51 protein-coding genes (2 of these 51 cut by a window edge) are annotated in these 57,671 nt (G+C 63.2%); 32 read left to right on the top strand and 19 right to left on the bottom strand.

Features of this window, described 5'->3' with window-relative positions:
• The 17 genes from rpsH to ACBR42_RS03245 all read left to right on the top strand — a co-directional run.
• Positions 1-177, top strand: partial view of a 30S ribosomal protein S8 gene (gene rpsH / locus ACBR42_RS03325; RefSeq protein WP_010506719.1) — the end only. The gene continues 222 nt to the left of window position 1, outside the view; only the last 177 of its 399 coding nucleotides appear in the window; the start codon falls outside the window, past its left edge; its stop codon occupies positions 175-177.
• A gap of 10 nt (positions 178-187) precedes the next feature.
• On the top strand, positions 188-721 hold the full coding sequence (rplF, locus tag ACBR42_RS03320) for a 50S ribosomal protein L6 (RefSeq protein WP_102323171.1): 534 nt from the start codon (positions 188-190) through the stop codon (positions 719-721).
• Positions 721-1,083: a 50S ribosomal protein L18 gene (rplR, locus tag ACBR42_RS03315; protein WP_102323172.1), complete on the top strand. Its 363-nt coding sequence runs from the start codon at positions 721-723 to the stop codon at positions 1,081-1,083. The genes rplF and rplR overlap by 1 nt, the downstream gene beginning before the upstream one ends.
• A 17-nt stretch (positions 1,084-1,100) precedes the next feature.
• Complete coding sequence (gene rpsE, locus ACBR42_RS03310; protein WP_102323173.1) at positions 1,101-1,679, top strand: 30S ribosomal protein S5; 579 nt, start codon at positions 1,101-1,103, stop codon at positions 1,677-1,679.
• Positions 1,672-1,860 carry a 50S ribosomal protein L30 gene (gene rpmD, locus ACBR42_RS03305; protein ID WP_371207273.1) on the top strand — a complete coding sequence of 63 codons (189 nt, stop codon included), beginning with the start codon at positions 1,672-1,674 and terminating at the stop codon, positions 1,858-1,860. Before rpsE ends, rpmD begins: the two co-directional genes overlap by 8 nt.
• 1 nt (position 1,861) lies before the next feature.
• A complete protein-coding gene (rplO, locus tag ACBR42_RS03300; protein WP_110546565.1) occupies positions 1,862-2,350 on the top strand; it encodes a 50S ribosomal protein L15 in 489 nt (162 codons plus the stop codon).
• A 158-nt stretch (positions 2,351-2,508) separates the two neighbouring features.
• Positions 2,509-3,858 carry a preprotein translocase subunit SecY gene (secY, locus tag ACBR42_RS03295; RefSeq protein ID WP_102323176.1) on the top strand — a complete coding sequence of 450 codons (1,350 nt, stop codon included), beginning with the start codon at positions 2,509-2,511 and terminating at the stop codon, positions 3,856-3,858.
• Positions 3,855-4,514: an adenylate kinase gene (locus tag ACBR42_RS03290; protein WP_371207272.1), complete on the top strand. Its 660-nt coding sequence runs from the start codon at positions 3,855-3,857 to the stop codon at positions 4,512-4,514. Before secY ends, ACBR42_RS03290 begins: the two co-directional genes overlap by 4 nt.
• 230 nt (positions 4,515-4,744) lie before the next feature.
• The gene (gene rpsM / locus ACBR42_RS03285) at positions 4,745-5,122 is read left to right on the top strand and encodes a 30S ribosomal protein S13 (protein WP_102323178.1); all 378 of its coding nucleotides are present in this window, start codon (positions 4,745-4,747) and stop codon (positions 5,120-5,122) included.
• Between the two features lie 78 nt (positions 5,123-5,200).
• Entirely contained in the window at positions 5,201-5,593 is a 393-nt protein-coding gene (gene rpsK / locus ACBR42_RS03280) for a 30S ribosomal protein S11 (protein ID WP_003621069.1), read from the top strand.
• A gap of 121 nt (positions 5,594-5,714) precedes the next feature.
• Complete coding sequence (locus tag ACBR42_RS03275; RefSeq protein ID WP_007399646.1) at positions 5,715-6,734, top strand: DNA-directed RNA polymerase subunit alpha; 1,020 nt, start codon at positions 5,715-5,717, stop codon at positions 6,732-6,734.
• A 33-nt stretch (positions 6,735-6,767) separates the two neighbouring features.
• Positions 6,768-7,193 (top strand): 50S ribosomal protein L17, encoded by a 426-nt coding sequence (rplQ, locus tag ACBR42_RS03270; protein ID WP_102323179.1) that lies wholly within the window; start codon positions 6,768-6,770, stop codon positions 7,191-7,193.
• 168 nt (positions 7,194-7,361) lie between these two features.
• On the top strand, positions 7,362-8,402 hold the full coding sequence (locus ACBR42_RS03265; RefSeq protein WP_371207271.1) for an ABC transporter substrate-binding protein: 1,041 nt from the start codon (positions 7,362-7,364) through the stop codon (positions 8,400-8,402).
• Positions 8,399-9,163: an ABC transporter permease gene (locus ACBR42_RS03260; protein WP_110546559.1), complete on the top strand. Its 765-nt coding sequence runs from the start codon at positions 8,399-8,401 to the stop codon at positions 9,161-9,163. The genes ACBR42_RS03265 and ACBR42_RS03260 overlap by 4 nt, the downstream gene beginning before the upstream one ends.
• Positions 9,160-9,987, top strand: a complete 828-nt coding sequence (locus tag ACBR42_RS03255) for an ABC transporter ATP-binding protein (protein WP_110546557.1) — start codon at positions 9,160-9,162, stop codon at positions 9,985-9,987. The genes ACBR42_RS03260 and ACBR42_RS03255 overlap by 4 nt, the downstream gene beginning before the upstream one ends.
• Before the next feature lie 109 nt (positions 9,988-10,096).
• Complete coding sequence (locus ACBR42_RS03250) at positions 10,097-10,354, top strand: CsbD family protein (protein WP_102323182.1); 258 nt, start codon at positions 10,097-10,099, stop codon at positions 10,352-10,354.
• A gap of 62 nt (positions 10,355-10,416) precedes the next feature.
• Positions 10,417-10,596: a DUF1328 domain-containing protein gene (locus ACBR42_RS03245; protein WP_102323183.1), complete on the top strand. Its 180-nt coding sequence runs from the start codon at positions 10,417-10,419 to the stop codon at positions 10,594-10,596.
• A 58-nt stretch (positions 10,597-10,654) separates the two neighbouring features.
• Here ACBR42_RS03245 and ACBR42_RS03240 read toward each other — a convergent pair whose 3' ends face one another.
• The 5 genes from ACBR42_RS03240 to ACBR42_RS03220 all read right to left on the bottom strand — a co-directional run bounded on the left by ACBR42_RS03240 (position 10,655) and on the right by ACBR42_RS03220 (position 21,667).
• Positions 10,655-12,223, bottom strand: coding sequence for an efflux transporter outer membrane subunit (locus tag ACBR42_RS03240; RefSeq protein ID WP_371207270.1), 1,569 nt, complete (start codon positions 12,221-12,223; stop codon positions 10,655-10,657).
• Between the two features lie 5 nt (positions 12,224-12,228).
• Positions 12,229-15,525: an efflux RND transporter permease subunit gene (locus ACBR42_RS03235; protein ID WP_371207269.1), complete on the bottom strand. Its 3,297-nt coding sequence runs from the start codon at positions 15,523-15,525 to the stop codon at positions 12,229-12,231.
• Positions 15,522-18,698, bottom strand: a complete 3,177-nt coding sequence (locus ACBR42_RS03230; RefSeq protein WP_118962944.1) for an efflux RND transporter permease subunit — start codon at positions 18,696-18,698, stop codon at positions 15,522-15,524. Before ACBR42_RS03230 ends, ACBR42_RS03235 begins: the two co-directional genes overlap by 4 nt.
• Positions 18,699-18,768: 70 nt before the next feature.
• Complete coding sequence (locus tag ACBR42_RS03225; RefSeq protein ID WP_371207268.1) at positions 18,769-20,016, bottom strand: MdtA/MuxA family multidrug efflux RND transporter periplasmic adaptor subunit; 1,248 nt, start codon at positions 20,014-20,016, stop codon at positions 18,769-18,771.
• Positions 20,017-20,191: 175 nt separating this feature from the next.
• On the bottom strand, positions 20,192-21,667 hold the full coding sequence (locus tag ACBR42_RS03220; RefSeq protein ID WP_371207267.1) for an MFS transporter: 1,476 nt from the start codon (positions 21,665-21,667) through the stop codon (positions 20,192-20,194).
• Between the two features lie 109 nt (positions 21,668-21,776).
• Between ACBR42_RS03220 and ACBR42_RS03215 the strand changes: the two genes are divergently transcribed.
• From ACBR42_RS03215 to ACBR42_RS03200, 4 genes are all read left to right on the top strand, one after another.
• A complete protein-coding gene (locus ACBR42_RS03215; protein WP_102323190.1) occupies positions 21,777-22,079 on the top strand; it encodes a CsbD family protein in 303 nt (100 codons plus the stop codon).
• Positions 22,080-22,236: 157 nt separating this feature from the next.
• Positions 22,237-22,890 carry a ribonuclease HII gene (locus ACBR42_RS03210; RefSeq protein WP_371207265.1) on the top strand — a complete coding sequence of 218 codons (654 nt, stop codon included), beginning with the start codon at positions 22,237-22,239 and terminating at the stop codon, positions 22,888-22,890.
• A 7-nt stretch (positions 22,891-22,897) separates the two neighbouring features.
• On the top strand, positions 22,898-24,001 hold the full coding sequence (locus ACBR42_RS03205) for a site-specific DNA-methyltransferase (protein ID WP_110546546.1): 1,104 nt from the start codon (positions 22,898-22,900) through the stop codon (positions 23,999-24,001).
• Between the two features lie 45 nt (positions 24,002-24,046).
• A complete protein-coding gene (locus ACBR42_RS03200) occupies positions 24,047-25,324 on the top strand; it encodes a DNA adenine methylase (protein ID WP_371207264.1) in 1,278 nt (425 codons plus the stop codon).
• A gap of 138 nt (positions 25,325-25,462) precedes the next feature.
• On the opposite strand, the gene ACBR42_RS03195 is transcribed toward ACBR42_RS03200, so the two are convergent.
• From ACBR42_RS03195 to ACBR42_RS03175, 5 genes are all read right to left on the bottom strand, one after another.
• On the bottom strand, positions 25,463-26,053 hold the full coding sequence (locus ACBR42_RS03195) for a hypothetical protein (RefSeq protein WP_102323193.1): 591 nt from the start codon (positions 26,051-26,053) through the stop codon (positions 25,463-25,465).
• Positions 26,054-26,167: 114 nt separating this feature from the next.
• On the bottom strand, positions 26,168-28,312 hold the full coding sequence (locus ACBR42_RS03190; protein ID WP_371207263.1) for a VWA domain-containing protein: 2,145 nt from the start codon (positions 28,310-28,312) through the stop codon (positions 26,168-26,170).
• The gene (locus ACBR42_RS03185; RefSeq protein ID WP_371207262.1) at positions 28,309-31,035 is read right to left on the bottom strand and encodes a DUF4159 domain-containing protein; all 2,727 of its coding nucleotides are present in this window, start codon (positions 31,033-31,035) and stop codon (positions 28,309-28,311) included. The genes ACBR42_RS03190 and ACBR42_RS03185 overlap by 4 nt, the downstream gene beginning before the upstream one ends.
• The gene (locus tag ACBR42_RS03180) at positions 31,032-32,033 is read right to left on the bottom strand and encodes a DUF58 domain-containing protein (RefSeq protein WP_371207261.1); all 1,002 of its coding nucleotides are present in this window, start codon (positions 32,031-32,033) and stop codon (positions 31,032-31,034) included. Before ACBR42_RS03180 ends, ACBR42_RS03185 begins: the two co-directional genes overlap by 4 nt.
• A 2-nt stretch (positions 32,034-32,035) precedes the next feature.
• Positions 32,036-33,088 (bottom strand): MoxR family ATPase, encoded by a 1,053-nt coding sequence (locus ACBR42_RS03175; RefSeq protein WP_110546533.1) that lies wholly within the window; start codon positions 33,086-33,088, stop codon positions 32,036-32,038.
• 94 nt (positions 33,089-33,182) lie between these two features.
• Between ACBR42_RS03175 and ACBR42_RS03170 the strand changes: the two genes are divergently transcribed.
• From ACBR42_RS03170 to ACBR42_RS03145, 6 genes are all read left to right on the top strand, one after another.
• Entirely contained in the window at positions 33,183-33,758 is a 576-nt protein-coding gene (locus ACBR42_RS03170) for a DUF1285 domain-containing protein (RefSeq protein WP_102323198.1), read from the top strand.
• Positions 33,755-34,978 carry a CCA tRNA nucleotidyltransferase gene (locus ACBR42_RS03165; protein ID WP_371207260.1) on the top strand — a complete coding sequence of 408 codons (1,224 nt, stop codon included), beginning with the start codon at positions 33,755-33,757 and terminating at the stop codon, positions 34,976-34,978. Before ACBR42_RS03170 ends, ACBR42_RS03165 begins: the two co-directional genes overlap by 4 nt.
• A 52-nt stretch (positions 34,979-35,030) precedes the next feature.
• Complete coding sequence (locus ACBR42_RS03160; protein WP_102323200.1) at positions 35,031-36,815, top strand: ABC transporter ATP-binding protein; 1,785 nt, start codon at positions 35,031-35,033, stop codon at positions 36,813-36,815.
• A 215-nt stretch (positions 36,816-37,030) separates the two neighbouring features.
• Positions 37,031-38,140 carry an HlyD family secretion protein gene (locus ACBR42_RS03155; protein WP_102323201.1) on the top strand — a complete coding sequence of 370 codons (1,110 nt, stop codon included), beginning with the start codon at positions 37,031-37,033 and terminating at the stop codon, positions 38,138-38,140.
• On the top strand, positions 38,137-39,714 hold the full coding sequence (locus ACBR42_RS03150) for a DHA2 family efflux MFS transporter permease subunit (protein WP_102323202.1): 1,578 nt from the start codon (positions 38,137-38,139) through the stop codon (positions 39,712-39,714). The genes ACBR42_RS03155 and ACBR42_RS03150 overlap by 4 nt, the downstream gene beginning before the upstream one ends.
• 15 nt (positions 39,715-39,729) lie before the next feature.
• Positions 39,730-40,149 carry an NUDIX domain-containing protein gene (locus ACBR42_RS03145; RefSeq protein WP_371207259.1) on the top strand — a complete coding sequence of 140 codons (420 nt, stop codon included), beginning with the start codon at positions 39,730-39,732 and terminating at the stop codon, positions 40,147-40,149.
• On the opposite strand, the gene ACBR42_RS03140 is transcribed toward ACBR42_RS03145, so the two are convergent.
• The 5 genes from ACBR42_RS03140 to gpmI are packed head-to-tail and all read right to left on the bottom strand — an operon-like array spanning position 40,131 to position 45,333.
• Positions 40,131-40,634: an RNA pyrophosphohydrolase gene (locus ACBR42_RS03140; RefSeq protein ID WP_371207258.1), complete on the bottom strand. Its 504-nt coding sequence runs from the start codon at positions 40,632-40,634 to the stop codon at positions 40,131-40,133. The genes ACBR42_RS03145 and ACBR42_RS03140 overlap by 19 nt on opposite strands.
• A gap of 21 nt (positions 40,635-40,655) precedes the next feature.
• On the bottom strand, positions 40,656-42,266 hold the full coding sequence (locus tag ACBR42_RS03135; protein WP_102323205.1) for a S41 family peptidase: 1,611 nt from the start codon (positions 42,264-42,266) through the stop codon (positions 40,656-40,658).
• Positions 42,253-42,387 (bottom strand): hypothetical protein, encoded by a 135-nt coding sequence (locus ACBR42_RS03130; RefSeq protein ID WP_371207257.1) that lies wholly within the window; start codon positions 42,385-42,387, stop codon positions 42,253-42,255. The genes ACBR42_RS03135 and ACBR42_RS03130 overlap by 14 nt, the downstream gene beginning before the upstream one ends.
• 25 nt (positions 42,388-42,412) lie before the next feature.
• Positions 42,413-43,726: a murein hydrolase activator EnvC gene (locus ACBR42_RS03125; RefSeq protein ID WP_371207256.1), complete on the bottom strand. Its 1,314-nt coding sequence runs from the start codon at positions 43,724-43,726 to the stop codon at positions 42,413-42,415.
• A gap of 53 nt (positions 43,727-43,779) precedes the next feature.
• Entirely contained in the window at positions 43,780-45,333 is a 1,554-nt protein-coding gene (gene gpmI, locus ACBR42_RS03120; RefSeq protein WP_110546513.1) for a 2,3-bisphosphoglycerate-independent phosphoglycerate mutase, read from the bottom strand.
• Positions 45,334-45,423: 90 nt separating this feature from the next.
• Between gpmI and msrB the strand changes: the two genes are divergently transcribed.
• Entirely contained in the window at positions 45,424-45,825 is a 402-nt protein-coding gene (gene msrB / locus ACBR42_RS03115; protein WP_102323208.1) for a peptide-methionine (R)-S-oxide reductase MsrB, read from the top strand.
• A gap of 32 nt (positions 45,826-45,857) precedes the next feature.
• Positions 45,858-46,511: a uracil phosphoribosyltransferase gene (gene upp, locus ACBR42_RS03110; RefSeq protein WP_102323209.1), complete on the top strand. Its 654-nt coding sequence runs from the start codon at positions 45,858-45,860 to the stop codon at positions 46,509-46,511.
• Between the two features lie 178 nt (positions 46,512-46,689).
• On the opposite strand, the gene ACBR42_RS03105 is transcribed toward upp, so the two are convergent.
• From ACBR42_RS03105 to carA, 4 genes are all read right to left on the bottom strand, one after another.
• Positions 46,690-47,886, bottom strand: a complete 1,197-nt coding sequence (locus ACBR42_RS03105; protein WP_102323210.1) for a threonine ammonia-lyase — start codon at positions 47,884-47,886, stop codon at positions 46,690-46,692.
• 10 nt (positions 47,887-47,896) lie between these two features.
• On the bottom strand, positions 47,897-48,370 hold the full coding sequence (greA, locus tag ACBR42_RS03100) for a transcription elongation factor GreA (protein ID WP_102323211.1): 474 nt from the start codon (positions 48,368-48,370) through the stop codon (positions 47,897-47,899).
• A gap of 140 nt (positions 48,371-48,510) precedes the next feature.
• A complete protein-coding gene (gene carB / locus ACBR42_RS03095; protein WP_371207255.1) occupies positions 48,511-51,765 on the bottom strand; it encodes a carbamoyl-phosphate synthase large subunit in 3,255 nt (1,084 codons plus the stop codon).
• 13 nt (positions 51,766-51,778) lie between these two features.
• Positions 51,779-53,176 (bottom strand): glutamine-hydrolyzing carbamoyl-phosphate synthase small subunit, encoded by a 1,398-nt coding sequence (carA, locus tag ACBR42_RS03090; RefSeq protein WP_371207254.1) that lies wholly within the window; start codon positions 53,174-53,176, stop codon positions 51,779-51,781.
• A gap of 153 nt (positions 53,177-53,329) precedes the next feature.
• On the opposite strand from carA, the gene ACBR42_RS03085 reads away from it, so the two are divergent.
• From ACBR42_RS03085 to rpoD, 3 genes are all read left to right on the top strand, one after another.
• Positions 53,330-53,788, top strand: a complete 459-nt coding sequence (locus tag ACBR42_RS03085) for a GatB/YqeY domain-containing protein (protein WP_102323214.1) — start codon at positions 53,330-53,332, stop codon at positions 53,786-53,788.
• Between the two features lie 22 nt (positions 53,789-53,810).
• Entirely contained in the window at positions 53,811-55,610 is a 1,800-nt protein-coding gene (gene dnaG, locus ACBR42_RS03080; RefSeq protein ID WP_371207253.1) for a DNA primase, read from the top strand.
• A 217-nt stretch (positions 55,611-55,827) separates the two neighbouring features.
• On the top strand, positions 55,828-57,671 hold the 5' portion of the coding sequence (gene rpoD, locus ACBR42_RS03075) for an RNA polymerase sigma factor RpoD (RefSeq protein ID WP_102323216.1). The gene runs 145 nt beyond the window's last position; only the first 1,844 of its 1,989 coding nucleotides appear in the window; its start codon is at positions 55,828-55,830; its stop codon lies off the right edge, out of view.

Below are 57,671 nucleotides of genomic sequence, written 5' to 3'. Positions count from 1 at the left end.
AAAGAAATCCACCGTGTGTCCAAGCCGGGGCGCCGCGTCTATTCCAAGATCAAGGAACTGCCGCGTGTCTATGCCGGGCTGGGTGTGTCGATCCTGTCGACGCCGCGCGGTGTTCTGTCCGATGCGGAGGCCCGCGCTGCCAATGTTGGCGGTGAAGTCCTCTGCCGTGTGTTCTGAGGAGGGATAAATGTCGCGAGTGGGCAAATATCCCGTCGAAGTTCCGTCGGGCGTTCAGGTTTCCATTGCTGATGGTGTGCTGACGGCAAAAGGCAAGCTGGGTGAACTCAAGCTGCCGCTGTCTCATCACGTTGCGGTTGATATCGCGGATGGCAAGGTTGCGGTTAAGCCGAATGATACGGCAGCACCGGCCCGCATGATGTGGGGCACCACACGTTCCCTGATCGCGGGTATGGTCAAGGGCGTGTCCGAAGGGTTTTCCAAGACGCTGGAAATCTCCGGAACGGGTTATCGTGCGGCGGTGCAGGGTAGCAATCTGGTCATGAACCTCGGTTATTCGCATGACATCGTCTATGCGATTCCCGCAGGCATCAAGATCACGACCCCGCGTCCAACTGCTGTAACTGTCGAAGGTATCGACAAGCAGCGTGTTGGTCAGGTGGCGCTTGATATCCGCAGCTTCCGCAAGCCTGAGCCCTACAAGGGCAAGGGTGTCCGTTATGAAACGGAAACCATCCGTCGCAAGGAAGGCAAGAAGAAATAATGAGCACGCAGAAGGATCTGCGGGAACGGCGGCGCCAGCGTCTCCGTTTCCAGCTTCGCCTGAAGAGCGGCGGGCGTCCGCGTCTGTCGGTGTTCCGTTCAGGCAAGAACATCTATGCGCAGGTGATCGACGACGCTGCCGGCCGTACGCTGGCAGCCGCATCGACGCTGGACAAGGGGCTGCGTTCCACCATCGAAGGTGGCACGGACGTCAAGGCAGCGGGTGCGGTTGGCAAGCTTCTGGCGGAACGCGCGGTGGCTGCTGGTGTGTCGAAGGTCGTTTTCGACCGCGGCGCTTATCTCTATCATGGGCGTATCAAGGCCCTGGCGGAGGCTGCCCGTGAGGGCGGTCTCTCGTTCTGACGAAAGGGTCACGCATAATGGCACGTGAACCGAGAGACGGCGGCCGGGGTGGTCGCGATCGTGACCGCGAAGGTGACGATCTGGTCGACAAGCTGGTTACGATCAACCGCGTTGCGAAGGTTGTAAAGGGCGGTCGCCGCTTTGCATTCGCAGCTCTGGTTGTGGTGGGTGACCAGAAGGGTCGTGTAGGGTTCGGCGCGGGCAAGGCCCGTGAGGTTCCCGAAGCGATCCGTAAGGCAACCGACCGCGCGAAGCGTTCGATGATCCGCGTTCCGATGAAGGAAGGCCGCACGCTGCATCATGATGTGGCCGGTCACTTCGGGGCGGGCAAGGTTGTCCTGCGCTCTGCTGATGCAGGCACGGGCATCATTGCCGGTGGTCCGATGCGCGCCGTGTTCGAAAGTCTGGGTATCAATGACGTGGTGGCCAAGTCGCTTGGAACCCGGAACCCGCATAACATGGTGAAGGCGACTTTCGCCGCGCTGGAGCGTTGCGCCAGCCCGCGTTCGGTTGCCAACCGCCGTGGCAAGAAGGTTTCGGACATTCTGGGGCGTCGTGAGGCCGCTGTAGCGACGGAGGCCACGGCCGATGTCTGATACGAAGGCTACAGTCCGCGTCACCCAGATGCATTCCGGGAACGGTCGCAAGCCGGGCCAGCAGGCTACGCTGGTCGGTCTGGGTCTGAACAAGATCGGTCGTACACGTGAACTGGAGGATACCCCTTCGGTTCGCGGTATGATCCGCAAGGTGTCCCACCTGGTGAAGGTGGAGGATTGAGATGAACCTGAACGAATTACGTGACAACGAAGGCGCGCGTTATCGCAAGAAGCGCCTTGGTCGCGGCATCGGCTCTGGAAAGGGCAAGACATCCGGTAAGGGTGTCAAGGGTCAGAAGGCGCGTTCCGGCGTGTCGCTGAACGGTTTTGAAGGTGGTCAGCTGCCGATCTACCGTCGTCTGCCCAAGCGTGGATTCAAGAACATCTTCCGCAAGGAATATGCTGTCGTGAATCTGGGCGTGCTGGACAAGGCCATCACGGCTGGCAAGCTTGATGCCAAGTCGGTCGTGACGGAAGAAGTTCTGGCCGGTGCTGGCCTGATCGGCTCCGGGCGTTTCGCCGGTATCCGCCTTCTGGCGGATGGTGAACTGAACCATGCCGTGACGATCGAAGTTGCCGGGGCTTCGGCTGCTGCCGTCGCCGCAGTCGAGAAGGCTGGCGGCAAGGTGCAGGTCAAGGCGCAGAAGCAGCAGGCTCCTGCCGCGGAATGACCGGTTCGGGGTACAGGCCCGTTCTGTTCCCGAAGCATAATAAAAGCGATGCTGCTTGCACTCGGCGGGCGCATCGCTTTATTACTTTTTGCGGTTTTTTTTATCATGACAGCGTCCCGCTTCCGGCGGCGGCGCTGTTCTTGTGAAAGGATGGGCGCATGGCCTCCGCGGCCGAACAGTTGGCTGCCAATCTGAATTTCAGTTCCTTCGCCAACGCGACGGAACTGAAGAAGCGTATCTGGTTCACACTGGGCGCGCTGATCGTATACCGGATTGGCACCTATATCCCCGTTCCTGGCGTCGATGCGACGGTTATGGGGCAGCTTCTGGCCCGGCATCAGGGCGGTATTCTGGGTATGTTCGATATGTTTACCGGTGGTGCGCTGGGGCGCATGACCGTGTTTGCATTGAATATCATGCCCTATATCAGTGCCTCGATCATCGTCCAGCTCATGTCGGCGGCAATCCCTTCCCTTGAAGCGCTGAAAAAGGAAGGTGAGGGTGGTCGACGCAAGCTGAACGAATACACCCGTTACCTGACGGTGGTGATTGCGCTGTTCCAGGCCTATGGCATCGCGATCGGGCTGGAGAACATGCATACGGAGGCTGGTTCCGCCGTTGTCTCCCCCGGGCTTTTCTTCATCGTGTCGTGCGTGCTGACCCTTGTGGGCGGGACCATGTTCCTGATGTGGCTGGGTGAACAGATTACCTCCCGCGGGGTGGGTAACGGGATCTCGCTGATCATCTTTGCCGGTATCGTCGCTAATCTGCCCAATGCGTTGGCAAGCCTGTTCCAGCTTGGTTATACGGGCGCGCTTTCGCCGTTCTTCGTGCTGGTGTTCCTGGTGCTGGCGGCGATCACCATTGCCTTCATCGTGTTCATGGAACTCGCGCAGCGGCGGGTGATCATCCAGTACCCCAAGCGTCAGGTCGGTCAGCGGATGTTCGGTGGCGATTCGACCCATATGCCGCTGAAGGTGAATACGGCAGGATCGATTCCTCCGATTTTTGCGTCCTCGGTACTGCTGATTCCCGTGACCATCGCGGGATTCGTCAATAACAGTTCCATGCCAGGCTGGCTTTCCTTCCTTGGGCAGGAACTGGGGCAGGGGCAGCCGCTTTACATGCTGTTCTATGCGGCGATGATCGTGTTCTTCTCGTATTTCTATGCGGCGGTCACTTTCAACCCGCAGGAAACGGCGGAAAACCTGCGCAAGCAGGGCGGCTTCGTGCCGGGTATCCGTCCGGGGGCGAATACGGCCACATTCTTTGACCGGATCCTGACGCGCATCACGACGATCGGTGCACTGTATCTTGTCGCCGTCTGCCTGTTGCCGCAGATCCTGATCAGCCATTACAACGTGCCATTCTACTTTGGTGGCACCAGCCTGATCATCATTGTGACGGTGACGATCGATACGGTGACGCAGGTCCAGTCCCATCTGGTCGCGCATCAGTATCAGGGGCTTATGCGCCGGGGACGGGGCAGAAAGGGCAGAATGCGTTGAATATTATTTTTCTCGGGCCGCCGGGTGCCGGAAAGGGCACCCAGTCCAAGCGGCTGGAAGAACGGTACGGAATCGCCCAGATTTCGACAGGTGACATGCTGCGTGCGGAAGTTGCGGCCGGAAGCCCGCTGGGGCAGAAGGTCAAGACCATCATGGCGGAAGGCGGGCTGGTGCCCGATGACCTGATCATCGCCATGATTGAAAGCCGCATCCGGCAGCCCGACTGCGCCAGGGGCTTTATTCTGGATGGCTTCCCGCGCACCCGTGCGCAGGCGGAGGCACTGGACAGCATGCTGGCGCGTAGCGGGCGGCATATAGACGCCGTGCTACTGCTGGACGTGGATGAGGATGCTCTGGCCGACCGCATTGCCGGTCGTTACACCTGCGCCAGGTGCGGTGCAGGATATAATGACCTGTTCAAGCGGCCGAAGGTCGAAGGGACATGCGATGTGTGTGGTGGCCACGAGTTCATCCGCCGGGAAGATGACCGGCGCGAAACCGTGGCGGCGCGCCTGAAAACCTATCGGGAGCAGACCGCGCCGATCCTGCCTTATTACGAGGGGGAGAAGCGTCTGTACCGTGTGGATGGCATGGCCGATATTGATGCAGTGACCAAGGAAGTCTTCGCTGTCATCGATAGCATCACGAAAAAGTGATGTGAAATAATTGACTCGGATGGGGGCGCCGGTATATTGCGCGCCCTCAAGGTATGAGTGTCGTATGAGTCGGTCACGATGACATGACGGGTACGGCCTGAATGAATGATGATGGGGTTGGCCGGTTCTGAACCGGTATGTTCACGGCGCTCCTGCCACAAGGGCAGGTGGTGTGAAGCAGCCCTGCCTGAATGTTAGTGCCCCGAAGGGGCGGACGAGGAGTAAGTGGCGTGGCGCGTATTGCGGGCGTGAACATCCCAACCAACAAGCGGGTAACAATTGGCCTGCGTTATATCTATGGTATCGGGGCTACCAAGGCCCAGTCGATCTGCGATCAGCTGGCCATCCCGGCCGAGCGGCGCGTGAACGAACTGTCGGATGACGAGATCGGCAAGATCCGTGAACTGATCGACAGCGAGTACCGCGTTGAAGGTGATCTTCGTCGTGAAGTCGCGATGAACATCAAGCGCCTGATGGACCTTGGTTGCTATCGTGGTCTGCGTCATCGGCGTGGGCTGCCTGTCCATGGTCAGCGGACTCATACCAACGCCCGTACCCGCAAGGGTAAGGCCGTGGCTATCGCGGGCAAGAAGAAGGCAACCCGCTAATCAGCGGACTGCCCGGTATGTAGGCATGGGGCATTATCCGCCCCATGCACCGTTTGAACTGACAGGATCGAGAAAACTATGGCGAAAGCTGCGGCTCCGCGTATTCGCAAGAAAGAGCGGAAAAACATCATTTCCGGTGTGGCGCATGTGCTGTCCACATTCAACAACACCATGATCACCATCTCGGATGCGCAGGGCAATGCGATTGCCTGGTCTTCCGCTGGTGCCCAGGGCTTCAAGGGATCGCGCAAGTCCACGCCGTATGCGGCGCAGGTTGCGGCTGAGGACGCTGGCCGCAAGGCACGCGAACACGGCATGGAGACGCTGGAAATCGAGGTCTCCGGTCCGGGTTCGGGGCGTGAAAGCGCGCTGCGTGCCCTGCAGGCCGTCGGGTTCTCGATCACGGCCATCCGCGACATGACGCCGGTGCCGCATAACGGCTGCCGTCCGCGCAAGCGCCGTCGCGTCTGATCCGCATCAGTTGAGTCGTATTCCCCCGCATGCCGGGGGAAGATTGTCATTCCGGTATCTCCATGCGGGATACCATCTGTCGCTGTAACAGGCGGCAGATCAGTCTTGAAAGGCCATTACCTTGGTCCTCCAGAAAAACTGGCAATCCCTGATCAAGCCGGAAAAGCTGGAAGTCGAACCGGGGGCGGAACCTTCACGTATTGCAACAGTTGTTGCGGAGCCGCTGGAACGCGGTTTTGGCATGACGCTGGGCAATGCGATCCGTCGGGTTCTGCTGTCGTCCCTGCAGGGGGCTGCGGTTACGGCAATCCAGATTGACGGCGTGCTGCATGAATTCTCGTCGGTGGCGGGTGTTCGTGAAGACGTGACCGATATCGTCCTCAACATCAAGCAGCTTGCCCTGCGGATGCATGGTGAGGGTCCGAAGCGCATGGTGCTGACGGCCACGGGGCCGGGTGAAGTGCGTGCCGGCCAGATCCAGACGGGCCATGACATTGAAGTCATGAACCCCGACCTGGTTATCTGCACCCTTGATGAAGGGGTGAAGTTCGGGATGGAATTCACCGTGAACATGGGCAAGGGCTATGTTCCGGCAGCGGCGAACCGCCCGGAAGATGCGCCGATTGGCCTGATTCCGGTCGATGCCATCTATTCCCCCGTGCGTCGCGTGTCCTACAAGGTGGAGCAGACCCGCGTGGGTCAGGTCACCGACTATGACCGCCTGCTGCTGACGGTAGAGACGAATGGCGCGGTGACGCCTGAAGATGCCGTGGCACTTGCCGCGCGTATCCTGCAGGATCAGCTTCAGCTGTTCATCAACTTCGACGAACCCCGCACGGTGCGTACGGAAGAGCCGCAGGATGACCTGCCGTTCAACCGCAACCTGCTGCGTAAGGTTGACGAGCTTGAACTGTCGGTCCGTAGCGCGAACTGCCTGAAGAACGACAACATCGTCTATATCGGTGATCTGGTTCAGAAGACCGAGCAGGAGATGCTGCGCACCCCGAACTTCGGCCGCAAGTCGCTGAACGAGATCAAGGAAGTCCTGACCGCCATGGGACTTTCACTGGGTATGAATGTCCCGGCCTGGCCGCCGGAAAATATCGAAGATCTGGCAAAGAGGCTCGACGAGCCGTTCTGATCCTCCGAACCGGATAAAACAGGAAATTACATCATGCGTCACGGTGTTGCCGGCCGTAAGCTCGGCGTTACCTCGTCCCATCGACTGGCCATGTTTCGCAACATGGCTGTCGCCCTGATCAAGCACGAACAGATCACCACCACGCTGCCGAAGGCGAAAGAGCTGCGTCCGGTTGTGGAAAAGCTGATCACCCTTGGCAAGCGTGGCGATCTGCACGCCCGCCGCCTGGCTTTCGCCCAGCTGCGTGACGACAAGATCGTGTCCAAGCTGTTCGCGACGGTGGCCGAGCGCTACAAGACGCGGCAGGGTGGTTATACCCGCGTGCTGCGTGCCGGCATGCGCCACGGCGATGCGGCCGACATGGCCGTGATCGAACTGGTTGACCGCGACGTGTCCGCCAAAGGCCAGGACAGCGGCCCGCGCCCGGAAACGGCGCAGGAAGCAGACCTTGCTGCGTGAAGGATCTGATCCTTTCCAAAAAAGCCCGGCTTCGGTCGGGTTTTTTTTGTGCCTTTTTTCAATCTAACATTTTTTTATCGTGATATAGATATTCAATCGTATTTGTGTATATTTTAAAAGAATACCGAGATGCAGGATTTAACCAGCATTGCAGACAGGGCTTCCGCCATGACAGGATTTTTAGGGCGTGTGTTGCGCCGCAGCTTTTACGCTTTCACCGCCGTGGTTGGTCTGTGCAGTGCGACGCAGGCCGCGACCGTGCGGGTGGGCTATATTCCCGTTATCGGGTCGGCGCCACTTTTTGTCATGCAGGGCAAGAACTGGACGCGTGATGCGGGCATAGACATGCAGCTTGTGCGTTTCCAGTCAGGCCCGCAGGCCATTCAGGCACTGGTGTCGGGAAAGATCGATGCGTATGTGGCAGGGGTCCTGCCGCTACTTCAGGCGCGTGCCCATGGCGCAGATGTGAAGGTGGTGGCCAGTGCCGCGATTGAGGAACTGGAAGTCGTCTCGCGCGGTGCGCTGGCTGCCGGACTGCCCGAACAGCCGCAGGCCCTGACCGCGGAAGCTGTCCGTCAGCGCTTTGCCGATTTCGCCGCCAAGGCTGGCCACCCCCCAAAACTTGCCGCCCAGCCGCTCGGATCGGTGCCGGATACATTGCTGCGGTACTGGCTGAAGGTCCGCAACGGACTGGAACCAGCGCAGGCGGCTGACATCATCGGTATTGATATTGACGCCGCACAGCAGGCGTTTCTTGCGGGGGCGGTGGATGGCGCGATCCTGCGTGAACCTGCCCTGACCATTATCCGCCATCGTATGCCCGGCATGCGTGTTCTGGCGTCCGGTCATGACCTGATGCCCGGCCAGCCGGGGTCCGTACTGGCGATCCTGAATGAAAACGCGCCGGACCGTGCGGCATGGAAAACCGCGTTCATCACCAGCTTCGTCAAGGCCACGCATCTGCTGGCTACAGACCCCGAACAGGTTGAACCCTATGTGCAGCAGGCACTGGGGGGCGGGATGCTGCCCAAGGAAATCATTATCGAGGCGCTGAAGGCATCGGCAGCCGGTTACGTGTCCGATCCGGCCCGTATCGTGGATGCGGTCAGCCAGTTGCAGGATTTCGAGGTGCAGGCCGGACTGGTTCGCAAGGCCGAACCGGTTGATGCGCTGTTTGATCTGGAAAGTTACAGGCAGATCGCACAGTGACCCTGCGCCGTTCCGTTCTGCTACGGCCCCTGCTGGGGGCCGTAGGTCTTGTCGTGCTGTTTGGTGGCTGGGAGGCCGCGATCCGTCTGGGCTGGGTTCCCTTCGGCCTGCTGCCGGCACCTTCCAGCCTTGGGCCGGCATGGCTGGACGAACTGCGTAGCGGGGCGTGGATACAGGCCATCAGGGACAGCCTGACGCATTACCTCAGTGGCCTGCTGATCGGGTCTGTAACGGGGGCTGTGCTGGGGCTGCTCTGTGGTGCGGTGCCGCTACTGGATGGGCTGCTGTCGGGCGTAGTGCGCGTATTGCGGCCGATCCCGGGGCTGGCATGGGTGCCGTTCGCCATCCTGTGGTTCGGCCTCAATACGGCGGGGGCGACATTCGTTATCGCCATTTCGGTATTCTGGATCAATTTTTATGCAGCCTACGGGGCGGTGCAGGCAATTGACCCCGACCTGTATGAAGTGGCTGCTTCCTTCGGTCATGGCGGCTTCTGGGGACGGCTGCGGACGGTGGTGATCCCCGCTTCCGCCCCCGGCCTGCTGGCGGGGCTGCGCACGGGACTGGGGCAGGCATGGATGTCCGTCGTGGCGGCCGAACTGTTTGGCGTGCCGGGTATCGGCGCGCGGATGATGCAGGCATCCAGCCTGCTGGCGACCGATCTGGTGGTGGTCTATATGCTGACCATGGCGCTGCTTTACGCCGTGACCGATACGCTGTTCATGCTGGTGCGCAGGCGGTTGCTGGGCTGGCAGGGATGAGTGGCGGGGAAACAGGGAACAGGGCGGAAGCAGGCAACGTGACGGACAGCGTAGTAAGGCTGGAGAATATCGGGCTGTCGCATGACCATGGACGCAGCTTTATCCTGCGGCATGTGGACCTTGAGATCCGGCGTGGGGAATTCGTGGCCCTGCTCGGGCCATCAGGCGTGGGCAAGTCCACCCTGCTGCGGGTGATAATGGGACTGGTGCGCCCGACCGAGGGACAGGTCCATTTACACTCCACCCCCGTTGCGGCGCACAGACCGGCGGCCATGGTGTTTCAGGATGCCAAGCTCATGCCGTGGCGTAGCGTACGGCGCAATGTGGAACTGGGGCTTGAGGGGCTGGGGCTGAATGCGGCCCGGCGGCGTGAGCGCGCCATGGCGGCGCTGGAACTCGTGGGGCTGGGCGACAAGGCGGACAGATGGCCCCGCCAGCTTTCAGGCGGCCAGCGGCAGCGCGTGGGTGTCGCCCGTGCGCTGACGGTCGAACCGGACCTGCTGCTGATGGATGAACCCTTTGGCGCGCTGGATGCGATTACCCGCACCGGATTGCAGGAAGAACTACTGCGTATTCACGCCCGCACCCATGGCACCGTACTGTTCGTGACCCACGATCTGGATGAGGCGCTTATCCTTGCTGACCGGATCATTATCCTTGAGGGACATCCGGCGGGCCTGCGTGGGGATTTCCGCGTTGGTCCCCGCCCGCGCGACAATTCTGCGCCCGGCATGCGCGCCATGGCGGAGCGGATGCGCCAGCTTATCGCGGGGGAAGATGATCCCGGCGAGGTTGCGGCCTATTGGCAGGCATCCGAGATATGATAAGTCTGCCTGATCGCCTGGCCCGCCGCGTGCGGGCCTGACAGGCATTGGTAGCGGGAGCGGGGAGACACGCGCTGCCCCCGCGCAGTGGCAAAAGGGAATACAGAGCATGACGAATCCCTCCAATCTCGAAGCGCACCTGGAAGAAGGCGTCGGCCGCCTTCAGGACGGTCTGGATGGCTTTATCGGGGATTCCGGCACCCCGCTGTCAGGGCGCATGCATAATGCCGGTGGCATGGCGCAGCAGGGACTGGGCGAAATCTGCGATACCGTGCGCGATTTCACGGCGGACCGCCCGCTGGTGGCGTTGCTGGGCGCGTCCTTTCTGGGCTTTGTGGCCAGCCTGTTCATCCGGCGCCGGCGTTAAAACGCAACGGACCGGCTACCGGGGCGTTGTAACCCCATGACTGATTTGCGGGGAAGAAAGCCATGCTGAAACTGGCGCTGTTTTTTTTGATTGTTTCATTGGTTGCCGGTCTGTTCGGCTTTAGTGGCATTTCCGCCGTTTCGGCAGGAATGGCAAAAATTCTGTTCTTTATCGCCATTCTGGCATTCGTGATCGTGGCGCTCATCATCCTGTTTTCAGCCAAGTCGCTATTCAACAACTAGCCGCTGGCCCGAAACGGAAAACCCCCTGCATCATCCGGTGCAGGGGGTTTTTTCATGCCTACTGGTTGGTGTCTTTCTGGATGAAGGCCGGGAGGAAGGGATTATCCTTCTGGAGCGATTTCTTGCTCGGCAGGCGTGACGCATCCCAGCCGCCGCCAAGGGCCTGCACAAGACTGACACTGTCCACCATGCGCTGCTGCTGGATGCCCAGCAGGGTTTCGGCATCGCTCAGGGCCGAGTTTTCGTTGGTGATGACGGTCGTATAGATTTCGGTGCCAGCCTGGTACTGGTTAAGCGAGACTTCGACCGTGCGGTTGGCGAAATCCAGCGCCTTCTGCTGCTGTATGGCCTGCTGCGACAGGATGCGCAGGTTGGAAAGCTGGTCTTCCGTGTTCTGCAGCGCCGTCAGCACGGTCTGGCGATATGTGGCCACCGCGCTGTCATACTGGGCGTTGGCTTCATGCACGGCGGCGGTACGTGATCCGCCTTCAAACAGCACTTCCGTCGCCGATGCGCCAAGTGACCAGACACGGTTCATGGCCTGCATGAGGGAGGTCACGGGATCGCCGCCACTTTGTGAATAGCTGGCATTGATGGTGACGTCGGGAAAGAATGCGGCCATGTCCGCGCCAATCATGGCGTTGTATTCTTCCATGGTGCGTTCGGCGGACGCTATGTCCGGGCGGCGTTGCAGCAGGTCGGCGGGAACCGTGACAGGGATGGGCGGCACCGTGCGCGACAGTTCGGCGGGCGCGATCGAGACATCGGCAGGCGGCTTGCCAATCAGCACCGCAATCGCATGTTCGTACTGCGCGCGGTTGATGCCAGCCTGCACCAGCGATGCCCGGTTCTGTTCCAGCGTGGTACGCGCCTGCAGCACCGCCGTCGGGTCCGCCGTGCCCGCATCGAACTGGTTCTGCGTTATTTCGAGAGCCTGTTCATTGAAACGGACATAACGCTGCAACAGGTCGGTCAGGCTGTCCTGATAGCGCAGGTTGAAATAGGCCGTGGCCAGTTGTGCCTGATAGGACAGGGTTGCATTGGCCAGATCGGCTGCGCTGGCCTGTGCCGCCGTAACCTGTTCCTGCACCTGCCGGCGGATCTTGCCCCACAGGTCCAGATCCCAGCTTGCGCTCGGTCCGATGTCGTAGGTGTTGTACGTGCTGCCGGCCTTGGCGTAATTGCTGCCCGATGATGACAGCGATCCGGCGCCATGCCCGTTGCGGTTGAAGCCCAGACTGCCGCTTATGGTGGGGAAAAGCTGGGCGCGGACACTGTCGATCATCGCGCGGGCGTTACGGTAGCTGGCTTCGTACTGCTTGATGTTCTGGTTGGAAATCGCAACCTGCGATTCCAGCCCGTTCAGCACCGGGTCGTTATAGATGGTCCACCAGTCATGCTTGGGCAGCGCCGCCATCTGCGGCTGTGCCATTTCCCATCCCGTTTCGGGGCGCAGTTCCTTGAAACGGGGGGAAACGATCGCGGCGGGACGATGGTATTTCGGCCCCACCATGCAGCCGGTCAGCACGACCAGCGGCAAGGCGGCCAGCGCCAGACGACGTGCCCCGCGACGGGTGCGGGAGGGACGGATACCGGCTTGCGCGGGGGATGGCGGAAAGAAAGTCATCCGGTTCAGGAATCCTGCTGGGGGGAAAGACGATGGCGTCGGGACAGCCGCCCATACAGCCGGTTGAAACGCGTGCGGCACACTATCCCCAGATGGTCGAGGTAGAGATAGACAACCGGCGTTGTATAAAGTGTCAGCGCCTGACTGACGAGCAGCCCGCCCACAATCGCAATACCCAGCGGACGACGCAGTTCGGAACCGTAGCCGTGGCCGAAAATCAGCGGCAGCGCCCCAAGGGCGGCGGCAAAGGTGGTCATCATGATCGGGCGGAAGCGTAGCATGCAGGCGGTGCGGATGGCGTCCAGCGGGGTATGTCCCTCATCACGTTCGACGGTCAGGGCGAAGTCCACCAGCATGATCGCGTTTTTCTTGACGATGCCGATCAGCAGGATCACCCCGATCATGGCGATAAGGGAAAATTCCTCCCCAAAGACCTGAAGTGCGAGCAGCGCGCCAACCCCGGCCGAAGGCAGGGTGGACAGGATGGTCAGCGGGTGGACATAGCTTTCATACAGGATGCCCAGCGTCATGTACACCGCCGCCAGCGCCGCCAGGATCAGCAACGGTTCGTTATTGACCGATTTCTGGAACTGGGCGGCATTCCCCGCGAAACTGCCCTGAATGTTGGCGGGCATGTGCAGGCGCACCGTCTCCTCATTGATGATCTGCACTGCCTGACTGAGTGATACGCCATTGGCCAGATTGAACGAGATCGTGCTGGAGACGGACTGCCCCGAATGGTTGACGCTCAGTGCGGTCAGCGTGGGCTTGATGACGGAAACCAGCGTAAGCGGCACCATTTCCTCGGAATTGGTCGAGACGGCGGAACCCGTGGACGCGCTGTTGCCGCCCGCCAGCGTATTGGCGACCTGGTTGCGGAAGGACTGGGCGCTTAGCTGCGATGCCGTGGTGCCGGTGTCGGTGCGCACCCGGATGGTGTTCGACTGCGTGCCACCGCCCGCCGAACCGCCCGCGACACTGACCCAGACCTGCTTGAGCGTGGTCGGGTCCTGCCAGAAGCGCGGTTCGACTTCCATCACCACGCGATACTGGTTCAGCGCATTGTAGATGACCGAGGCCGAACGCTGGCCATAGGCATCATACAGGGTATTGGAAACAAGCTGAGGCGTGATGTTGAGGCGGCTGGACGTATCGCGGTCCACCATCACATCCAGCGCCGAACCGCCCTGCAATACATCCGATGAGATATCGGTCAGTTCATGATGCTTCTGCAGCATCGTGACCAGTTGTGGTGTCCATTCATACAGGTCGCGCGCGGAATCAGACTGGAGCGAATACTGGTATGCCGCGTTGCTCTGCCGTCCGCCCATGCGTAGCTGTCCGGGGGCGGAGGCATAGAACTGCGCCCCCACCATATGGCGCAGCCGCCGGGAAATACGGGCGATTGTCACCGCCGGTGGGTCGGAGCGTTCGGATTTGTCCTTCAGCACCACGAACAGGTTGGCCTGATTCGACGTGCCACGACCGCCCATGAAGCCCATGACGCGCGATACGTCCTTATCCGCCATGATCGCCTGCTGGACCGTCTGGATCTTGCCCTGCATGGCCTGGAACGAAATGGACTGGTCGCCCTGCAGATGTCCCATCAGCATGCCGGTATCGGAATCCGGGAACAGGCCCTTGGGCATCTTGATGAACAGCCCGACCATGATGGCGATGGTCAGCGGCAGGGACAGGATGGTCAGTCGCCGGTGCGTGATCGCCCATTCCAGCGACCGGGCATAGCCCTGCTGGGCATGCGCCAGCGCCTGTTCCAGCCACAGCCAGATGCGCCCGAAGCCGGTAGGGCTGGGGGCCGCTTCGTGCTGGCGCAGCAGGCGGGCCGTCATCATGGGGGTAAGCGAAAGCGACAGGAGCATGGAAATGACGATGGTGATCGACATCGTCATGGCGAATTCATGGAACAGGCGTCCCGCCACGCCGCTCAGCAGCAGGATCGGCAGGAACACCGCAATCAGCGATACGGTGATGGACAGCACCGTAAACGCCACTTCGCGCGTGCCCAGCAGTGTTGCCTGCAGGCGGTCCATGCCCGCTTCCATGTGGCGGCTTATGTTTTCCACCACCACGATCGCATCATCCACCACGAAGCCGGTCGAGACCGTCAGCGCCATGAGCGACAGGTTATCGAGCGAGTAGCCCATGAGCTTCATCGCGCCGAAGGTGGTGATGATGGACGTCGGCACAACGATTGCGGGAATGATGGTGATGCGTGGCGAGCGCAGGAACAGCAGCACAACCAGCACCACAAGCGCCACGGACAGGAACAGCGTGAACTGCGTATCCGCCAGCGCGGCGCGGATGGTGATGGACCGGTCCATAAGGTCACTCAGGTCCACATCACGGGGCAGGGCGGCGCGCAGGATGGGCAGCTTGGCGCGGATCTGGTCGTTGGTGTTGATGATATTGGCGCCAGCCTGCGCGAAGATGACGGCCAGAACCGCCGGGCCGCCATCCACGTAACCGGCATTGCGCACGTCTTCCACGCTGTCGCGCACATAGGCCACGTCCGCCAGCCGCACGGGGCGGCTGTCATGATAGGCCACGATCAGGTCACGATAGGCCTGTGCGTTATGGACCTGATCGTTGGTGGCCAGCACGAAGCGGCTGTCGCCCTGATCGACAAAACCTTTCGGCGTATGCGCGTTGGCCGAGGCGAGGGCCGCGCGGATATCCTCGAACCCGATGCCGAATTTATACAGCGCCAGCGGGTTCATCTCCACCCGCACCGCAGGCAGTGAACTGCCCCCGATCTCGACCTCGCCCACGCCCTGTATCTGCGAAAGATGCTGCTGCAGGACATTGGACGCCAGATCGTAAAGCTGGGGGGCGGTGCGCGTGCGTGATGTCAGCGCCAGGATCATCACCGGCGCGCCATTGGGGTTGGCCTTGAAGTAACTCGGGTTCTGCCGCAGCGAGGACGGCAGGTCGGCATGCGCGGCCTGCAGGGCGGCTTCCACATCGCGCGCGGCGCCGTTGATGTCGCGGGTCAGGGCGAACTGCAGGGTGATGCGTGCCTGATTGGCCGATGACTGCGATGTCATTTCCGTCAGGTCGGCAATCGCACCCAGATGCCGCTCCAGGGGGGCTGCGACGGAACTGGCGATTTCCTCCGGCGAGCCGCCAGCCTGCCGGGCCTGCACCTGTATGACCGGAAAGTCGACATTGGGCAGGTCCGCCACCGGCAGCGTAAGATAGCCGATCACCCCCCCCAGCAGCAGCGCCACCGTCAGCAGGACAGTGGCAACCGGCCTTCGTACGAAAAAGGAGAGGGGATTCATGCGGAGGCCTGCGGTCCGGGCAGGCCATCAGTGTCATTGCTACCGGCCCCGCCGAAGCGCCGCGTCAGTTTCTGGCTGATCCCGTCCATAAGCAGGTAGATCACCGGCGTCGTGAACAGCGTCAGCAACTGGCTGACCAGCAGCCCGCCCACAATGGCGATACCCAGCGGGCGGCGCAGTTCCGACCCGGTGCCGGTGCCCAGCATCATCGGCACCGCACCCAGCATGGCGGCCAGCGTGGTCATGAGGATGGGACGGAAACGCAGCATGGCGGCATGACGGATGGAATTGATGGACGACATGCCCTCAACCCGTTCGGCCTCCAGCGCGAAGTCGATCATCATGATGGCGTTTTTCTTGACAATGCCGATCAGCAGCACAAGCCCGATGATGCCCATGACATCCAGTCCCGAACCCGTAATCCACAGCGCCAGCAGCGCCCCGATCCCGGCGGAGGGCAGGGTGGACAGGATGGTGATGGGGTGGACGAAGCTTTCATACAGGATGCCCAGAACGATATAGACCGCCACCAGTGCCGCCAGAACCAGCCATGCCTCGTTGGAAAGCGAACTGCGGAATGCCGCCGCCGTGCCCTGGAACGAGGTCTGGAAGCTCGATGGCAGGTGGATGTCCTTCGCCGCGCGTTCGATCGCGTCCGTCGCATCACCCAGCGCATAGCCCGGCCGCACGTTGAACGAGACCGTGGTGGCCGGGAACTGCCCCACATGGGTAATCAGTAGCGGGGCCGTGTCCTGCGTTACGTGGGTAACGGTCGCCAGCGGCACCAGCCCCGATGTGGGCGAGCGCGTCGGGCCGGAGGTGCTCTCCCCCGCATTGCCACTGATGCCCGGCAGGTAGATCTGCGCCAGTGACGCCATGTCCTGCTGGAAGGCGGGATCGGCCTCCAGAATCACGCGGTACTGGTTGGACTGCGTGAAGATGGTCGAGATCTGGCGCTGGCCAAAACTGTCATACAGCACGTTGTCAATGGTCTGGGGCGTGATGGAGTACCGCGCCCCCGTGGTCCGGTCCAGATCGACATGCGCCACCAGCCCTTCGGCCTGCAGGTCGGAGGTGACATCCGACAGGGCCTTTTCCTGCTGAAGGCGGGCGATGAATTTGGGTACCCATGTCGTGAACTGGTTGTAATCGGGGTTTTCCAGCAGGAACTGGTACTGGGTCGCCGCGACCGACGTATCAAGGGAGAGATCCTGCACCGGCTGCACGAACAGTTCCGCCCCGGCTATGTCCGCCGTTTCGGCGCGCAGGCGGGTGGCGACTTCCTGCGCGGTGGCGCTGCGGCTGGCCTCGGGCTTGAGGTTGATGAGGAAACGCCCCTGATTGAGGGTGACGTTCTGCCCGTCCACCCCAACGAAGGACGACAGGCTGCTGACATCGGGATCGCTGAGGATACGTTCGGCCAGTTCCTGCTGGTGGCGTTTCATCGCGGTGAAGGACGTGGACTGCGCCATGACCGAAATGCCCTGGATCACGCCCGTATCCTGCACGGGAAAGAAGCCCTTGGGTATGACCACCGCCAGCACGCCGGTCAGCGCCAGTGTCGCGGCAAATACCGCCAGCGTCAGCCGCTGGTGGCGCAGCACCACGTCCAGCGCCCGCCCGTAGGCGGCGATGGTGCTGGTGGTCCAGCGTTCCACCGCCTGTGACCATGCGGGTTCGGTCCGTCTGTCAGCGCGTTCATGCAGCAGGCGCGCGCACATCATGGGCACCAGCGTAAGCGAGACCACGGCGGACAGGATGATGGTGACGGCCAGCGTCATGGCGAATTCGTGGAACAGGCGTCCCACCACATCGCCCATGAACAGGAGCGGGATCAGCACCGCGATGAGCGAGACGGTAAGCGAGATGATGGTGAACCCGATTTCGCCGGCCCCCTTCAGGGCCGCTTCCATGCGGCTGTCGCCCATTTCGATGTAGCGGGCAATGTTTTCGATCATGACGATGGCGTCATCCACCACGAAGCCGGTGGAAATGGTGAGCGCCATGAGCGAGAGATTATCGAGGGAGAAGCCGAACAGGTACATCACCGCCAGCGTGCCCACCAGCGACAGCGGCACCGACAGGCTGGGAATGAGTGTCGCGGGCACGTTGCGCAGGAAGACGAAAATCACGCCCACCACCAGCACAAGCGCCAGCCCCAGTTCGAATTCGACATCCGCCACCGATGCGCGGATGGTCGTGGTCCGGTCCGTAAGCGGCGTGATGGTGATGCCCGGCGGCAGCGACTGCTGCAGGCGCGGCAGGGCGTATTTGATGTTGTCCACCACCGAGATCACGTTGGCGCCCGGCTGGCGCTGCACGTTCATGATGAGGGCGGGGGTGCGGTTTGCCCATGCGGCCAGTTCGGTATTTTCCGGCCCGACCACCACGCTCGCCACGTCACGGATGCGCACCGGCCCGTTGTTCTGGTAGGCGATGACCTGATTGAGCAACTGCTCCGCGCCCGAAATCTGCCCGTCGATACGCAGCGTCGTCGCACGCCTGGGGCCGTCGAACGTGCCGGTGGGGGAATTGACGTTCACGTTGCCGATGGTCGTGCGCAGCGTATCAAGATCGACGCCGAAGGATGTCAGCTTGGGAATGTTGACCCGCACGCGCAGCGCCTTGCGGTTCCCGCCCGACAGCGTGACCAGCCCCACGCCCGAAATCTGGCTGATCTTTTCCGCAAGCCGCGTATCGACGTAATCCTCGACCTCGGTCAGCGGCATGGTCTGCGATGAAATGCCCAGCGTCATGACCGGCGTATCGGCAGGATTGACCTTGGCATAGACCGGCGGCGCGGGCAGGTCGGTCGGCAGCAGGGAATTGGCCTCGTTTATCGCGGCCTGCACTTCCTGCTCCGCGATGTCCATGGTCATGTCCAGACCGAAGCGCAGCGTAATGACCGACGCCCCGCCGGAGGAGCGTGAGGTCATCTGCTCAAGCCCCGACATTTCGCCCAGTTGCGTTTCCAGCGGCGCGGTAACGGATGTCGCCATCACGTCCGGGCTGGCGCCGGGATAGAAGGTCTGGACCGTGATGGTGGGGTATTCAACTTCCGGCAGCGCGGAAACCGGCAGGAAATGGTAACCCAGCAGCCCCGCCAGCAGGATGGCCAGCATGAGCAGCGTGGTGGCGACCGGGCGGCGGATAAACAGGCGGGACGGATTCACGCGGCAATCTCCGGCGGCAGGCAGGGCAGTCGTTCAGTCGGGGGGAGGATGGGCGTGGATACGCGCACGTCTAGCCCTTCTGCCCCTGCGGGGCGCCGGTGGCCGGTGTGGCTGTGGCATCGCCCGGCTGCGGGATGGAGACTTTTACGCCATCGCGCAGGTGGTCGACCCCGTCGGTCACGACGCGCTCGCCTTCCTTCACGCCGTCCGTCACCACGGTCATGGAATCACTGGCATGGCCGACCTTGACGTTGCGGACCTCCACAGTGCTGTCGGCGCGCACGACATATACGAACTGGCCGTTCGGGCCGGTCTGCAACGCATTGGTCGGCACCAGCAGCACATCATGATCTGTATTGACCAGCAGGCGCGCATTGACGAACTGGTTGGGGAACAGCTCTTCCTGCGAATTGGGGAAGATGGCGCGCATGCGCACCGTGCCGGTCGATGTGTCGATCTGGCTGTCCAGCACGCTGACCTGCCCGGTCGCGATATGGGTAAGGTTGCTGCTGTCCCACGCATCGACGGGCAGCGGCGTGCCCGTGCGCAGGCGGGCGGCCACCGGCCCGATGTCATTTTCCGGCAGGGTGAAGATGACCGAGATCGGCTGCATCTGCGTCAGGATCACCAGCCCGTTGGTCTGGCCGGCCGTGATGTAATTGCCCATGTCCACCTGACGGATGCCCACACGGCCATCCACCGGGGCCAGGATGTGGCAGTAGGTGATCTGCAGCTTTTCGTTGTCCACCAGCGCCTGATCGGCCTTTACGGTGCCTTCAAGCTGTTCGACCTTGTACTGCTGGTCTTTCGCCGTCATCGCGGCGACGCTGTTCTGGCGGATCAGGCGCTGATAGCGGGCATTGTCCACGCGGGCGGCGGCAAGCTGGGCCTGATCCTGCTCAAGCTGGCCCTGATACTGGGCCAGCAGGACTTCATACGGGCGGGTATCGATCAGGGCCAGAAGGTCGCCCTTGTGCACGTGCTGCCCTTCGGTGAACAGGACCTGCATGAGATAGCCATCAATACGCGACTGCACCGTCACGTTGGTGATCGGCACCACCGTGCCCAGTTCCGTCAGGATCACGGGCATGTCGCCCTTGCCCACGGTTGCGACCGCAACCGGCTGGTCGCCCGTGCGTGCGTGTTTGGTCGTGGTGGTGTGGGGGCGCAGGAATGCGACGGCAAGGACGACCGCCAGCGCCCCGCCGGCCAGATAGATCAGCCGGCGGCCATGGCGTGGCCGGGGCGCGGGGGGCGTGCTGTCCGCATGGGGCGTACTGTTCGTCGGCGGAGTGGTCGAGGAGGAAGATGTAGCCATGCGGTCGGTTTTCTGCCTGCTATCGTGGGGGCGTCCAGTCTGAACAAACCGGGCCATGTGGAGGACTGTGGTTTCAGATCGACTTTGTCAGAAGGTTAACATGGGGGTGAGGTGTACGAAGTTATTGAATGTAACATCATAAAGACATGGCGGAATGTAAAAACCACCTAATGTTTCAAGGCCGGTCCTTTTTTCCGTCCGTTCCGTCATGACCGCTTACGGCAGCCCCCGCATTGGCTGAAAGCCGCAGCAGGACGGGCAGCGCCATTATCGCAATCACGCCACACACCACGAATGTAAGGCTGTAATCCGCTGCCTGCCACCGCACAGGCAGCGCCACCTGACCGAAGGCCAGGCAGCCCGCGGCGACGCATATGCCCAGCGTCAGCATCACCTGCTGGCAGGTGGCATACAGGCTGGTCGCGGCACTCATCCGCGCGGGCGCCATGTCGGCATAGGCCACGGTGTTGTAACCCGTGTAAAGAAGGGTCTGCCCCACGCCGTTCAGGCCCAGCAGGACCAGCAGCCAGACCAGTGGCGCACCGGGCCGGAACAGGGCAAGCAGCAGGCAGATGCACGGTAGTACAAGGCTGGTCGCGCACATGACCGTGCGGAACCCGCGCCCCCGATAGATGCCCGGCGCGGCAAAGCGCATGGCCAGCGCGCCAACCGGCGCGATGAAGGTGATCAGCCCGCTTTGCGCCGCGCTGATGCCAAAACGTGTCTGGAGCAGGGAAGGGATAAGGAAGATGACCCCTGCCGTCGCGATGCGCGTCAGTCCCCCCGCAATGACCGAAACGCGGAAAGTGGAAACCCGCAGCAGGGTCAGGTCAAGCACCGGATGGGTCATGCCCCGCGCATGGCGCACATACGCCACCCCGCCAAGAGGCGCCAGCAGCAGCAGGCCAACGGCCAGCGGGCGCGGAAAGCCCGGGCGGGTCAGCATTTCCATGCCAAATATCAGCCCCGCCAGCGCGGTGCTGGACAGGATATTTCCCCGCAGGTCAAAGGGCGGTGGCGCACTGGCGCGAAAATGGGGAATGAACCGTCCCGTAAGGGCGATCGCCACCAGCCCCAGTGGAATGTTGATGTAGAAGATCCATCGCCATGACAGGTACGTGGTCAGGAAACCGCCCAGAACGGGGCCGGACATGGGGCCGATGGTCGCGGGCAGCATGACCCATGCCATGACCGACAGCAGTTCCGATTTCGGCACGCTGCGCAGGATCACAAGCCGCCCCACCGGCACCATCATCGCACCACCCGCCCCCTGCACCAGCCGCGCCAGCGCCAGTACCGGCAGGCTGGACGACCATGCGCACAGCAGCGATCCGGACAGGAACAGCATGATGGCGCAGCGTAGCGTGGTCCGGCTGCCAAAGCGTTCCGCCATATGGCCCGATGCGGGAATGAGGGCTGCAAGGCCAAGCATGTACAGCGTCAGCGCGATGCTGGTCTGGGGAATATCGACGTGGAAGTCGCCCGCCATGGCGGGCAGCGCGGTGATCAGGGCCGTGCCGTCAAGCTGTTCCATCATCATGAGGCTGGCCACGATCAGCGCCATGAGGCGCTTGCGGGTAGTGGACAGCGGCGGCGCCATGTTCGGGGGCGGTGGGGGGAATGTGGAGGAGGCGGTCGTCAAGGGGGGCATGATGATGCATGATAGCCGGTACGGAACCGTATGCGCCATTGCTGCGTTATAGGTCGATGTTGCCCACCCGTGCTGTTATTGGGCCGGGCCATTTATTGGAGTGTAAATTATGTCGGAAGACAAACCGAATACTGTCGAAACCAAGGCTTCGGGCGTTGTGGAAGAAGGTGTCGGTCGGCTGAAGGATGCCGCGGGCGGCCTGACGGGCGATATGGGGCTTCAGGCCGAAGGCAAGGTCGATCAGCTCGCGGGCATGGCCCGGCAGGAATTTGCCGACCTGTACGAAGAAAATGAAGGCCGCGTGGAACGCGCCGTGACCTTCGTGCGGGAGCGTCCGCTGTTTTCGCTGGGTATCGCGGCGGCTGTCGGTACCGTTCTGGGCTTTCTTTTCTTCCCCCGTCGCAAGGGCTGAAACCGCCCCGAGTCGTTTTTTTTCATTTTAAGGGACTCGATGAGTCCACAGCATCTTGCGCAACCCCACATAAAAATGGTTTCCATCCTTTCAGAACGGAAATCGGATGCGAATCGGGCACTTACAGTCCGATTCGCATTCGGGCGGGAAGGAATGGATGCCGGATTACACGCTTGAGGATGCGCATGGGGGGCTGGTCGCCGGGGTGGACGAGGTCGGTCGCGGCCCGCTGGCCGGCCCCGTTGTCGCGGCGGCGGTAATATTCTCCTCCGGTGTTCCCGACGTGCTGGCCGAGCGGCTTGACGATTCAAAAAAGCTCCGGCCCGCCATGCGGCAGAAGCTATACGATATCCTCCATGCCACGCCCGACGCCCTGATCGGGGTGGGGGCCGCCTCTGTCGCCGAAATCGAACAGCATAACATCCTGCGCGCTTCATGGATCGCCATGCAGCGTGCCGTCACGCGCCTGCCGCGCCAGCCAGAACTGGTGCTGGTCGATGGAAACGCCGCACCCGCCTTCGGGTGTCCGGCGCAATGCGTCGTGGGCGGGGATGCGATCAGCCTGTCCATCTCGGCCGCGTCCGTCGTGGCCAAGGTTGTTCGTGACCGGTTGATGACACGGCTTGCACGGCGCTGGCCCAGCTATGGCTGGGACTGCAACGCGGGCTATGGCACGGCCATCCACCGCGCGGCCCTGATGGCCGATGGCGTCAGCCCGCATCACCGTGCGGCGTTCGGTACGGTGCGCCGCATCGTGCAGGCATCCGTTTCCCCTTTTTCACACCCTAGCGCGGAGCAGCCATCATGCTGAACAATTCATGAGCGGTGCGGTTATGATGGAATTGCCCCTGGATCAGGTGCTGCGGGGGGACTGTGTCGAGATGATGCAGACGCTTCCGGCCGGTTCGATCGACTGCGTGTTCGCTGATCCGCCCTATAACCTTCAGTTGCGTGGCGAACTGCGCCGTCCCGACGATAGCGTGGTCGATGGCGTGGATGACGACTGGGACAAGTTTACCGACCTGCAGGCGTATGATGCCTTCACCCGCGCGTGGCTGACCGAAGCCCGGCGCGTGCTGCGCAAGGATGGCACGATATGGGTGATCGGGTCGTACCATAACATTTTCCGCATCGGCGCGATTTTGCAGGATCTGGGATTCTGGATCCTCAATGACGTGATCTGGCGTAAATCCAATCCCATGCCCAATTTCCGTGGCCGGCGCTTTACCAATGCGCATGAAACGCTGATCTGGGCCGCGCGTGGTCCCGACAGCCGTTACCGATTCAATTATCAGGCCATGAAGGCGCTGAATGATGATGTGCAGATGCGTTCGGACTGGTACCTGCCGCTGTGCACGGGTGGGGAACGGCTGCGCAATGAACATGGGCTGAAGCTGCATCCGACCCAGAAGCCCGAAAGCCTGCTGCATCGCGTGCTGGTCGCCTCGACCAATGTGGATGATGTGGTGCTTGACCCCTTTACCGGCACGGGCACCACCACGGCCATGGCGCGCAGGCTGCGGCGGCGCTTTATCGGGATCGAACGGCATCCCGACTATGCTGAAGCCGCCATCGGTCGTGCGCGGCGTGAAAAACCCGTGCCGCTGGACAGTGTCCTGACCACGCCTGCGCGGCGTGAAAGTCCGCGCGTGCCCTTTGGCCTGCTGGTTGAACGCGGTATGGTGCCGGCGGGTACCGTGCTTATGGACCGGCAGAAGCGGGTGCGGGCCACGGTCTCGCCCGATGGCACGCTGGTCAGCGGGCATAACCGGGGTTCGATCCATAAAATGGGTGCGACGTTGACGAATGCGCCGTCATGCAATGGATGGACCTTCTGGTATTTCGAGCGTGAAGGTGAACTGGTACAGCTTGACGAATTGCGGGGCGAAATCCGGGCGGAGCAGGCAGCCGTCGCATCCTGAACAGGGGTGGCGACCTGTGGCCATGACGTTACAGGGGAACATGGCATGACCGTGTCGCCCGGCGCCGCCGGGCCGTGTGATGCGTCGCCCGCCGAATGGAACGCGGCGCGGCATTCCGCCCTTGTGACGGATGATTACCTGTTCAGCCAGATCATCCCCTATATCGGCAACAAGCGTAAACTGCTGGGTCTGATCGCGCAGGCCATCGCCGCAACCGGGGAAATACCGCAGCAGGCGGATTTTGTGGACCTGTTTGCGGGTACGGGTGTTGTCTCCCGTCTGGCCAAAAGCCTTGGGTTCCGTGTCCTGACCAATGACTGGGAACCCTATAGCGAATACCTGAATCTCTGCCATATCGGCATGCAGTCAGCCCCCCGCTTTCATGGTGGCCGCGATTATGCTGATGTTATTGCCGAACTTAATGCCCTGCCTGCAACGGAAGGGTGGGTAACCCGGCATTTATGTCCTGATGACGACGTGCATTACGATACGGCGCGCGACAGGATGTTCTACATGCGCAAGAACGGCATGCGCATTGACGCGATCCGTAACCAGATCGCGCAATGGGACCATGCGGGACTGCTGGATGCCGGGCAGAAAGCCTGCCTGCTGGCCCCGTTATTGTACAGTGCCAGTTACAACAGTAATACCAGCGGGTTGTTCAAGGGATTTCACCATGGCTGGGGTGGCCGGACGGGTACCGCACTGTATCGTATCGCCGCTGATCTGTGCCTGCGCCCGGCCTGTTTCATGGATAACGGGCGCGATAACCGCGTGCTGCGCATGGATGCGCAGGCGCTGGCCGCAGAACTGCGCGGGCAGGTGGCGGATGCGGCGATCGCGTATGTGGACCCGCCCTATAACCAGCACCCTTATGGCGCGAATTACCATGTGCTCAATACCATAGCCTTATGGGACCAGCCGGAACTTGCCCCCAAGATCACGGGACGGAACAAGGCAGGGATCAGGCAGGACTGGCGCACGGCACGGCGCAGTCCCTACAACTACCGGGGGCAGGCGCTGGATGCGTATCGACAGCTTCTGCGCGCACTCGATACCCGCTGGATTGCCACCAGTTACAGCACGGACGGCTTCATTCCCCTGACCGACATGCTCCGCGCCAATTGTGAGCGGGGTGATGTTCAGGTGTTTACCCGTAGCTACAAGCGTTACCGGGTCAGCAGCCAGCGCCAGTCACCGCGTCCGATGACGGTCGAATTCATCCTTCTGACCCATACCCGGCGTAACGCCACGCGCACGCCTGACGAAATCATGCACGAAATCACCACGATTGAGGCCAGTCTGGATAACCCTTCGGCCTGATAAGGGGCAGGGAGCCGCCGTATCGGGCAAACCTTTTCCTGGCGGGGCGGGCTTTATGCCCACAAGACCGCTGTGCCCTGCCATGTGGCGCGCCACATGCGCCCGTTACGGTATACCCTGAACGGAGGGGCAGACGTACTAGCTGCCACCAAAACCCAAGAATCCGATGGAAGGCTGGGCATGCCCGCCTGACGCATCGTAACGACGGTCTACCGTGGTGGGCGCATGGCGGGGCATAGTCAGGGGCGGCCCATCGTCTTCCCCCCCTGCATCATTGCTGTCCGTAAAACGGGGGTCGGAATCCGAGAAGGTGCGCATGGACAGCAGCAGAAAGGTGATGTCATTGCGGTTCAGATCGATCGACATATCCAGCGGCGTCTGTCCCAGCACGTTATGGCCGGTCATGTCCGCGCCCCGGTTCAGGGCTTCCTTGGCAGCACCCAGACTGCCACGGTTGATGGCGTCGAACAGCGCATCCGTCGGGTTCATGTCCGAATTGGCGTGGCCGTGTTCTTCCTCACGCGATTCAGCACCGGGCAGCGCCGCGGGCGGGGCGGCGGCTTTCGCGGCGCGTCGGGCTTCGGATTTCTTGGCCGCGTCAGCGGCTTCGGCCTCGGCTTCCGCGTCGTCGGCATCCTGTGCGTAAGCGGCGTGAAGCGGCATGTGCAGCACGGGCAGGCCCGCAAACAGGGCGGCGACAAGAAGATATATACCGGATCTGGAAATCATGTCCTGTCCCGAGAGTGAGCGTCTGGGCCGCCGCGCGGTGTTCCCGCACGGAACCAGACAGAATTGCTCATTAGCGCAAAATGATGGCGGATGCGATATGTAATCATCTTTCCGTCATGAACGGCTTTCCCGCCACCATGCCATAAGCAGCATGGCGATAACGAACAGCCCCACGGCCCATGCGGGCAGGATGGTACGGGCCTGCTGGCCCGATATGCTGTGCGCATTGCGCGCGGGAAAGGCGAAGCGATCGGCGCTTGATGTAACTTTCCCGCCGACCATTACCATCTGTGGCAGCGACGGCTGATCCGCATTATCGCCCAGCCAGTGTACACCCCCGCCCGTTGCCGCCGCCATGGGGGCAAGGATGGAGGCCGTGGCCCGCAGGTCGGCGAACTCGACCGGGTCTTCCGCGCGTGGGGCGGCGAAAGCCTCATGGCCCGCATCATCACGAACGGTCCAGATCCCGTCCTGCTGCGCGGGCAGGCGGGCACGCGCCAGACCCGTGGTGCCCGCAGGTTCCAGTGTGATGGACTGTGTCCTGCCATCGGGGGCCGTGACATGGACGACCGGCGGCGGGCCGGAGGTAATCGAACGCCGGGTAATGGTCATCTGGCCTGCGGATATGCCAGCTTCAAGCTGGTTTTCCTCCAGCTCCGGTTCCTTCATCAGCCAGTGGGAAATCCGGCGCAGCAGTTCCGACTGCGGGCCGCCACCCCCTTCGCCGTGCGACCACAGCCATGCCTGATCGGACAGCAGGAACGCGACACGTCCCTTGCCCGCATGATCCAGCACCAGCAGGGGCTGCCGGTCCGGCCCCGTCATAAGGACTTCGCCACTGGCGGAATCCGTGCGCAGGCTGCGGTACCATGGTCCCCATCCCGGCTGCGTCTCGGCATGTTCGGGGGCGCCGGGCAGGCCGGATGTTACGGGATGGCGCATGCCGGTTTCGGTCAGGTCGGGCCGGAAACGGCGTACGGTCATGCCCTCGTCGGGTGCGACATGGGCGGGCAGGATATCGGACAGGGGGGTGTTCTGTAGCGAACCGGGGGTCAGGAATTCCGGCCCGCCAATCAGCAGCAGCCCGCCACCGGCGCGGATGTGCCGGACGATATTGCGCAGATAGGCTTCGGGCAGGATGCCCCGGTTTTCAAACCCGTCAAGAATGATGAGGTCAAACTGGTCGATCTTCTGCTGGAACAGTTCTTCCACCGGGAAGGCGATCAGCGCCAAGTCGGACAGCGGCGTCCCGTCATCGCGGTCAGGCGGCCGCAGGATGGTGAAATGCACCAGATCGACCGAAGGGTCGGCCTTCAGCAGTCGCCGCCATACCCGTTCCCCCTGATTCGGGGTGCCCGATACCAGCAGGACGCGCAGCCGGTCGCGCACGCCATTGATGCGGATGACATCATGGTTGTTGCGTGTCGAGACCTCGCCGGGCAGTTCGGGGGCGGACAGGCCCACCAGCATTTCACCCGGATGGGTAACGGGCAGGGTGATGTCCTGTGGCTGGCCGATCCGTACGGGGCGGGAGAATGTCGTGCCGTCCCCCTGCGTCAGCGTAAGCTGCGTGGTCGCGCCGCGGGTGGGACTGGCGCCCTGATCGTCAATCTCGACGCGGATGGTCACGTCCTTGCCTACAATGGCGAAAGGCGGGGCCTGCAGCACGCGCAGGTGACGGTCGGTTTCCTCGCCCTTCGCGGTCAGCAGCACATGCAGCGGCAGGACCGTGCGGTGGCCATGCCCGTCATCGGGGTTGAGCGTGTCGGGCAGGCTGGCAGGGACATCATGATCCTCGCCATCCGTAATCAGCACGGCACCCGCAAGGCGGGAGGGCGGGATGTCCGCCGCCGCCTGCTGCAATGCCCCGAACAGGCGCGTGCCGCCATGCTGTGCTTCCCGCAGGGTTACGATACGGGGCACCAGTCCCGGCACGCGGTTCATTTCGGCCTGCACGCGCTCGGCCGCGTTGCGGGCCATGTCGCCACGCCCGCGTTCGGACATGGATGCCGACTGGTCCACGACGATCAGTGCGGTTTCCGGCAGCGGATGCCATGTTTCCGTGATGCGCTGGGGATTATACAGCCACGTGATGACGGCAATGGCCGCCAGCAGCCGCCATATACTGCCGCGCACGCGGCGTATCATGCCGGCAGCAGCCAGCAGCATGACCGCCACCAGCAGCAGATCAAGACACCACGGCGCCACCAGCGGGCTGAAAGTCATCATATGGCGGGACAGATCGGGCATTCCCATCATTCCCCCAGCCGTTTCAGCAGCGCGGGCACATGCACCTGATCGGCCTTGTAGTTACCCGTCAGCGCGTAAATGACGGCATTGACCCCGAACCGGTAGGCCATGACCCGCTGGCTGGCCCCATCTGGCACCGGGGCGTAGGGGTTGTTGCCGCCTTCATCCACGGCCCAGGCATGCGCCCAGTCATTGCTGCCGATAATGACGGGACTGACGCCATCATTGGTGCTGTCGCCTTCCTGCGCCACCCATACGGGCATGCCATCGTAGCGCCCGGGGAAGTCGTGCAGCAGGTAGAAGGTGTGGGCCAGCACGTGATGACTGTCGAGGCGCATGAGCGGCGGCACGTCCAGACCCGCCGTCATCCGGCGCAGTGCTGCCGCCGTGCCGGGGGCCGAACCGGTAAAGCCGCTGGCGTTGTCCGGTGCCGTGGCCGGGTCCTGACCCTGCGTATCGATCATCAGGATGCCGCCATGGCGCATGTAGGTATTCAGTGCTGCCGTGCGCGCGGGCGTGGTGCTGGCACTGGCCGTGACGGGCCAGTAGATCAGCGGATAGTAAGACAGGTCATCATGTTCCGGCACCACGCCGTCCGGGTGGCCCAGCACAGCGGAAGTGCGGGCGTTGACGTAGTCGGACAGGCCCTGAAGCCCCTCTCTGGATACGGTATCGATCTCGCTGTCGCCTGTCGTGATATAGGCCAGCCGGGTTTCCAGCGCGGCTGCGGGCACATCGGGCGGAATATCCGCCGCATGCGCCGGTCCGTGCAGCATGCAGCCCCCCATCAGCAATGCCGCCATGGACCGCCGTGCCAGCCTGCGCCCGCGCTGGTGTATCGTGATGGCCCCGTCAATCAGCAGCAGCACGGTCGCCAGCACCATAAGTAGCGGCCCGATGGCGATGTCGGGCACCTGTCCGCGCAGGTCGGATACGGTTCCGATGGGCCCCTCGGCCACCATGGGTGGGGCCATGTCGCCGGGGTTGAGCGCGCGGCGGCTGTTGCGTGGCCCGTAAAGTCCGGGCGGATGCTCGGGGGAGGGTGCGGTCCGGCCAAATGCGTCGGCCCGCACCGCCTGTACGCCCGCGGGCGGGGAAACCAGCGCACCATCACCATCCAGCACCATATAGGGGGCAAGCAGCGTTGCCCCCGCCGGGGTTTCGATACCTGATGCCTGGTCGATCAGGTGTTGCAGCATACCAACGAACAGGCCCGACAGTGGCAGGTTCGACCATTCCGCCGTGCTGGTGACGTGGAACAGCACGACCTGTCCCGCCCCCAGCGCGGCATGGGTAACGAGTGGCGTGCCATCCGTCAGCCGCGCCCAGCTATGGCTGTCCAGATCGGTGGAAGGCTGTGCCAGAACCTGACGCGAGACGGTGACATCGGCTGGAATATCAAGGTCATGAAACGGGGACGACGCCGGGAAGGGCGCAAGGGCTTCCGGTCTGCTCCATGACATGGTGCCGCCCAGCACGCGTTCGCCGCCCATCAGCGGCACCGGCAGCAGCGCATCCGGGCCTGAAGGGGCGTGGTCGGGCGTATCCGTTCCCTGAATCAGCAGCGGTCCGGCAAAGCGGATCAGCGTGCCACCCGCGCGTACCCATGCTTCAACTTTCCTGCGGCTGTCCGGATTGCCCAGCGTGCCATCGGGCGCGATGATGACCGATAACGGGCGTGAAAGCAGGGTATCCAGATCGCCTTCACGCAGTTCGGCACTCGGCTGCAATGCGCGGCGAAGGTAGAACAGGCTGCCCATGAGCGGCGTATCCGAAGCGGAACTGGCGATCAGCCCCACCGGGCGCTGGCGTTCGCGCTCATCCAGCAGGCGGATGCCCGCAGGCCCCGCCACGCCGTCCAGCGAAAGATGATCGATCTTGCCGCGCATTTCGGCGGGCAGGTCGGGCTTTACATCCACATGGTCCGCGCCCGCTGGCATGCTGACGGGCAGCAGCCCGAGCGTGCCGCCGGTCGGGGTTTCAAGGCGAAGCTGCCAGTTGCGCGGGAAGGCGCGCGGCACGGCGCGGATGCGGGTGGCAAGGCTGCTGTCCCCGCCGGATGGCGCCAGCAGCGTGATGTCCGAATTCGGGAGCTGCATTTCATGCACCGGACCGATCCGCGAAAGTGCGGTGGCGAAACCGGCATCGGCGGAAGTCGCCAGTCCATCGGCGATATACAGGACGGGACCATGCCAGTTCTGCTGCGCAAGCTGTTCCAGTGCGTGTGTCGCGGCCACGCGGTCCACTGGCCATGAACGTGGCAGCATGGGATCAATGATCCCGCGCAGTACGGCGGCCTGCCGGGCGGGTTGCACGGCAGGCGTATCAAGCGCATCGCTGCGCGCGGTCAGCAGCAGGCGAACGGTGTGCCCGGTACGGGACAGATGATCGAGCATGCCATCCAGCGCGCGGAGACGCTGCGGCCATGTGGAGGCCGCAGCCCAGCCATTATCGAGCACGATCAGGCAGTCTGCATCCGCCATACCGGTCTGTCCGCGCGGAAAGATGGGCTGAGCCAGCCCAAGAACCAGCAGCAGCACCGCAAGACAGCGCAACAGAAGCCGCCATAACGGGGCGGAGGTCGCATCCGGCGGCGATGAATCAAGCTGCGCCAGCAGCCGGACGGGCGGAAAGGACTGGGATCTGGGCGCGGGTGGCAGCGCATGCAGCAGCCACCACACTACAGGCAGGGCAACAAGGCCCAGCAACATCCACGGCGCAAGCAGGATCATGGCCTGTTGCCCCCCATGCCCAGCAGCGCGTGCAGCGCCAGCAGCGCCTTTTCAGGCGGCTGGTCGGTCATATAGGGCACCGGCAGGCTGCCCGCCGCCTGACACAGGCCGCGCAGCCGTTCCTGATGACGTTTCCATACCGCTGCATAACCCTGGCGCAGTTCCGGGCCGCCGGTCAGCAGCAGGGCCGATTCCTCCTCCAGTCCGGTAAAGCGGACATGGCCTTCATAGGGCAGGGTCGTCTCCGCCGGGTCGATGATTTCCACCAGCGTGCCAATTGCCTGCCGGGCGGTCAGCGCGCGCAGGAATGTCGTGAACAGGGCTGGGGGATACAGCCCGTCGCCAAACAGCAGCACGCGGCTGCGCGGGGGGATTGCGGCAGGCTGCGGCAGGGTGGCCTCATCCGCCGACCGGCGGAGGGATGCGATCAGGCCATGCGCCATCTGTTCCAGTGCATGCCGTCCCTGCAGCCGCAGGGGCGGGCCGCCACCCGTATCGAGCAGCCGGATATGTTCGCCCCGTCGCAGCAGCATGGCGGCGCTGGCCAGCGCCAGCACGAAGGCGCTTTCGGCCTTGAGTGGCAGCGCGTCATCCGAATGCCATCGCATGGAGGCGCTGTTATCGCACCACAGGCAGATGGTGTGCGGGGTCTGGGCCTCACGCTCACGCACGAAAGCCCTGTCGCCCCGCGCGGACTGCCGCCAGTCGATATGGGTGCTGGGTTCACCGGGTGCCGCGGGCCGGTACTGCCAGAATTCATCCCCCTGTCCGGCCTTGCGGCGCGGATGGGCACCCTGACCGGTATTTTCCGCAATGCGGCGGGCGGTCACGATCAGCGCGGGCAGCCTGCTGGCCAGTGAATCGGCCAGCGCCGTGGCGGAAACCGCATTGCGGGGCAGGAACGTCCCGCCCGTCGCATCCGGCGCTGGCGCGGGCCGTCCGGTAGCCTGCCGGGCGCGACGTGACAGGCGTGAGAGGAAGGACAGGGGAGCAGGCAAGGTCAGCCGATCCGCCCGACCAGCGTATCGACCAGTCCCGACAGGCTGGTATTTTCCGCCCGCGCGGTAAAGGACAGGGCCATGCGGTGGACAAGGATGGGATGCGCCAGCGCCGCCACATCCGCAATGGTGGGGGAAAGCCGCCCGTCCAGCAGGGCGCGCGCACGGGTGGCCAGCATCAGGGCCTGTGCGGCGCGGGGGCCGGGACCCCATGCCACGGCTTCGCGTATCACGGGATCATCGGTGGTTTCGGGGCGGGCGGAGCGGACAAGGCGCACGATCGCATCCACGACCTGTTCGCCCACCGGCAGGGCGCGGACCAGCCCCTGCGCGTGCAGCACGTCGGCTGCACCCAGCACCGGACTGGCGGTGGCGGTGGTGGTGCCCGTGGTGGCCAGCAGCATGGCGCGTTCGGCCTGAATGTCCGGGAAATCGAGCGTGACCTGCATCATGAAACGGTCAAGCTGGGCTTCGGGCAGGGGGTAGGTGCCTTCCTGCTCGATCGGGTTCTGGGTCGCCAGCACATGGAAGGGGCGCGGCAGCAGGTGGTTGGTCCCGGCGATCGCGACCTCGCGCTCCTGCATCGCCTGCAGCAGGGCGGACTGGGTGCGGGGGCTGGCGCGGTTGATTTCATCGGCCATGAGCAACTGGCAGAACACCGGCCCCGCCACGAAACGGAAGCTGCGGCGGCCACTTTCATCCTCATCAAGGATTTCGCTGCCCAGAATATCTGACGGCATGAGGTCGGGCGTGAACTGCACGCGTCGCGCATCCATGCCCATCACACGGCCCAGCGTCGTAACCAGCAGCGTCTTGCCCAGTCCCGGCGCACCGACCAGCAGCGCATGGCCACCCGCAAGGATGCTGGTCAGCACAAGCTCGATCACCCGGTCCTGACCAAGGATGACACGGCCCAGTTCCGTACGCGCCTGCTTGAGGCGGCCGGCCATGGCTTCGGCCTGCGCGGCGATCTGTTCGCCGGTCAGGGCAGTGGAAAATGTCATGCCCGCCTGCGGCGCTGCATGGAGGGGCGAATTATCATCCATGGTCATCATTCCAACAGTCTGACAGGTCCGGGGGTTTCATCAAGCCGGTGTTGATCCCTATATCAAGTCAAGCAGCTTCCATAGTGTCGGGTTAACGCAATTGATGGACGATTTCGAGGCTGGAGAGATCCAGCCGCATCCAAACCTGCAGTCGGCGACCACATGTGGCGCGCTGCCTTTTCTGATCCAGCGGGACGGGACATGGCTGTACCGGGGCAGCCCGATCCGCCGCAAACCGATGGTGTGCCTGTTCGCATCCACCCTGCGCCGCGATGCGCAGGGCGGCTACCGGTTACAGACACCGGTGGAACAGGGCACGATAGAGGTGGAGGACGCACCCTTCGTCGCAACCGAACTGGAATGGCATGGCTGCGGGCGTGGGCAGGTGCTGTCGTTTCGCACCAATGTCGATCAGGTGATCTGTGCCGGGCCGTCACATCCGATTCGCTGCGACTGGGACGTGCCGTGCGAAAGCTGCGGCACCGGGCCGGTACCCTACATCCATGTGCGTGACGGGGACGGGGCATTGCCTGTCGAAGCCCGCATCGCCCGTCCCGTCTATTACGAACTGGCGGCGCTGGCGGTGGCAGGACATCACCGGGGCGTGCCCTGTCTGGGGGTGTGGAGCCAGAATGTCTTCTTCCCCCTGTCGGCCATGCCGGCTGAAGGCTGTTCATGACGGTAGATAGCCCGCTTGCCCGCCTGCGGCGTGACATGCCCGATGTGGCGCGGCAACTGGATACGCTATGGGCCATCGTGCCCGATGCGCGGCTGGTGGGTGGGGCTGTGCGCGATCTTCTGTGCGGGCGGACGGTGACGGACATGGATCTGGCTTCCCCCCACACGCCGGGGGACGTGATGGAACGCCTTGGCCATGCCGGGATCAAGGTGGTGCCGACGGGCCTTGCCCACGGAACGGTGACGGCGGTTCTGGATGGCCGTCCGTTCGAGATCACGACCCTGCGCCGCGATGAGGAAACCGACGGTCGCCACGCCACCGTTGCATGGACCCATGACTGGCGCGAGGACGCGGCACGACGCGATTTCACCATCAACGCCATGTCATGCGACCGGGCAGGCGTGGTGCATGACGCTTTCAATGGTCAGGCCGACCTTGTGGCGGGATGTGTGCGGTTTGTAGGCGACGCCCGCCAGCGCATTACCGAGGACGCCCTGCGTATCCTGCGCTTTTTCCGCTTTCAGGCCCGTTATGGCCGGGGCAGGCCGGATGCGGCGGCCATGGCGGCCATCACCGATCTGGCTGCCCTGATCGACCGTCTTTCGGTCGAGCGCGTCTGGTCGGAACTGCGGCGTATCCTTGTCGGCCCCAATGTCATGGAAACGCTGGAACAGATGCAGGCCAGCGGTGTGCTGGACCATGTCCTGCCAGAAGGTTGCGACATGGTGCGCGTGGGCAGGCTGCTGGCCTGTGGCGCGCCAGCGGATGCGGTGCTGCGTCTTGCGGCCCTTGTAGCAGGCGATGTGCGCGCCGTGGCCCGGCGGCTGAAACTGTCGCGTGCCGATGGGACGGCGCTGGCGCAGACACGCGGGGATGCCGTGCCGCTGCCCGGCATGGATGCGGGCACGCTTGCCCGCCTACTGGCCGACCATGCCCTGCGTGACCTGCTGTGGCGCACATGGCTGTGTCAGGCCGACCGGATCGGGCAGCCCGACATGCAGTGGGATGCGCTGCGCCACCGGCTGGAAAAAATGCCACGTCCGGCCTTTCCCCTGACCGGACGTGATCTGGTGGCGGCAGGCTGCGCGCCCGGCGTGGGGGTGGGGCGGGCGCTGGCGGAAATGCGCCAGTGGTGGCTGGATAACGGGTGCGTTGCGGATCATGCCGCCTGCCTGCGGCATATGCATGACGTCCTGCGGCAGGTCGGACATAATTTGTAACCGTATGTCGCGGCACTTTGTTTTGCACAGGCTTGCCGTTATAGGCCGACGAATGAACGTAATTCCAACGCCCGGACCAGACCGACAGGCCCCGCAGGCCGATACGGTGCCGTCGCGTCGCCTCATGCGGCGGCTGTGGCGCGATGAACTGGCCGGTCACAAGCTGCGCATACTGGGGGTTATGGTCATGACTGCGCTCATGGCCATATTCAGCGCGCTTTATCCGCTGGTGATCCAGCGCGCGCTGGACATGTTCGCAGCCCATGATCCGCGCATACTTTATCAGGTGCCGCTTCTGGTCGTGGTGATTACGGTGGCGAAGGCCATCTCCCAGTACGGGCAGTCCATCGCGGTGCAGTCGCTGGTGCTGATCGTCATTCGTGGCCTGCAGGGGCGGATGTTCCACCATCTGGTCCATGCCGATATTTCCCGTATCGAAACCGAGGCTCCGGCCCAGATCGCCGCGCGGTTCACCACCGATGCCGTCTCGATTCGGGAGGCGATGATCCGTGCCACCAACGCCCTGGGCGACGGTGTTACGGTGGTGGGGCTGATTGCCTCCATGCTGTATATGGACTGGGAACTGAGCCTGATCGCCGCCGTGCTGTATCCGATCGCCGCCATGCCGGTGCGTAAGCTGGGCAAACGGCTGCGACGGGAATCCGGCGGGGTGCATGAGCAGATAGGCGAGACCAGCGCCATGCTGGCGGAAAGCTTCAACCAGTCGCGCACCATCCGTGTCTATCGTCTGGAACAGGCCGAGCAGGCGCGTGCGGATAACGTTCTGGACGTGCTGCATGACCGTCTGCTGCGCATTGCGCGGGGACGCGCCCGTGTTGATCCGATGCTGGAGGTACTGGGCGGTATCGCCGTGGCCGCCGTTCTGGGCTTCGCGGGCTGGCGGGCGACGCAGGGCGGCGCGACGCTTGGCGATTTTTCCGGTTTTGTCGCGGCCCTGCTTCTGGCTGCCCGTCCGCTGCGTGCGCTGGGCACCCTCAACATCGCCCTGCAGGAAGGGCTTGGCGGCCTGCAACGGGTCTTTGACGTGATTGACGAACCCGTGGCAGTGGCGCAGGCACCCGATGCGGTCGGGCTGCCTGCAGGCCATGGCGAACTGTGTTTCGAGCAGGTTTCCTTTCAGTATCCTGATGGGCGCATGGGGCTGGACGGACTGGATTTCATCGCCCGGCCGGGTCTGACCGTGGCGCTGGTCGGGCCATCGGGCGCGGGCAAGTCGACGGCGCTGTCCCTGATCCCGCGCCTGCATGACGTATCGGGCGGTCGCATCACGCTTGATGGCGTTGATCTGCGGCACCTGATCCTGCCTGAACTGCGCGATGCGATTGCCTATGTCAGTCAGGATACGCTGCTGTTTGACCTGCCGGTCGTGGACAACATCCGCATGGGCAACCCGCAGGCGACGGATGCGCAGGTGCGCGACGCCGCGCGTGCGGCGGCGGCAGATGAATTCATTCAGGCCCTGCCGCAGGGCTACCATACGCGGGTCGGTCCGGGGGGGCAGCGCCTGTCCGGTGGCCAGCGGCAGCGTGTGGCACTTGCACGCGCCCTGCTGCGCAATCCCCGCGTGCTGCTGCTTGATGAAGCCACCAGCGCGCTGGACAGCGAGAGCGAGGCCATTGTCCAGCAGGCCCTTGCCCACCTGCGCCATGGGCGGACAACCATCGTCGTCGCGCATCGGCTGTCCACCGTCCGGTCTGCCGACCTTGTGGTGGTGATGGCGGCGGGCAGGGCGGTGGAATGCGGTACGCATGATGCCCTGATCCAGCATGACGGACTGTATGCGCGCATGGTGCGCAATCAGGCTTTCACCCTTTAGGGGCTGTCCCCCAACCCGGATTCTGGCGGACTGAAATGTCCGTAGCCGGGGGCAGGTAGCCGCGAAAACATCGATCCGACGTGGTGGAATATGCATCCGGAGCGGTGATGGCGGTTGAAGTGCGGCAAGCTTCGTGTCATGGATTGACCGACCCGTTCGGTCAATGCGTGGAATGACAGGATCAGGGGCTGCAATCAAAGTGATGAGGGAACCAGATGGCCGCGGACGAAGGCAAGGCAGCTGAAGACGGACATGTCGTCGCACAGGATGACGGGGATAATCAGACGAAAGAGGGATCATCGCGCCGCAAGCTGATCCTGATTGGCGTTGTGGTGGTGGTGCTGCTTCTGGGTGGTCTCTACTGGTTCCTGCATCGTCATGAGGTGGAAACGGACGACGCCTTTACTGCCGGTCGCGCCGTGGCGGTGGCCCCGCATGTTTCCGGCTATGTGACCGAACTGGCAGTGAACGATAACCAGTATGTTCATCAGGGCGACGTGCTGGCCCGTATCGATGACCGTAACTGGCGCGCCCAGCGCGATCAGGCTCAGGCTGCGGTGGATATCGCGCGTGCGCAGGTCCGCAACTACAGCCTGCTGTCGGAAGTGGCGAAAAAGAATTTCCCCGGCCACCTGATGGTGGCGCAGGGCCAGCTTGCCGCCGCGCAGGCGCAGCAGTTCCGCGCGGAAACCGATTACCGCCGCCAGCATGGTGTCACGCGTGAGGCGACATCGCAGCAGAATATCGACTACGCCACCGCCGCCCTGAATGCGGCGAAGGCGCAGGTGCTTGAAGCGCAGGGCAACCTTGAAACCGCGCTGCCTGTCATTCCCAATATTTCCAGCACCGAAGCCCGCGTGACCGAGCAGGAAGCCCAGCTTGCGCAGGCCGAGGCCAAACTGCGCGAAGCGGAACTGAACGTGGAATGGACCACCATCCGCGCGCCGCATGATGGCTGGATCTCGCAGCGCAATATCGAACGCGGCACCTATGTCAACGCGGGCCAGACGGTCATGTCCGTGGTCGAGCCGGAGGTGTGGGTCGTGGCCAACTACAAGGAAACGCAGCTTACCCGCATGCGTCCGGGCCAGAAGGTGGATATTGCCGTTGACGCCTATCCCTTTCTGAAGCTGCGCGGACATGTGGATTCGCTCCAACTCGGCACGGGTGCCACCTTCAGCGCCTTCCCGCCGGAGAATGCGACGGGCAACTACGTGAAGATTGTCCAGCGCGTGCCGGTCAAGATCCTGATTGACGAAGGACTGCGCCAGGACGTGCCGCTGTCGCTTGGCCTGTCGGTCGAGCCGACGGTCCACACGGAATGAGCGCGCAGGCGGCAGGCCCCGCTGGCGCGGCGGATGGCGGGGGCTGGAAGCCGAAGCACAACCCATGGCTGATCGCCGTGGTGGTGACCGTCGCCGCCTTCATGGAGATTCTCGACACCACCATCGTCAACGTGGCCCTGCCGCATATCGCGGGCAGCCTGTCATCAACCTATGATGATGCGACGTGGACGCTGACCTCCTATCTGGTGGCGAACGGGATCGTACTGACCATCTCGGGCTGGCTGGGCAAGCTGCTCGGGCGCAAGCGCTATTTCCTTATCTGTATCGCCATGTTCTCGCTGTCGTCCTTCCTGTGCGGCATCGCGACCAGCCTGCCCGAACTGATCCTGTTCCGTCTGATGCAGGGCTTTTTCGGCGGCGGACTGCAACCCAACCAGCAGTCCATCATTCTGGACACCTTCCCGCCCAACAAGCGTGCGGCGGCCTTCGGGCTGACCGCCATTGCTACAGTGGTGGCCCCGGTCCTCGGCCCGTCCCTTGGCGGGTGGATCACCGATAACTATTCGTGGCGGTGGGTGTTTTTCATCAACGTGCCGGTGGGCATCCTTGCCACCATTGCGGTCTCGATCATGATTGATGACCCGCCATGGGCCCGCAAGCAGAGCGCGCCGCTCGATTTCGTGGGGATCGGCCTGATCACCATTGGCTTCGGCTGTCTGGAAGTGGCGGTTGACCGGGGTGAGGATGAGGACTGGTTCGGCTCGCGCATCATCGTGATCATGAGCATCCTCGCCGTGCTGGGTATCGGCGGTGCGATCGTGTGGCTGCTGCGGGTCAAGCATCCGGCTGTGGACCTGCGGGTGTTCAAGGACAGGAATTTCGCCGTGGGGACCGGTCTCATGGGGGCGGTTGGGGCGCTGCTCTATTCCTCGGCCATTATCGTGCCGCAGTTTTCCCAGCAGATCATGGGGTATACGGCCACCCTGTCGGGGCTGATCCTTTCACCGGGCGGTGTGGCGGTCATCATCCTGATCCCGATGGTCGGTATTGCGATGAAGCACGTCCAGCTTCGCTACATCATCGCCTGTGGCTTCTTCCTTATGGGCGCATCAATGCTGTGGTCGGCGCAACTGGTGCCATCACTGGATTTCCGGCATCTGGTCATGTTCCGCATGAGCCAGACGGCCACGCTGGCCTTCCTGTTCGTGCCGATTTCGACCATCACCTATGCCACCCTGCCACGCGAACTGAACGCCGATGGATCGGCCCTGTTCAGCATGTCACGTAACGTTCTGGGGTCGCTGAGCATTTCCGGGGCCACCGCATTGGTGACGGAACTGCGGCAGGCCCACCAGAACCAGATGGTCCACTGGATGACGCCCTACCACCAGCCATTCAATGAATACCTGGCACAGAGCCGGGCAGTGGCCCTTGCCCGTGGTTATGCGCAGAGCGCCATCAATAATGTGGCGATGGGGCGGTTGTATAAGGAGTTCCAGAGACAGGTCGCCATTCTGGCCTATAATGAGGTGTTCATGATTCTGGGCATCGGCGCAATGCTGGTCGTGCCGTTCTGTTTCCTCATGGCGCCACTCAAGGGGGGCGACAAGTAATAAGGGCTTAGGTGTATGGCGGGGATTATCCGGGTTGTATGTGCGGCGGTCATCGTGCGCGAACGGTTGCTGGTCGTACGCAAGCAGGGCACGACCGCCTTCATGCTGCCCGGCGGCAAGCCCGATGCGGGTGAAAGCTCGCAACAGGCGTTACAGCGTGAAATACGAGAAGAACTGGGATGTGGCCTGACACCGGGCAGGGAACTGACAGGTGATTTTTCTGATACGGCGGCCAATGAACCCGGTCATATCGTTCAGGCACGCATATGGCTTGCCCTTCTGGACGGCGCGCCCGTAGCCGCTGCCGAGATTGCGGAACTGCGCTGGGTTACGGTCGATGATATGATGACCCTGCCGCTTGCCCCGCTACTGCGCGGCAAGGTCATGACCGCGCTTGTGCACGGTGGTCTTATGTCTCAGGCCGCGACGGCGTAGCGGGCGAAATAATCCGCCAGTTTGGTATAGATTTCTTTTTTGATGCCGACATTGAGATGGGGAAGCTGCTCCAGCCTGACCCATTTCCACAGGTCGAATTCCGCAGGCAGGTGCGTATCCAGCCTGATATCCGCATCCTGTCCGGTAAAGCGCAGGGCGAACCAGCGCTGGGTCTGTCCACGGTAACGGCCGCCCAGCGCCCGACCGATCAGGTGCGCGGGCAGGTCGTAACTGAGCCATTCGGGGTAAGTGCCGATGACCTGCACGGCGCTGGTCCCGATTTCTTCGCGCACTTCACGCAGTACGGCGGTTTCGGGCGCTTCACCTTCATCAATGCCGCCCTGCGGGCACTGCCATACGCCTTCATCAGGCGGGCCACCCGCGCCGGGCATGTCCGTCCGGCGCGCGGCCAGCACCATGCCCTGTCGGTTGAATACAAGCGCGCCCACATTCGGGCGGTAGGGCAGGGTGGCGGGATCGGTCATGGGGTCAGGCTTCCGGCACGATCAGGGATGGGCAGGTGTGGCAGGCGCAGCGGGTGCCGCAGGCGCTGCCGGTGTCGATGGAGCCGTGGCAGGTGCCTGCTTTTCCGCCGGGGTGGATGTGGGTGAAGGTGTCGTCGTCGGCACGGGGGCCTTCGGTTCCCCGCCTGCCGGTGCCGATGTGGTGGCAGGCGGTGTCGGCTGGGATTTGTCATTATTGTGGGATTTGTCGTCATGCACCGGCGCATCGGCAGCAACCGGCAGGCCCGCCATGGACCGTACGACCTTCAGCCCTTCCTGCAACTGGAAGTCCGTCGTGGGCTTCAGCGGGTCGAATTCCGGCCAGTTCGCCGGGGGCTGGGCGGGGATGGTCCTGGCGATGGCGGGCAGGTCGGTGCGCGAAGGGGGCTGCGCCGTATTGCCGCCGCGGTTCTTGATGATATGCGCCAGATCCGCTTCATGGATGCTGTAGCCCGCATCATCATGTGCTTCACGCACGGTAATGTCGGGTATGATCCCCAGACCCTGAATCGAACGGCCTGACGGCGTGTAGTAGCGCGCCGTGGTCAGGCGGATCGCCCCTTCGCCCGGAATGGGCAGGATGGTCTGCACCGATCCCTTGCCAAAGGTCTTTTCACCCAGCAGCACGGCGCGCTGGTGATCCTGAAGCGCACCGGCCACGATCTCGCTGGCGGAGGCGGAACCGCCATTGATCAGAACCACGATCGGCAGGCCGTTGGTAATGTCGGTATTATGCGCATCCCAGCGCTGGCTGTCCTGCGGGTGGCGGGCGCGGGTGGACACGATCTCGCCATTGCGGATGAAGTCCGAACCCACATCAATGGCCTGCGTCAGCAGCCCGCCCGGATCGGAACGCAGGTCGATGATAAGCCCTGCCATCTTGTTATGGGTCTGGGCCTGCAGCTTCTTGTAGGCCGCGAGCAGGCCGGACTGCGTTTCCTCATTGAACTGCGCGATTCGGATATAGCCGATCGTGTCATACAGCGAGGATTTGATGACCAGCAGCGGAATGACCGCGCGCGTCAGGGTCAGGATAAGGGGCTTGGGCGCCTTTTCGCGGATCAGCGTCAGCGTGATGCGGGTATCGGGCTTGCCGCGCATGCGGGTGACCACCTGATCCAGCGGCTGGCCGTCGATATTCTTGCCGTCGATGGCGACAATGAAATCGCCGGGCTTGATGCCCGCGCGCGCGGCGGGGGTATCGTCAATGGGGGAGACCACGCGGACATGCCCGTCCTCACCCTGAACTTCCAGTCCCAGCCCGCCAAAGGTGCCCTTGGTCTGGACCTGCAGGTCGGAGAACTGCTTTTCCGTCATGTAGGAGCTGTGCGGGTCCAGTCCGCTCAGCATGCCGTTCAGCGCGTTGGTGATCAGGTCGCGGGTGGAAACGGGTTCGACATAATTGGCCTTCACCTTTTCCAGAACGTAACCGAACAGGAACATGAGCTGTTCGATTTCACGCGGAGAGTTGTCATCCTTGGAGACAATGTCAGCCGCATGGGCCATGGGGGCAAGGTTGCCCCACCTGCTGGCTGAATAGTGGGCGATCTGCGGGGCCGCTGCGATCCCTGCAAGAAAGGCGCAACCGATCAGCAAGCCATTACGGAACTTCATGCGTCGTTGTCTCCTGGATGCCCGCCGCCTTGTCCCGGCTGGCCTGCATGTATTCTTCGCGTTGCGTTGTAACCTGATCCTGCCCATCCGTCACGGGTGGCAGCATATACCGAACTTGCATGCGGGCAAAACCGTCTCGCACCATATCACAGATATGGAGCCGGATTGACGGTATTACCCCCCTGGCGCAACTGCACGAACAGGGTGGGCCTGCTGCCGCCCCCATTCCATTGGGGCATCTGCCCCACCGCGGCCCCATGGCTGACCTGCTGGCCCGCCGTGACCGCGATATCGCCCAGTCCCGCCAGTACGAAGCGGTAGTGTTTCCCGCAATCAAGGATTATCATCTGTCCGTATGTGCGGAACGGGCCGGCAAAATCAATACGTCCGGTGCACGGTGCGCGCACGGTCGCGCGCGACGGGGGGGCGTAGGTCACGCCTGTCGCCGGTCCGGTTTCGGTCGACTGGCCCCATGCGGTCAGCACCGTGCCTGCCACGGGCGCGCCCGCGCTACTGCTGGTAGCGGGGGTGATGCCGGGTCCGGCGCCTGCCGCCATTTCATGCGCCTGCCTGCGGGCGGCGGTGGCTTCCTGCATGTTATGGGCGCGCTCGGCAGCGCGGGCGGCCTGTTCAAGGTTCTTTTCCGCCTGCTGTTCGGTTTCCTCGATGCGGGCAATCGCATCCTGCACGCTTGATGCCCGGCGGGCTGCTTCCTCCACCGCCTGCGTGGCGCTTGCGGCAGCGGCGTTGGAGCGCTGCTGGGCCTCAAGTGCCGCCCGCGCCGCACGATTGACCGTATCGCGCTGGCTTTCGCGCGCGCTGACCACAAGGCGCATCTGCTGCTGCTGCTGGGCCAGTTCGCTGTCAAGCTGGAGCAGGCGGGTGCGGCGGTCGTGAATGGCGCGGGTCTGGCGGGCGATGTCGGCCATCATGCCATGGACCACAAGCAGCCCGGTTACGGCCCGGTCGGCGGGCAGGGGCACGGCCAGCAGCGTATCCGCCGGGTAAAGGGACAGCCGTTCGGCCAGCGGCAGCAGGGGGGACAGGCGCGCGACTTCCCGGTCAAGCTGCTGGCGCAGCGTCGCCTGTTCGGTGTGCAGGTCGGCAATGCGGCTGTCCAGATCGGCTGCCTGCTGTTCCGTATGTTGCAGGCGGGCGCTTGCATCCACCATGGCGGCGGACAGGCTGGCCGCTTTTTCCGCGTCCATACGGGCCTGTTCGCGGGCGGCCTGCTGCACCTTGCGGCGTTCTTCCAGATCATGCGCCTGCTGCTGTTCGCGGGCGAGCAGGTTTTCATGCGCGGTGCGGGCGGCATCCAGTTGCTGGCGGATTCTGCGCGCATTGGCGTCATTCGTGGCCACGCCAGCCACCAGATGGTGGGTGTGGCTGGCTCCTGTCGCAGTAGTGGCATGGGGCGCGGGCGCGCACCATGCGTATGTTATTGTGCCCCATAAAAGCATAAGCCCGCCGGCCAGATGGCCGGGCCAGCGGGACAGCGGGTTCTGGCGTGATGTCAGGATGGCGTGGACCCGTCGATCAGGGAATGGCCGGTCATGGCGGCGGGCTGGGGCAGGCCCATGAGCTGCAGCAGCGTGGGCGCGATATCGGCCAGACGGCCATCATGCAGGCTGACCCCGTCCGCACCCGTCAGCACCACCGGCACCACATTGAGGGTATGGGCAGTGTGCGGGCCATTGGTCTGCGGGTCAAACATGGTTTCCGCATTGCCATGATCCGCCGTGACCAGCAGCGCGCCACCTGCGCGGTGAATGGCGTCCACGATCCGGCCCAGCCCCTGATCCACGGCTTCGACCGCCTTGATGGCAGCGGACAGCACGCCGGTATGGCCGACCATGTCCGCATTGGCGAAATTGAGCACGATCAGGTCGTATTTGCCGCTGTCGATGGCTTCCACCGCGCGGTCGGTCAGTTCGGGCGCCGACATTTCCGGCTGAAGGTCATAGGTCGCGACCTTGGGCGACGGGACCATGATCCGGTCTTCCCCCGGCAGTTCCCCTTCGCGCCCACCGTTGAGGAAGTAGGTGACGTGGGGATATTTTTCGGTTTCCGCCATGCGGATCTGCCTGCGTCCGGCGGCCGAGACCACATCCCCCAGCAGGTCATGCAGTTCCTGCGGCGGGAACAGCACGGTAATCAGTTCAGCCAGCCGGTCGCTATAGCGCGTCATGCCGGTAACGGCGGCAAGGTTGACCAGACGGCTTCGTTTGAAGCCATCGAAATTCGGCTCCAGCAGCGCATCAAGCAACTGGCGGATACGGTCGGCGCGGAAATTGAAGCTCAGCACGCCATCCCCGTCGCGCATGCCGCCATATTCCCCGATTACCGTAGGCAGCACGAACTCATCCGTGGTGCCTGCGGCATAGGCCCGGTCCAGCACTTCCAGCGCGTCGCCCGCCCGCTCGCCCTGACCGGCGACGATGGCGTTGTAGGTTTTTTCCACCCGGTCCCACCGCCGGTCGCGGTCCATGGCGTAATAGCGGCCCGAGACCGTGCCAACCCGCACACCCGCCGGAAGCTGGGACAGAAGCTGGCTGACATAACCATGCCCCGATTGCGGCGCGGTATCCCGTCCATCGGTAAAGATGTGGAAGGTGACAGGCACGCCTGCCGCGCGCACGATGCGGGCAAGGGCCACGGCGTGGTCCTGATGGGCATGCACCCCGCCGGGGGAGACGAGGCCAAGCAGGTGACACGTGCCCCCGCTGGCTTTCAGCGCGGCGATGAAATCCTGCATGACCGCGCCCTGTGCGACCGATCCGTCCGCCAGTCCGGTGGAGATGCGCGGCAGTTCCTGCATCACGACGCGCCCGGCACCGATATTGAGGTGCCCGACCTCCGAATTGCCCATCTGCCCTTGCGGCAGGCCGACATCCTCCCCACAGGTCTTGAGGAAGGCGCGCGGTCCCGCCTGCCACAGCCGGTCGAAGGCCGGGGTATGCGCGGCACTTACCGCGTTGTTCGACGGGTCCTCGCGCCAGCCAAAGCCGTCCAGAACGGCAAGCATGACCGGACGCGGCACCCTGTTTGCTGCTTCATGGTCGCTCATGGGGTATTATCTCCCTGTTTTATTTTATGTGGCATCATGCCCTAAAAGCAGTCAGCGTGAAATGCCCGTCTGCTGGAGGAAAAAACAGCCATGTCCGATACTCCGAACACAAATGCGCAGCAGTGTGGCTGCCTGTCACCCGAACAGTTGCGCATCCTGCGTGAACACGGCACCGAACGCCCCGGTTCAAGCCCGCTCAACAATGAAAAGCGGGCCGGGGAATATCGTTGCGCGGGCTGCGGGACACCGCTGTTCCGTTCGGGCACGAAGTATGAGAGCGGCAGCGGATGGCCATCCTTTTTCGATGCCATTCCCGGCGCGGTCGGCACCACGACCGACACCAGCCATGGCATGACCAGGACGGAGGTCCACTGCGCGCACTGCCATGGCCATCTGGGTCATGTATTCCCTGATGGGCCACCGCCGACCGGCCTGCGCTATTGCATGAACGGGCTGGCCCTGACATTCGTGCCGCGTGATGGCGCAAGCTGATAGCGCAAACCAACGATCCTGAAGGAGTGAATATGACCGAGCCTGCCGCCCCGCATGATGAAGACGTGATTGTCGTCAACCACCCGCTGGTCCAGCACAAGCTGACCCTCATGCGTGAGCGCGATACGTCAACCGGCGCCTTTCGCCATCTGGCGCGCGAACTCAGCCTGCTGATCGGCTACGAAGCCATGCGTGACCTGCCGCTTGAAGCGGTGGAAATCGAAACCCCGCTCGAAACCATGCAGGCCAGGCGCCTTGCGGGCAAGAAACTGTGCCTGATTTCCATCCTGCGCGCGGGCAATGGCATTCTGGACGGGCTGCTTGATCTGGTCCCTTCCGCACGGATCGGTCATGTCGGTCTGTACCGTGACCCTGAAACGCTGGAGCCGGTCGAATATTACCTGAAGCTGCCCGATGATGTCGGCAACCGCATCTGTCTGGTGGTGGACCCCATGCTGGCCACCGGCCACAGCGCCGTTGCCGCCATCGACCGGCTGAAGCAGGCGGGTTGCACGCGCATGGTTTTCGTATGCCTGCTTGCCTCGTCCGAAGGGATCGCCTGCCTGCGCAAGGCCCATCCCGATGTGCGGATCGTCACCTGTGCGATCGACCGGGGGCTGGACGAACATGGCTATATCCGCCCCGGTCTGGGCGATGCGGGTGACCGCCTGTTCGGTACGAAATGAACGCGCAGCACGCATGAAAGCGTCCCGGGGCCGCCGGGATGTCCCCGAAGGGAATCCTTGACCAGATGCGTGGTTATGGGCGCTCAGGCGGAATAGGATAAAAAAACCCGCGAAGCGGCGCAGGCCACCTCGCGGGTTTTTTCTGTGTGGTCCGTGTTGCTGCCTAACCCGCCGGGGGTCAGGCGCGGCGCACGATGTAGGTCTTGGCCAGTTCCGCTTCCAGCATGCGGGCATGTTCGGGGTCGCGGGCCTCGATCATGACTTCCAGTTCCGCCGCCTGCACGCTGGGGGTGGTGAACAGGCGCTGGTGCGAGACTTCGATGATGTTGCCACCGGCATCGCCGATCTTGCGCGAAATATCGGCCAGCACGCCGGGACGGTCCGGTATTTCCATTTTCAGGCACAGAAGCCGCCCATCGCGCAGCAGCGAACGCAGCAGCGTATTGGCCAGAATGCGGCTGTCGATATTGCCGCCCGTGATGGGGAGCGCCACACGCCTGTCACGGAACAGTTCGGGATAGGTCAGAACGGCGGCAAGGGCTGTGGCCCCGGCCCCTTCACTGACCTGCTTTGCCCCTTCGGCCAGCATGGTGATCGCGGTTTCGATGGCACTTTCGGGTACGACCAGCACGTTGGAGACGTGTTCGCGGATCACTTCCAGCGGCTGGCGACCGATCTGGAGCACGGCAATGCCCTCGGCAATGGTGGCGCCACCCGAAGGCATGACCTCATCGCCCGGAAAACCGGCGAGGGAGGAGAAATTTTCCACCTGCACCCCGATGATGTCCATCTCCGGGCGCATGGCGCGCGCGGCAACAGCGCAGCCCGACAGCAGGCCACCACCGCCGATGGGGCAGACGAAGGTGTCCAGCGGCCCGGCGTCCTCAAGCAGTTCCAGCGCGAACGTGCCCTGACCGGCCATGACTTCGGGATCGTCATAGGGATGGACGAAAACGCGGCCTTCACGCTGGCACAGGGCGTTGGCGTGTGCCGTGGCTTCGGCAAAGTTGTCGCCTTCCAGAATGACGCGCGCGCCCCATGCGGCAGTGCGCGTCACCTTGGCGACAGGGGTGAAGCGCGGCATGACAATCACCGCATCAATGCCCAGCATCGCGGCATGGCGGGCCACGCCCTGCGCATGATTGCCAGCGGATACGGTAATAACGCCGCGTTCGCGTTCGCGTTCGGTCAGCAGGGCCAGCTTGTTGGCGGCCCCGCGTTCCTTGAACGAGCCGACCGCCTGCAGGTTGTCGAGCTTGAGGACGATATCCGCACCCGTAACCCGTGAGAGTGTCTGGCACGGGACGGTGGGCGTGTGCAGCACGCGCCCCTTGATCCGCTGTGCGGCGGCGCGGATATCTTCAAAGGTGATCAAGGTTTTGCGCCTAGCCGTAGATGACTTCCAGGATTTCATAGGTCCGGTCGCCACCGGGGGCGGGAACGGACACGCTGTCACCAACGCTCTTGCCGATCAGCGATTTGGCCAGCGGCGAGGAAATGGACAGCAGTCCCTGCTTGATGTCGGCTTCGTACACGCCCACGATCTGGTAGGAAACTTCCTTGTCCGTTTCCTCATCCACCAGCTTGACGCGCGCGCCGAACTTGACCTGATCGCCCGACAGGCTGGCCGGATCGATCACTTCGGCGGAGGAGACGATTTCCTCAAGTTCCTGAATGCGGCCTTCGGTAAAGGACTGGCGTTCACGCGCGGCGTGGTATTCCGCGTTTTCCGACAGGTCGCCGTGGCTGCGTGCCTCGGCAATCGCGCGTATGATCGCGGGGCGTTCTTCACTCTTGAGCTTGCGCAGTTCGTCTTCAAGCCGTTGCAGGCCGGGGCCTGTCATCGGAAATTTCTGCAAGATTTGTCCCCGAGGTGAAGGTCAGTTTCCGCAACTGACTGTTGGTTGCCGTAACCGGGCATATCGCACGCAAGGCCACGCGGACACCCCGCCGGACCACTGTTGGTGACCGGCAGGACGTCCGCGTTGGTGCGATACGCTCAGAATGATCCTTTAAAATAGGATTGAAGGGGCGCGACTTCAAGAACCCCCTCACGCATCGCAGAAATCGCATGCGTTGCCGCCCGTGCGCCCGCGATGGTGGTGTAGTGGGGAACGCCATGCGTCAGCGCGGAACGGCGGATGTCGAAACTGTCGGTCACCGCCTGCGCGCCCTGCGCCGTGTTGATGACCATCTGGATATCACCCGAACGGATGGCGTCCACACAGTTCGGACGGCCCTCAAGCACCTTGTTCACCACATCCACGCTTACGCCCGCTTCACGCAGGCACTTTGCCGTGCCGCGTGTCGCCACGATACGGAAGCCCATGTCCGACAGCAGGCGGCCGATGGATTTCACCGCAGCCTTGTCACTGTCGCGTACCGACAGGAACACCGCACCCGACAGGGGCAGCTTCACGCCAGCGGCAAGCTGTGACTTGGCGAATGCGCGCTCGAACGATGCGTCGAGGCCCATCACTTCACCCGTGGAGCGCATTTCCGGGCCAAGGATCGTATCCACGTCCGGGAAGCGGTTGAAGGGGAACACGGCTTCCTTCACCGCCACATGCGGGGCGACGGCACGGTCATCAAGGCGGAATTCACCCAGCTTCGCACCCGCCATGACACGCGCGCCGATCTTGGCGACCGGAACTCCGGTGGCCTTGGCCACGAACGGCACGGTGCGCGAGGCGCGCGGGTTGACTTCCAGCACGAAGATTTCCTGTCCCTTGATCGCGTACTGAACGTTCATGAGGCCAACAATGCCAAGCTCGCGGGCCATGGCTTCGGTCTGGCTTTTCAGTTCGGTCACGATGGCGGGCGACAGGGTATAGGGCGGGAGCGAGCATGCGCTGTCACCGGAATGGATGCCGGCTTCCTCGATATGTTCCATGACGCCCGCGACGTAGACCTCGTTGCCATCGGCGATGCAGTCCACATCCGCCTCGATCGCATCGTTCAGGTAATGGTCGATCAGCACGGGGCCGTTGGCCACTTCCGCACCGGCAAGCTGTAGCGCCACGCGCATGTAACGCTGCAGGCTCGCGCGGTCATGCACGATTTCCATCGCGCGCCCGCCCAGAACGTAGGACGGGCGGACCACTACGGGGTAGCCGATCTTCTCGGCCACCGCTTCGGCTTCCGCCGGGCTGCGCGCGATGCCGTTGGCAGGCTGGCGCAGGCCCAGCCTGTGCAGCATGGCCTGGAAGCGTTCACGGTCTTCCGCACGGTCGATCGCGTCCGCGGGCGTGCCCAGCAGCGGGATGCCTGCGGCTTCCAGCGCGCGCGACAGCTTGAGCGGCGTCTGGCCGCCATACTGCACGATGCAGCCCAGAACGGTGCCGTTTTCCTGTTCACGCCGGATCAGGGCGATGACGTCTTCCGCCGTCAGCGGCTCGAAATACAGCCGGTCGGAGGTATCGTAATCGGTCGAGACGGTTTCCGGGTTGCAGTTGACCATGATGGTCTCGAAACCGGCTTCGCGCAGGGCGTAGGCGGCATGGACGCAGCAGTAGTCGAATTCGATCCCCTGTCCGATCCGGTTCGGGCCGCCACCAAGGATGACGATCTTCTTGCGGTCCGTGGGGCGGCTTTCACATTCCGGCACGCCGTATCCACCTTCGTAGGAGGAATACATATACGGCGTGGGCGATGCGAACTCACCCGCGCAGGTGTCGATGCGCTTGTAGACCGGGGTCACGCCACGGCTTTCGCGCAGCTTCGCCACTTCCGTTTCCTGCGTGCCGGACAGGCGGGCAAGCTGGATGTCGGAGAAGCCCATCGCCTTGAGCGCGCGCAGGCTGTCCGCATCTTCGGGCAGGCCGTCGCGCACCACCTGATGCTCGGCTGCGACGATTTTCGCGATTTCGCGCAGGAACCACGGCTCGAAGCGGCAGGCGTCGTGAATGTCCTCGACACTCAGCCCGGCACGCAGCGCCTGCGCCGTCATCAGGATACGCTCCGGCCGGGGCTGTGACAGCGCGGCACGGAATGCATCGGCACCGCCATCGCCCGGCACTTCGACCGGGTCCAGACCCGCCAGCCCGATTTCCATCGAACGCAGGCCCTTCTGCAGGGCCTCGGGGAAGGAGCGGCCAATGGCCATCGCCTCGCCAACCGACTTCATGCTGGTGGACAGCAGGGCAGGGGTGCCGGGGAACTTCTCGAACGTGAAGCGGGGGATCTTGACCACGACGTAGTCAATCGTCGGCTCGAACGATGCGGGCGTGCTGCCGGTGATGTCGTTGGTCAGTTCATCCAGCGTGTAGCCGACCGCAAGCTTGGCTGCGACCTTGGCGATGGGGAAGCCCGTCGCCTTGGATGCAAGGGCGGACGAACGCGACACGCGCGGGTTCATCTCGATCACCACCACGCGGCCATCGACGGGATTGATGCCGAACTGCACGTTCGACCCGCCGGTTTCCACGCCGATCTTGCGCAGGCAGGCAAGCGACGCATCGCGCAGGCGCTGGTATTCCTTGTCCGTCAGCGTCAGGGCAGGGGCTACGGTGATGGAGTCGCCGGTATGCACGCCCATCGGGTCGATGTTTTCGATCGAGCAGATGATGATGCAGTTATCCGCCGTGTCGCGCACGACTTCCATCTCGTACTCTTTCCAGCCCAGCACGGATTCCTCGATCAGGACTTCCGTGGTGGGCGAGGCGTCGAGACCGGAGGAGACGATGCGGTCGAACTCCTCCTTGTTGTAGGCGATGCCGCCGCCGGAACCGCCCATGGTGAAGGACGGCCGGATGACGGCGGGCAGGCCCACGCTTTCCAGCGCCGAACGCGCTTCGTCCAGCGTGTGGGCGATCAGGCTGCGCGGGCTTTCGATGCCGATTTCATCCATCGCCTCGCGGAATTTCTGCCGGTCCTCGGCACGGTCGATCACTTCGGCATTGGCGCCGATCAGTTCGACATTGTGCTTTTTGAGGAAGCCCGACTTGTCCAGCGCCATCGCCGTGTTCAGCGCGGTCTGGCCGCCCATGGTGGGCAGGATGGCGTCGGGTTTTTCACGCAGGATGATGCGTTCGACGAATTCCGGGGTGATCGGTTCGATATAGGTCGCATCCGCCAGCCCCGGATCGGTCATGATCGTGGCGGGATTGGAGTTGACCAGAATGACGCGGTACCCTTCCTCACGCAGCGCCTTGCAGGCCTGTGCGCCGGAATAGTCGAATTCGCACGCCTGACCGATAACGATCGGGCCGGCGCCGATAATCAGGATGGAGCTGATGTCTGTCCGTTTTGGCATGTCGGGTCGGCTTTCACGCGGTCTTGGTTGTGGTGTCGATCAGATCGACAAAACGACGGAACAGGTAATGGCTGTCGGACGGGCCGGGGCTGGCTTCGGGGTGATACTGCACCGAGAAGGCGGGATAGCGGCTGGTGGCGATACCTTCATTCGATCCGTCGAACAGGCTGACATGGGTGGCCCGCACATCGGCTGGCAGGGATTTTTCATCCACTGCGAAACCGTGGTTCTGGCTGGTGATTTCCACGCGCCCCGTCGCCAGATCCTTGACCGGCTGGTTGGCGCCACGGTGACCGCGCGCCAGCTTGTATGTGCTGGCCCCAAGGGTCAGGGCCAGAAGCTGGTGGCCAAGGCAGATGCCGAACAGCGGCTTGCCCGCCTCCAGCACGCCCCGGATGGCCGGAACCGCATAGGCCGCCGTCGCCGCCGGGTCACCCGGTCCGTTGGACAGGAAAACCCCATCGGGGTTGAGGGCAAGGATTTCTTCCGCCGTGGCGGTGGCGGGTACGACGGTCACGTCACACCCGGCGGATGCAAGGCAGCGCAGGATGTTGCGCTTGGCGCCATAATCGACCGCCACCACCTTGCGGCGCTTTTCGGGCAGGGGATCGGTGCCGTGGGGCCAGTGCCATACGCCCTCGCTCCAGGCATAGGGGCTGGCGCAGGTGACTTCGCGTGCAAGGTCCATGCCTTCCAGTCCCGGCCACTGGCGGGCGCGGGCCTGCAGGGCTGGCAGGTCGAACTTTCCGTCGGCGGGGTAGGCGACAACCGCCGTCTGCGGTCCACCTTCACGGATGCGGCGGGTGATCGCGCGGGTATCGACACCGCAGATGCCCGGAATGCCGCGTTTCCTGAGCCACGCATCCAGCGACTCGGTCGCGCGCCAGTTGGCCGGGGCGGTCAGGTCCTCTTTCACCACCAGCGCGCGGGCACGCACGACATCGGCTTCATCATCTTCGGCGGTGGCGCCGGTGTTGCCGATATGGGGGAAGGTGAAGGTGATGATCTGCCCTGCGAAGGACGGATCGGTCAGGGTTTCCTGATAGCCGGTCATGCCGGTGGAAAAGCAGATCTCGCCAATGGCGGCATCCGTGCCATGCGCACCGAAACCACGCCCCCACAGGACGGTGCCATCGGCCAGAATCAGGGCTGCTGTCGCGGCTTTGGGCCTGTCGGCCGGTGCGGGCGGGTTTGGCGTGCTCATCGGGGGCTCCGGTCGGTCGGATTCTGTATCGGGTTGCAGGTCGGACAGTGACAGGCCCGTCGCGCGCAGCACGGTTGTCCAGTGCTTGGGCGGTATGGCGCGGGCCTGTCGCCATTTGCGAATGGCCTCGGTGCTGACGCCGGTCAGCTTTGCCGCCTGTTCGGCGCCGCCAAGGCGTTCGATAATACTTTCTATCGTCATCGGCATTGGATGATGTCCCTTCCGGGAGTATTGCCTAACAGCGTCCTGCGCGATTGGGAAGAAAATTCCCACATATCGCCGCAACAGGACGGTGGGAAAATTATTCCCGGCGCCAGAGGGGGCATTTCGCCCTTCCGCCGGGCAGAGGAGTTGACAGTCATGTCCCTGCGCGCACGTTTCAAGGATGACCTGAAAACAGCCATGAAGGCAGGCCAGAGCGGAAAGGTCGGCACGATCCGCATGATCACCGCGAAGCTGAAGGATGTCGATATCGCGGGGCGCGCCAAGGGGGATGACGAGGTCAGCGACGACGCCGTGATTTCCATGCTGCGTGGCATGGTCAAGTCGCGGACGGAGTCGGCGGCGCTGTACATCAAGGGTGGCCGCCCCGAACTGGCGGAAAAGGAAGAGGCGGAAATCGCCATCATCCGTGAATACCTGCCCGCCGATCTGGATGACGCCACGATCGAGGCCGCGGTGCGTGAGGCCATCGGCCGCACGGACGCCACCTCCATGAAGGATATGGGCAAGGTCATGGCGGCGCTGAAGGAACAGTTTGGCGCGGCCCTTGATCCGTCGCGCGCCAGTGCTGTCGTGCGCGCGCAGCTTTCGGCCTGATCGACGGCGAAAGGTAAGCCGGATGGCGCTTGACCCCGCATTCCTTGATGAACTGCGTGCCCGCACGCCCATCGCCCCGGTTATCGGACGACGGACGAAGCTGGTGCGTTCTGGGAAATACTGGAAGGCATGCTGCCCCTTCCATGGGGAAAAGACGCCATCATTCTATATCTATGATGACCATTACCACTGCTTCGGCTGTCAGGCGCATGGTGATGTCATTACCTTCGTCATGCAGAGTGAAGGCCGCTCCTTCCCCGAGGCGGTGGAAGAACTGGCCACGGCGGCGGGCATGGAAATGCCCCGGCCCGACCGCGCTCGGCAGCAGCAGGACGAACGTGCCCGCACGCTGGGCGATGTGCTTGAAGCCGTGCAGCAGTCATGGCAGCGCAGGCTGTACCAGGCCGAAGGGCGGGAAGGGCTGGCCTATCTGCATGATCGCGGGCTGAGCGATGAAACCATCGCCGCCTTCGGACTGGGCTGGTCGGGGGAAGGGCGCGGTGCGCTGGTGGCGGAAATGGCGGCGCTGGACATAACGCCCGCCATGCTGCGCGATGCCGGTGTGATGCGGACTGATGAAAGCGGCACGCCACAGCGTGAACTGTTCTTCAACCGCGTCACCTTTCCCATCCGCGACCGGCGCGGCAGGCTGGTTTCCTTCGGTGGGCGCATTCTGGGCGACGGACAGCCCAAATACCTCAATGGTCCCGAAACGGCGATTTTTTCCAAGCGGCGGGTGCTGTTCGGCCTGGATCGTGCTCGCGGTGCCGTGCGGGGTACCGGCGCGCAGGCCGACCTGCTGGTGGTTGAGGGCTACATGGATGTCATCGCGCTGCATCAGGCCGGATTCGGCGGTGCGGTCGCCCCGCTGGGCACAGCCCTGACGGCGGAACAGCTTGAGGCGCTGTGGCAGGTCGCACCGGCGCCGGTGCTGTGTTTCGATGGTGATGCGGCAGGCCAGCGCGCGGCGGTGAAGGCTGCGGAAACGGCGCTGCCCCTGCTGAACGTGGATCGCACGCTGCGCTTCTGCGTCCTGCCTGAAAAGGAAGACCCGGACAGCCTTGTCCGCCGCCACGGCCCCGCCGCGATGGCCGCCCTTGTCGACGGTGCGCGCCCGATGGGACAGGTGCTGTTCGGCCTGCTGAGCGAGGGCGTGCGCAATCCCGGTCCCGAACAGCGCGCGGCATTGCGGCGCAGGCTGGTGGAAGTCGCGGCCCTGATTCCTGACAAGGCGCTGGCATCAGAATACCGCTCCACCCTGCTGGACAGTTTTTTCGAGACCTTCCGCCGCTCCGGGGCGCGTGGCGGGGGCAGGCCGGCGTCGGTGGCGACCGCGCCCGTGGCTGCGGTGGATGCCGATCTGCAGCGCCAGTGCATCCTCAGTGCGATCATCCTTGAGCAGCCCGCCATACTGGATGAGGTACAGGACGCCTACTGCCGCCTTGAACTGCCCGCCGATCTGGCCGCACTGCGCGAGGAACTGCTGGATATGTATGATGCCCGGGGCGAACTGCCATCCCCTGATGAACTGGCCGCCTGCCTTTCGCGCGCCGGGCTGGATGAAGTCTGCGCGCGTGTCCACACAACACGCGGGCGACGTACGCGCGGACAGGATGATGGCGATATTTTTGCATCCGACCCGCGGCGTGAATGGTGGCATTTCTACGCGCTGCTCAACGTCGAACGCTTTGCCGCCGAAGTCCGCGCCGATACCGAACGTATGTGCGCGGGCAATCTGGATGAAGCCGCGTGGCAGAGCCTGCGCACCCGCCTGCTGGCGCTGGACAGCCTGCGTCGCGGTGGGAACGAGGCGGATGAGTAGAATGGAAAATTGCCCGTTTGCATCAAATGCACCGGGCGTGCCCTTGACTTCGGCCATGTTATCGACCACCTGCACCAGACAAATGCAGATGAAAACGGTATAATTGGCCCTGTCCTGTCCTCCGGCATATGCGGTGGGCGGGAAAGGAGCGGCCAACCTCGCGCAGGCAGGGTTGGCGCGCGCGTAAACGGATTTGCTGGGTGGGGATTGATCGGGCATGGCGACAAAGACAGCCACGGGTACGGACACGGCTTCGGGGGATCAGGACAACGATACGACCCTGCTGGACACCCGGTCCGGCGCCGTCAAGAAACTGATCGCCCGCGGCAAGGAACGCGGTTACATCACGTTTGATGAACTGAACGCCGTCCTGCCGCAGGATCAGATGTCCTCCGAACAGATCGAGGACGTGATGGCTGCCCTGTCGGAAATGGGCATGCAGGTTGTCGAGAACGAAGACAACGACAGCGACGAGAGTGAAGCCGCCGCCCCCGCCGAAACCAAGAGCGACGACACCGCCGAGGAAGAGGAAAGCGAAAGCGGGGAAACCGCTGCCGGCAATGTCGATACCGAAAGCCTTGGCCGCACGGATGACCCCGTGCGCATGTACCTGCGTGAAATGGGTTCGGTCGAACTGCTGTCGCGTGAAGGCGAAATCGCGATCGCCAAGCGCATCGAGGCCGGTCGTGACGAGATGATCGGCGGGCTGTGCGAAAGCCCGCTGACCTTCCGCGCCATCATTTCGTGGCATGAACGGCTCAAGGCCGGTGAGATGCTGCTGCGCGACATCGTGGACCTTGAGGCCATGCAGTCCGGCGGCAACGATCCCGCCGAGTCCGCCGAAGGCGAGGACGCCTTTGCCGAAAACGAAGGCAGCGAGAACGACGAAGCCGAGGAAACCGAGGGCGAAGGTGAGGGCGAAGGCGAAGGTGCCGGTCTGTCGCTGTCCGCGCTGGAAGAAAAACTGAAGCCCGAAATCCTTGAACAGTTCAAGGAAATCGAGGCGCTGTACGAAGCCCTGCACAAGGTGCAGGCCGAACGGCTGGAAAAATTCACGGGTGGTAGCGAAATCTCCGCCGAGGACGAAAGCCGCTACGAACAGCTCCGTATGGAACTGGTGGGCAAGGTGCAGCAGGTCCACCTGCACAATGCGCGGATCGAGGTGCTGGTCGAACACCTCAAGGAAATCTTCCAGCGCCTCAACGGTCTGGAAGGGCGCATGCTGCGTCTGGCTGAAAGCACCCGCGTATCGCGCGATGACTTCCTGCTGAAATATCGTGGCCGCGAACTGGACCCCGGCTGGATGGACATGGCGTCCGCCCTGCCGGGCAAGTCGTGGAAGAACTTCATCGCCAAGCATGGCGAGACGGTGGTCCGCCTGCGTAACCAGGTGGCCGAACTGACACAGGAAACCGGCCTGCCGGTGGGTGAGTTCCGTCGCGTCTACGCCACCGTGTCGCGCGGGGAGCGGGATTCGGCGCGCGCCAAGAAGGAAATGATCGAGGCCAACCTGCGGCTGGTGATCTCGATCGCCAAGAAATACACCAATCGCGGTCTTCAGTTCCTTGACCTGATTCAGGAAGGCAATATCGGCCTGATGAAGGCGGTGGACAAATTCGAATACCGTCGTGGCTACAAGTTCTCCACCTATGCAACATGGTGGATCAGGCAGGCGATCACGCGTTCGATCGCGGATCAGGCGCGGACCATCCGTATTCCGGTCCACATGATCGAGACGATCAACAAGCTGGTCCGTACCTCGCGCCAGATGCTGCATGAGATCGGGCGCGAGCCCGCGCCGGAAGAACTGGCTGAAAAGCTGGGCATGCCGCTGGAAAAGGTGCGCAAGGTCCTCAAGATCGCCAAGGAGCCGATTTCCCTCGAAACCCCGATCGGGGATGAGGAAGACAGCCATCTTGGTGACTTCATCGAGGACAAGACGGCGGTCATCCCGCTTGACGCCGCGATCCAGACCAACCTGCGCGAAGCCACGACGCGGGTGCTGTCCTCGCTCACCCCGCGTGAGGAACGTGTGCTGCGCATGCGTTTCGGCATCGGCAT

Source organism: Komagataeibacter sp. SM21 (genome assembly GCF_041402665.1).
Classification (GTDB): Bacteria; Pseudomonadota; Alphaproteobacteria; order Acetobacterales; family Acetobacteraceae; genus Komagataeibacter; species Komagataeibacter saccharivorans.
The sequence above is the reverse complement of the archived record's forward strand: the minus strand, read 5'-3'. Positions and strand labels throughout refer to the sequence as shown.

Coding starts and splice junctions, on each gene's coding strand:
- ACBR42_RS03195 (WP_102323193.1), bottom strand. CDS start 26,053: ATGATTTCCAGATCCGGTATATATCTTCTTGTCGCCGCCCTGTTTGCG.
- ACBR42_RS03225 (WP_371207268.1), bottom strand. CDS start 20,016: ATGGCTACATCTTCCTCCTCGACCACTCCGCCGACGAACAGTACGCCC.
- gpmI (WP_110546513.1), bottom strand. CDS start 45,333: ATGAGCGACCATGAAGCAGCAAACAGGGTGCCGCGTCCGGTCATGCTT.
- ACBR42_RS03250 (WP_102323182.1), top strand. CDS start 10,097: ATGACGAATCCCTCCAATCTCGAAGCGCACCTGGAAGAAGGCGTCGGC.
- ACBR42_RS03125 (WP_371207256.1), bottom strand. CDS start 43,726: ATGCTTTTATGGGGCACAATAACATACGCATGGTGCGCGCCCGCGCCC.
- ACBR42_RS03255 (WP_110546557.1), top strand. CDS start 9,160: ATGAGTGGCGGGGAAACAGGGAACAGGGCGGAAGCAGGCAACGTGACG.
- ACBR42_RS03140 (WP_371207258.1), bottom strand. CDS start 40,634: ATGACCGATCCCGCCACCCTGCCCTACCGCCCGAATGTGGGCGCGCTT.
- ACBR42_RS03155 (WP_102323201.1), top strand. CDS start 37,031: ATGGCCGCGGACGAAGGCAAGGCAGCTGAAGACGGACATGTCGTCGCA.
- rplQ (WP_102323179.1), top strand. CDS start 6,768: ATGCGTCACGGTGTTGCCGGCCGTAAGCTCGGCGTTACCTCGTCCCAT.
- upp (WP_102323209.1), top strand. CDS start 45,858: ATGACCGAGCCTGCCGCCCCGCATGATGAAGACGTGATTGTCGTCAAC.
- secY (WP_102323176.1), top strand. CDS start 2,509: ATGGCCTCCGCGGCCGAACAGTTGGCTGCCAATCTGAATTTCAGTTCC.
- ACBR42_RS03210 (WP_371207265.1), top strand. CDS start 22,237: ATGCCGGATTACACGCTTGAGGATGCGCATGGGGGGCTGGTCGCCGGG.
- rplO (WP_110546565.1), top strand. CDS start 1,862: ATGAACCTGAACGAATTACGTGACAACGAAGGCGCGCGTTATCGCAAG.
- ACBR42_RS03215 (WP_102323190.1), top strand. CDS start 21,777: ATGTCGGAAGACAAACCGAATACTGTCGAAACCAAGGCTTCGGGCGTT.
- ACBR42_RS03160 (WP_102323200.1), top strand. CDS start 35,031: ATGAACGTAATTCCAACGCCCGGACCAGACCGACAGGCCCCGCAGGCC.
- ACBR42_RS03165 (WP_371207260.1), top strand. CDS start 33,755: ATGACGGTAGATAGCCCGCTTGCCCGCCTGCGGCGTGACATGCCCGAT.
- ACBR42_RS03245 (WP_102323183.1), top strand. CDS start 10,417: ATGCTGAAACTGGCGCTGTTTTTTTTGATTGTTTCATTGGTTGCCGGT.
- ACBR42_RS03240 (WP_371207270.1), bottom strand. CDS start 12,223: ATGACTTTCTTTCCGCCATCCCCCGCGCAAGCCGGTATCCGTCCCTCC.
- ACBR42_RS03130 (WP_371207257.1), bottom strand. CDS start 42,387: ATGCAAGTTCGGTATATGCTGCCACCCGTGACGGATGGGCAGGATCAG.
- ACBR42_RS03175 (WP_110546533.1), bottom strand. CDS start 33,088: ATGATGACCATGGATGATAATTCGCCCCTCCATGCAGCGCCGCAGGCG.
- rpmD (WP_371207273.1), top strand. CDS start 1,672: ATGTCTGATACGAAGGCTACAGTCCGCGTCACCCAGATGCATTCCGGG.
- ACBR42_RS03145 (WP_371207259.1), top strand. CDS start 39,730: ATGGCGGGGATTATCCGGGTTGTATGTGCGGCGGTCATCGTGCGCGAA.
- carA (WP_371207254.1), bottom strand. CDS start 53,176: ATGCCGATGACGATAGAAAGTATTATCGAACGCCTTGGCGGCGCCGAA.
- rplR (WP_102323172.1), top strand. CDS start 721: ATGAGCACGCAGAAGGATCTGCGGGAACGGCGGCGCCAGCGTCTCCGT.
- ACBR42_RS03265 (WP_371207271.1), top strand. CDS start 7,362: ATGACAGGATTTTTAGGGCGTGTGTTGCGCCGCAGCTTTTACGCTTTC.
- ACBR42_RS03135 (WP_102323205.1), bottom strand. CDS start 42,266: ATGAAGTTCCGTAATGGCTTGCTGATCGGTTGCGCCTTTCTTGCAGGG.
- rpsK (WP_003621069.1), top strand. CDS start 5,201: ATGGCGAAAGCTGCGGCTCCGCGTATTCGCAAGAAAGAGCGGAAAAAC.
- carB (WP_371207255.1), bottom strand. CDS start 51,765: ATGCCAAAACGGACAGACATCAGCTCCATCCTGATTATCGGCGCCGGC.
- ACBR42_RS03190 (WP_371207263.1), bottom strand. CDS start 28,312: ATGATGGGAATGCCCGATCTGTCCCGCCATATGATGACTTTCAGCCCG.
- ACBR42_RS03200 (WP_371207264.1), top strand. CDS start 24,047: ATGACCGTGTCGCCCGGCGCCGCCGGGCCGTGTGATGCGTCGCCCGCC.
- ACBR42_RS03185 (WP_371207262.1), bottom strand. CDS start 31,035: ATGATCCTGCTTGCGCCGTGGATGTTGCTGGGCCTTGTTGCCCTGCCT.
- ACBR42_RS03150 (WP_102323202.1), top strand. CDS start 38,137: ATGAGCGCGCAGGCGGCAGGCCCCGCTGGCGCGGCGGATGGCGGGGGC.
- rpsE (WP_102323173.1), top strand. CDS start 1,101: ATGGCACGTGAACCGAGAGACGGCGGCCGGGGTGGTCGCGATCGTGAC.
- ACBR42_RS03220 (WP_371207267.1), bottom strand. CDS start 21,667: ATGCCCCCCTTGACGACCGCCTCCTCCACATTCCCCCCACCGCCCCCG.
- ACBR42_RS03085 (WP_102323214.1), top strand. CDS start 53,330: ATGTCCCTGCGCGCACGTTTCAAGGATGACCTGAAAACAGCCATGAAG.
- ACBR42_RS03205 (WP_110546546.1), top strand. CDS start 22,898: ATGAGCGGTGCGGTTATGATGGAATTGCCCCTGGATCAGGTGCTGCGG.
- dnaG (WP_371207253.1), top strand. CDS start 53,811: ATGGCGCTTGACCCCGCATTCCTTGATGAACTGCGTGCCCGCACGCCC.
- ACBR42_RS03235 (WP_371207269.1), bottom strand. CDS start 15,525: ATGAATCCCCTCTCCTTTTTCGTACGAAGGCCGGTTGCCACTGTCCTG.
- msrB (WP_102323208.1), top strand. CDS start 45,424: ATGTCCGATACTCCGAACACAAATGCGCAGCAGTGTGGCTGCCTGTCA.
- ACBR42_RS03170 (WP_102323198.1), top strand. CDS start 33,183: ATGGACGATTTCGAGGCTGGAGAGATCCAGCCGCATCCAAACCTGCAG.
- rplF (WP_102323171.1), top strand. CDS start 188: ATGTCGCGAGTGGGCAAATATCCCGTCGAAGTTCCGTCGGGCGTTCAG.